General features: G+C 62.5%; 51 protein-coding genes and 1 tRNA gene (2 of these 52 cut by a window edge). 12 read left to right on the top strand and 40 right to left on the bottom strand.

Annotated features, from left to right (window positions below):
- From rpoC to IVB13_RS32855, 11 genes are all read right to left on the bottom strand, one after another.
- Positions 1–2,330, bottom strand: the 5' portion of a protein-coding gene (gene rpoC, locus IVB13_RS32905; protein ID WP_026233179.1) for a DNA-directed RNA polymerase subunit beta'. The gene continues 1,867 nt to the left of window position 1, outside the view; the window shows 2,330 of its 4,197 coding nt (coding positions 1–2,330); its start codon is at positions 2,328–2,330; the stop codon falls past the left edge of the window.
- 128 nt (positions 2,331–2,458) lie between these two features.
- Positions 2,459–6,574, bottom strand: coding sequence for a DNA-directed RNA polymerase subunit beta (gene rpoB / locus IVB13_RS32900; protein WP_018456447.1), 4,116 nt, complete (start codon positions 6,572–6,574; stop codon positions 2,459–2,461).
- 482 nt (positions 6,575–7,056) lie between these two features.
- On the bottom strand, positions 7,057–7,434 hold the full coding sequence (rplL, locus tag IVB13_RS32895; protein ID WP_007602994.1) for a 50S ribosomal protein L7/L12: 378 nt from the start codon (positions 7,432–7,434) through the stop codon (positions 7,057–7,059).
- Between the two features lie 54 nt (positions 7,435–7,488).
- Positions 7,489–8,007, bottom strand: a complete 519-nt coding sequence (gene rplJ / locus IVB13_RS32890) for a 50S ribosomal protein L10 (RefSeq protein ID WP_026233178.1) — start codon at positions 8,005–8,007, stop codon at positions 7,489–7,491.
- 577 nt (positions 8,008–8,584) lie between these two features.
- Complete coding sequence (locus tag IVB13_RS32885; RefSeq protein ID WP_247491341.1) at positions 8,585–9,532, bottom strand: 2-hydroxyacid dehydrogenase; 948 nt, start codon at positions 9,530–9,532, stop codon at positions 8,585–8,587.
- A gap of 90 nt (positions 9,533–9,622) precedes the next feature.
- Positions 9,623–10,315: a 50S ribosomal protein L1 gene (gene rplA, locus IVB13_RS32880; protein ID WP_007602988.1), complete on the bottom strand. Its 693-nt coding sequence runs from the start codon at positions 10,313–10,315 to the stop codon at positions 9,623–9,625.
- Positions 10,316–10,321: 6 nt separating this feature from the next.
- Positions 10,322–10,750: a 50S ribosomal protein L11 gene (gene rplK, locus IVB13_RS32875; protein WP_018456444.1), complete on the bottom strand. Its 429-nt coding sequence runs from the start codon at positions 10,748–10,750 to the stop codon at positions 10,322–10,324.
- 130 nt (positions 10,751–10,880) lie between these two features.
- Positions 10,881–11,435: a transcription termination/antitermination protein NusG gene (gene nusG / locus IVB13_RS32870; protein ID WP_007602985.1), complete on the bottom strand. Its 555-nt coding sequence runs from the start codon at positions 11,433–11,435 to the stop codon at positions 10,881–10,883.
- On the bottom strand, positions 11,435–11,626 hold the full coding sequence (gene secE / locus IVB13_RS32865) for a preprotein translocase subunit SecE (RefSeq protein ID WP_007602984.1): 192 nt from the start codon (positions 11,624–11,626) through the stop codon (positions 11,435–11,437). The genes nusG and secE overlap by 1 nt, the downstream gene beginning before the upstream one ends.
- Positions 11,627–12,243: 617 nt before the next feature.
- On the bottom strand, positions 12,244–12,471 hold the full coding sequence (locus IVB13_RS32860; RefSeq protein ID WP_198293367.1) for a hypothetical protein: 228 nt from the start codon (positions 12,469–12,471) through the stop codon (positions 12,244–12,246).
- 233 nt (positions 12,472–12,704) lie between these two features.
- A tRNA-Trp gene (locus IVB13_RS32855) sits at positions 12,705–12,780 on the bottom strand.
- Positions 12,781–12,942: 162 nt separating this feature from the next.
- Between IVB13_RS32855 and IVB13_RS32850 the strand changes: the two genes are divergently transcribed.
- Entirely contained in the window at positions 12,943–14,178 is a 1,236-nt protein-coding gene (locus tag IVB13_RS32850) for a serine hydrolase domain-containing protein (protein ID WP_018456441.1), read from the top strand.
- 165 nt (positions 14,179–14,343) lie between these two features.
- Here the strand turns inward: IVB13_RS32850 and IVB13_RS32845 are convergent, their stop codons facing one another.
- Positions 14,344–15,111, bottom strand: coding sequence for an SDR family oxidoreductase (locus IVB13_RS32845; protein ID WP_247491339.1), 768 nt, complete (start codon positions 15,109–15,111; stop codon positions 14,344–14,346).
- A gap of 67 nt (positions 15,112–15,178) precedes the next feature.
- Positions 15,179–15,877, bottom strand: coding sequence for a histidine phosphatase family protein (locus IVB13_RS32840; protein WP_018456439.1), 699 nt, complete (start codon positions 15,875–15,877; stop codon positions 15,179–15,181).
- A 134-nt stretch (positions 15,878–16,011) separates the two neighbouring features.
- On the opposite strand from IVB13_RS32840, the gene IVB13_RS32835 reads away from it, so the two are divergent.
- Positions 16,012–16,797 carry an SDR family oxidoreductase gene (locus IVB13_RS32835; RefSeq protein WP_247491337.1) on the top strand — a complete coding sequence of 262 codons (786 nt, stop codon included), beginning with the start codon at positions 16,012–16,014 and terminating at the stop codon, positions 16,795–16,797.
- A gap of 1,015 nt (positions 16,798–17,812) precedes the next feature.
- Positions 17,813–18,985: an acetylornithine deacetylase gene (argE, locus tag IVB13_RS32830; RefSeq protein WP_247362358.1), complete on the top strand. Its 1,173-nt coding sequence runs from the start codon at positions 17,813–17,815 to the stop codon at positions 18,983–18,985.
- Between the two features lie 201 nt (positions 18,986–19,186).
- Here argE and IVB13_RS32825 read toward each other — a convergent pair whose 3' ends face one another.
- The 3 genes from IVB13_RS32825 to IVB13_RS32815 all read right to left on the bottom strand — a co-directional run bounded on the left by IVB13_RS32825 (position 19,187) and on the right by IVB13_RS32815 (position 22,329).
- Complete coding sequence (locus IVB13_RS32825) at positions 19,187–19,813, bottom strand: LysE family translocator (RefSeq protein WP_247491336.1); 627 nt, start codon at positions 19,811–19,813, stop codon at positions 19,187–19,189.
- A gap of 89 nt (positions 19,814–19,902) precedes the next feature.
- Positions 19,903–20,961, bottom strand: a complete 1,059-nt coding sequence (locus IVB13_RS32820) for a phosphotransferase family protein (RefSeq protein WP_085351268.1) — start codon at positions 20,959–20,961, stop codon at positions 19,903–19,905.
- 132 nt (positions 20,962–21,093) lie between these two features.
- Complete coding sequence (locus tag IVB13_RS32815; protein WP_007611657.1) at positions 21,094–22,329, bottom strand: acyl-CoA dehydrogenase family protein; 1,236 nt, start codon at positions 22,327–22,329, stop codon at positions 21,094–21,096.
- Between the two features lie 222 nt (positions 22,330–22,551).
- Between IVB13_RS32815 and IVB13_RS32810 the strand changes: the two genes are divergently transcribed.
- Entirely contained in the window at positions 22,552–23,214 is a 663-nt protein-coding gene (locus tag IVB13_RS32810; protein ID WP_247362355.1) for a TetR/AcrR family transcriptional regulator, read from the top strand.
- A 3-nt stretch (positions 23,215–23,217) separates the two neighbouring features.
- Here the strand turns inward: IVB13_RS32810 and IVB13_RS32805 are convergent, their stop codons facing one another.
- The 6 genes from IVB13_RS32805 to IVB13_RS32780 all read right to left on the bottom strand — a co-directional run bounded on the left by IVB13_RS32805 (position 23,218) and on the right by IVB13_RS32780 (position 29,206).
- Complete coding sequence (locus IVB13_RS32805) at positions 23,218–23,610, bottom strand: RidA family protein (protein WP_162847229.1); 393 nt, start codon at positions 23,608–23,610, stop codon at positions 23,218–23,220.
- Positions 23,611–23,718: 108 nt separating this feature from the next.
- Positions 23,719–23,934 (bottom strand): hypothetical protein, encoded by a 216-nt coding sequence (locus tag IVB13_RS32800; protein WP_018457601.1) that lies wholly within the window; start codon positions 23,932–23,934, stop codon positions 23,719–23,721.
- A gap of 189 nt (positions 23,935–24,123) precedes the next feature.
- A complete protein-coding gene (locus tag IVB13_RS32795) occupies positions 24,124–25,353 on the bottom strand; it encodes a CaiB/BaiF CoA-transferase family protein (protein ID WP_247362353.1) in 1,230 nt (409 codons plus the stop codon).
- Between the two features lie 169 nt (positions 25,354–25,522).
- Complete coding sequence (locus IVB13_RS32790) at positions 25,523–26,728, bottom strand: MFS transporter (protein ID WP_247377499.1); 1,206 nt, start codon at positions 26,726–26,728, stop codon at positions 25,523–25,525.
- A 135-nt stretch (positions 26,729–26,863) separates the two neighbouring features.
- Positions 26,864–27,691, bottom strand: a complete 828-nt coding sequence (locus IVB13_RS32785; protein WP_247362349.1) for a 3-keto-5-aminohexanoate cleavage protein — start codon at positions 27,689–27,691, stop codon at positions 26,864–26,866.
- A gap of 123 nt (positions 27,692–27,814) precedes the next feature.
- The gene (locus tag IVB13_RS32780; RefSeq protein WP_247362347.1) at positions 27,815–29,206 is read right to left on the bottom strand and encodes an MFS transporter; all 1,392 of its coding nucleotides are present in this window, start codon (positions 29,204–29,206) and stop codon (positions 27,815–27,817) included.
- 348 nt (positions 29,207–29,554) lie between these two features.
- Here IVB13_RS32780 and IVB13_RS32775 point away from each other — a divergent pair, with 348 nt between their 5' ends.
- Together IVB13_RS32775 and IVB13_RS32770 are read left to right on the top strand one after the other, a co-directional pair.
- Positions 29,555–29,812: a type II toxin-antitoxin system prevent-host-death family antitoxin gene (locus IVB13_RS32775; protein WP_247391996.1), complete on the top strand. Its 258-nt coding sequence runs from the start codon at positions 29,555–29,557 to the stop codon at positions 29,810–29,812.
- Positions 29,809–30,192, top strand: coding sequence for a type II toxin-antitoxin system VapC family toxin (locus IVB13_RS32770; protein ID WP_085351261.1), 384 nt, complete (start codon positions 29,809–29,811; stop codon positions 30,190–30,192). The genes IVB13_RS32775 and IVB13_RS32770 overlap by 4 nt, the downstream gene beginning before the upstream one ends.
- Before the next feature lie 54 nt (positions 30,193–30,246).
- On the opposite strand, the gene IVB13_RS32765 is transcribed toward IVB13_RS32770, so the two are convergent.
- Genes IVB13_RS32765 through IVB13_RS32750 form a run of 4 tightly spaced genes read right to left on the bottom strand, consistent with a single transcriptional unit; the run spans position 30,247 to position 32,465 of the window.
- A complete protein-coding gene (locus IVB13_RS32765; protein WP_166520788.1) occupies positions 30,247–30,417 on the bottom strand; it encodes a hypothetical protein in 171 nt (56 codons plus the stop codon).
- A gap of 38 nt (positions 30,418–30,455) precedes the next feature.
- Positions 30,456–30,659 carry a hypothetical protein gene (locus tag IVB13_RS32760; protein ID WP_007611681.1) on the bottom strand — a complete coding sequence of 68 codons (204 nt, stop codon included), beginning with the start codon at positions 30,657–30,659 and terminating at the stop codon, positions 30,456–30,458.
- 22 nt (positions 30,660–30,681) lie between these two features.
- The gene (locus IVB13_RS32755) at positions 30,682–32,016 is read right to left on the bottom strand and encodes a sorbosone dehydrogenase family protein (RefSeq protein WP_085351260.1); all 1,335 of its coding nucleotides are present in this window, start codon (positions 32,014–32,016) and stop codon (positions 30,682–30,684) included.
- Complete coding sequence (locus IVB13_RS32750; RefSeq protein ID WP_085357988.1) at positions 32,013–32,465, bottom strand: DUF2231 domain-containing protein; 453 nt, start codon at positions 32,463–32,465, stop codon at positions 32,013–32,015. Before IVB13_RS32750 ends, IVB13_RS32755 begins: the two co-directional genes overlap by 4 nt.
- A gap of 195 nt (positions 32,466–32,660) precedes the next feature.
- On the opposite strand from IVB13_RS32750, the gene IVB13_RS32745 reads away from it, so the two are divergent.
- Positions 32,661–33,524 (top strand): formate/nitrite transporter family protein, encoded by an 864-nt coding sequence (locus tag IVB13_RS32745; protein ID WP_018457612.1) that lies wholly within the window; start codon positions 32,661–32,663, stop codon positions 33,522–33,524.
- Between the two features lie 95 nt (positions 33,525–33,619).
- Positions 33,620–33,826, top strand: a complete 207-nt coding sequence (locus IVB13_RS32740; RefSeq protein ID WP_247335912.1) for a hypothetical protein — start codon at positions 33,620–33,622, stop codon at positions 33,824–33,826.
- Between the two features lie 301 nt (positions 33,827–34,127).
- On the opposite strand, the gene IVB13_RS32735 is transcribed toward IVB13_RS32740, so the two are convergent.
- The gene (locus tag IVB13_RS32735) at positions 34,128–35,087 is read right to left on the bottom strand and encodes a hypothetical protein (RefSeq protein WP_247491333.1); all 960 of its coding nucleotides are present in this window, start codon (positions 35,085–35,087) and stop codon (positions 34,128–34,130) included.
- 644 nt (positions 35,088–35,731) lie between these two features.
- A complete protein-coding gene (locus IVB13_RS32730; protein ID WP_245329571.1) occupies positions 35,732–36,304 on the bottom strand; it encodes a hypothetical protein in 573 nt (190 codons plus the stop codon).
- A 695-nt stretch (positions 36,305–36,999) separates the two neighbouring features.
- Between IVB13_RS32730 and IVB13_RS32725 the strand changes: the two genes are divergently transcribed.
- Both IVB13_RS32725 and IVB13_RS32720 read left to right on the top strand, forming a co-directional pair.
- Positions 37,000–38,844 (top strand): caspase family protein, encoded by a 1,845-nt coding sequence (locus tag IVB13_RS32725; protein WP_247368062.1) that lies wholly within the window; start codon positions 37,000–37,002, stop codon positions 38,842–38,844.
- Between the two features lie 157 nt (positions 38,845–39,001).
- Entirely contained in the window at positions 39,002–39,988 is a 987-nt protein-coding gene (locus IVB13_RS32720) for a hypothetical protein (protein WP_026233408.1), read from the top strand.
- An 18-nt stretch (positions 39,989–40,006) separates the two neighbouring features.
- On the opposite strand, the gene IVB13_RS32715 is transcribed toward IVB13_RS32720, so the two are convergent.
- The 3 genes from IVB13_RS32715 to IVB13_RS32705 are packed head-to-tail and all read right to left on the bottom strand — an operon-like array spanning position 40,007 to position 44,119.
- Complete coding sequence (locus IVB13_RS32715; RefSeq protein WP_247362327.1) at positions 40,007–40,654, bottom strand: DUF4384 domain-containing protein; 648 nt, start codon at positions 40,652–40,654, stop codon at positions 40,007–40,009.
- Positions 40,655–40,672: 18 nt separating this feature from the next.
- Positions 40,673–42,451, bottom strand: coding sequence for a caspase family protein (locus tag IVB13_RS32710; RefSeq protein WP_247362325.1), 1,779 nt, complete (start codon positions 42,449–42,451; stop codon positions 40,673–40,675).
- Positions 42,452–42,508: 57 nt separating this feature from the next.
- On the bottom strand, positions 42,509–44,119 hold the full coding sequence (locus IVB13_RS32705) for a hypothetical protein (protein ID WP_240543156.1): 1,611 nt from the start codon (positions 44,117–44,119) through the stop codon (positions 42,509–42,511).
- On the opposite strand from IVB13_RS32705, the gene IVB13_RS32700 reads away from it, so the two are divergent.
- Both IVB13_RS32700 and IVB13_RS32695 read left to right on the top strand, forming a co-directional pair.
- Positions 44,118–44,678 carry a hypothetical protein gene (locus IVB13_RS32700; RefSeq protein WP_231191009.1) on the top strand — a complete coding sequence of 187 codons (561 nt, stop codon included), beginning with the start codon at positions 44,118–44,120 and terminating at the stop codon, positions 44,676–44,678. The genes IVB13_RS32705 and IVB13_RS32700 overlap by 2 nt on opposite strands.
- Before the next feature lie 98 nt (positions 44,679–44,776).
- Complete coding sequence (locus tag IVB13_RS32695; protein ID WP_085383672.1) at positions 44,777–45,760, top strand: DUF4424 domain-containing protein; 984 nt, start codon at positions 44,777–44,779, stop codon at positions 45,758–45,760.
- 9 nt (positions 45,761–45,769) lie between these two features.
- Here the strand turns inward: IVB13_RS32695 and IVB13_RS32690 are convergent, their stop codons facing one another.
- The 9 genes in view from IVB13_RS32690 to tssI are tightly spaced (at most 48 nt apart) and all read right to left on the bottom strand, a layout consistent with a single transcriptional unit that may run on beyond the window.
- Positions 45,770–47,578, bottom strand: coding sequence for a serine/threonine-protein kinase (locus IVB13_RS32690; RefSeq protein WP_247362322.1), 1,809 nt, complete (start codon positions 47,576–47,578; stop codon positions 45,770–45,772).
- Positions 47,575–48,351 (bottom strand): protein phosphatase 2C domain-containing protein, encoded by a 777-nt coding sequence (locus IVB13_RS32685; RefSeq protein WP_085348552.1) that lies wholly within the window; start codon positions 48,349–48,351, stop codon positions 47,575–47,577. Before IVB13_RS32685 ends, IVB13_RS32690 begins: the two co-directional genes overlap by 4 nt.
- A gap of 6 nt (positions 48,352–48,357) precedes the next feature.
- Positions 48,358–49,059, bottom strand: a complete 702-nt coding sequence (tagF, locus tag IVB13_RS32680) for a type VI secretion system-associated protein TagF (protein WP_018457625.1) — start codon at positions 49,057–49,059, stop codon at positions 48,358–48,360.
- A complete protein-coding gene (gene tssM / locus IVB13_RS32675) occupies positions 49,056–52,586 on the bottom strand; it encodes a type VI secretion system membrane subunit TssM (protein WP_247491331.1) in 3,531 nt (1,176 codons plus the stop codon). The genes tagF and tssM overlap by 4 nt, the downstream gene beginning before the upstream one ends.
- 44 nt (positions 52,587–52,630) lie before the next feature.
- Positions 52,631–54,157: a type VI secretion system protein TssL, long form gene (gene tssL / locus IVB13_RS32670; protein WP_026233411.1), complete on the bottom strand. Its 1,527-nt coding sequence runs from the start codon at positions 54,155–54,157 to the stop codon at positions 52,631–52,633.
- The gene (tssK, locus tag IVB13_RS32665; RefSeq protein ID WP_018457628.1) at positions 54,154–55,491 is read right to left on the bottom strand and encodes a type VI secretion system baseplate subunit TssK; all 1,338 of its coding nucleotides are present in this window, start codon (positions 55,489–55,491) and stop codon (positions 54,154–54,156) included. Before tssK ends, tssL begins: the two co-directional genes overlap by 4 nt.
- Before the next feature lie 48 nt (positions 55,492–55,539).
- Positions 55,540–56,910, bottom strand: a complete 1,371-nt coding sequence (gene tagH, locus IVB13_RS32660; RefSeq protein ID WP_247491329.1) for a type VI secretion system-associated FHA domain protein TagH — start codon at positions 56,908–56,910, stop codon at positions 55,540–55,542.
- Positions 56,911–56,922: 12 nt separating this feature from the next.
- A complete protein-coding gene (locus IVB13_RS32655) occupies positions 56,923–57,486 on the bottom strand; it encodes a hypothetical protein (RefSeq protein WP_247491327.1) in 564 nt (187 codons plus the stop codon).
- A 5-nt stretch (positions 57,487–57,491) separates the two neighbouring features.
- Positions 57,492–57,671: the end of a type VI secretion system tip protein TssI/VgrG gene (tssI, locus tag IVB13_RS32650; protein ID WP_018457631.1), read on the bottom strand. The gene runs 1,689 nt beyond the window's last position; only the last 180 of its 1,869 coding nucleotides appear in the window; its start codon lies beyond the right edge, outside the window; it ends in the stop codon at positions 57,492–57,494.

The following is a 57,671-nucleotide window of genomic DNA, read 5'->3' as shown; positions in this document are numbered from 1 at the left end:
TTGCGGGCGCCGTGGGTCGAGTTGAAGTACTCGAGCACCGAGAGGCCTTCCTTGAAGTTCGAGATGATCGGCGTCTCGATGATCTCGCCCGACGGCTTGGCCATCAGGCCGCGCATGCCGGCGAGCTGGCGCATCTGGGCCGGCGAACCGCGGGCACCGGAGTGAGCCATCATGTAGATCGAGTTGATGTCGGCATCCGCCCCACTCGCCGTCTTCTTGGTCGAGGAGATCTCCTTCATCATCGCCTTGGCGATTTCTTCCGTGGCCTTCGACCAGGCGTCGACGACCTTGTTGTACTTCTCGCCATGGGTAATCAGACCGTCGTTGTACTGCTGCTCGAAATCCTTCGCCAGCGTACGGGTAGCGTCGACGATCTTCCACTTGGAGTGCGGCACGACCATGTCGTCCTTGCCGAACGAGATGCCGGCCTTGAACGCGTTGTAGAAGCCGAGCGCCATGATGCGGTCGCAGAAGATCACCGTCTCCTTCTGGCCGCAGTGGCGGTAGACCTGGTCGATGACGCCGGAGATCTCGCGCTTGGTCATCAGCTTGTTGATGATCTCGTACGGAACGCGCGGGTTCTTCGGCAGCAAATTGCCCAGCATGACGCGGCCGGCGGTGGTCTCGATCCAGCGCCTGGAGATCTTGCCGGTCTCGTCGATGCCTTCCCACCGGTACTTGATCTTGGTGTGGAGGTGGATGACCTTCGCGTGCAGCGCGTGCTCGAGCTCCGCCATCTCGCCGAAGATCTTGCCCTCGCCGGGCAGGCCTTCGCGCATGATGGAGACGTAGTAGAGACCGAGCACGATGTCCTGCGACGGCACGATGATCGGCTGGCCGTTCGCCGGATGCAGGATGTTGTTGGTCGACATCATCAGGACGCGCGCTTCCAGCTGCGCTTCCAGCGACAGCGGAACGTGCACGGCCATCTGGTCGCCGTCGAAGTCGGCGTTGAACGCGGCGCAGACCAGCGGGTGGAGCTGGATCGCCTTGCCCTCGATCAGCACGGGCTCGAACGCCTGGATGCCGAGGCGATGCAGCGTCGGTGCGCGGTTGAGCAGCACGGGATGCTCGCGGATGACCTCGTCCAGGATGTCCCAGACCTCGGGCCGCTCCTTCTCGACCAGCTTCTTGGCCTGCTTCACGGTGGTGGACAGGCCCTTGGCGTCAAGCCGCGAGTAGATGAACGGCTTGAACAGTTCGAGCGCCATCTTCTTCGGCAGACCGCACTGATGCAGGCGCAGCTCGGGACCGACCACGATCACCGAACGGCCCGAATAGTCGACGCGCTTGCCGAGCAGGTTCTGACGGAACCGGCCCTGCTTGCCCTTGAGCATGTCGGCGAGCGACTTCAGCGGACGCTTGTTGGCACCGGTGATGACGCGGCCACGGCGGCCGTTGTCGAACAGCGCGTCGACAGCCTCCTGAAGCATGCGCTTCTCGTTGCGGATGATGATGTCCGGCGCGCGCAGCTCCATCAGCCGCTTCAGGCGGTTGTTGCGGTTGATGACGCGGCGGTAGAGATCGTTGAGGTCCGAGGTCGCGAAGCGGCCGCCATCCAGCGGCACCAGCGGACGCAGGTCCGGCGGAATCACCGGAACCACCGTCATGATCATCCATTCCGGCTTGTTGCCGGAGTGGCGGAACGCTTCCACGATCTTCAGGCGCTTGGCGAGCTTCTTGTGCTTGATGTCGGAGTCGGTCTCCTGCATCTCCGCACGCAAGGTCAGCTCGAGCTTCTCGAGGTCCATGCCCTTGAGCAGCTCGCGAATCGCTTCCGCGCCGATCATGGCGGTAAAGGAATCCTGGCCGTATTCGTCCTGCGCCTTCAGATACTCGTCTTCCGACAAGAGCTGACGGTCCTTCAGCGCGGTGAGGCCCGGCTCGAGCACGACGTAATATTCGAAATAGAGGATCCGCTCGAGATCCTTCAACGTCATGTCGAGCAGGAGGCCGATGCGCGAGGGCAGCGACTTCAGGAACCAGATGTGGGCGACGGGGGCCGCGAGCTCGATATGGCCCATGCGCTCGCGCCGGACGCGCGACAGCGTGACCTCGACCGAGCACTTCTCGCAGATGATGCCCTTGTACTTCATGCGCTTGTACTTGCCGCACAAGCACTCGTAGTCCTTGATCGGCCCGAAGATGCGGGCGCAGAATAGGCCGTCGCGCTCGGGCTTGAAGGTACGGTAGTTGATGGTTTCCGGCTTCTTGATCTCGCCGTACGACCAGGACAGAATCTTCTCGGGGCTCGCGATCGAGATCCGGATCTGGTCGAAGACCTGAGCCGGCGTCGTCGGATTAAAGAGATTCATAATTTCTTGGTTCATCGTCTTCTCCTCGCGTGCCGGTCGCCTCCGGCAGCAAATTCGAAAATCACTATGCGGGGCGCCCTGCCCTCGCGATTCCAGGACTGGGCGCCGATGCCCGGCCATTCAGGCCGGGCATGAGGGTCGTATTACTCGGCCGCTTCCGCCGTCCCCGGTCCGACCTTGGAATTGTGCAGATCGACGTTGAGGCCGAGCGAGCGCATTTCCTTGACCAGCACGTTGAACGATTCCGGAATACCGGCCTCGAAGGTGTCGTCGCCACGCACGATCGCCTCGTACACCTTGGTACGGCCGGCGACGTCGTCCGACTTCACGGTCAGCATCTCCTGGAGCGTGTACGCCGCGCCGTAAGCCTCGAGCGCCCACACTTCCATTTCGCCGAAGCGCTGACCGCCGAACTGCGCCTTGCCGCCCAGCGGCTGCTGGGTAACGAGCGAGTACGGACCGATCGAACGCGCGTGGATCTTGTCGTCGACGAGATGGTGCAGCTTGAGCATGTAGATGTAGCCCACCGTCACCTTGCGGTCGAAGGCGTCGCCGGTGCGGCCGTCATAGACGGTCGACTGGCCCGAAGCGTCCAGACCGGCAAGCTTCAGCATCTCCTCGATGTCGGCTTCCTTGGCGCCGTCGAACACCGGCGTCGCGATCGGAACGCCGCGGCTCAGATTGTGGCCGAGCTCGATCAACTCGTTGTCGTTGAGCGACTTGATCGTCTCGTCCTCGCCGTAGACCTTCTTCAAGGTTTCCTTCAGCGGCCGGATGTCCTGCTTCGACAAATAGGCATCGACCGTCTGGCCGATACGCTTGCCGAGGCCGGCACAGGCCCAGCCGAGATGGGTCTCGAGGATCTGTCCGACGTTCATGCGCGATGGCACGCCGAGCGGATTGAGCACGATGTCGGCATGCGTACCGTCTTCGAGGAACGGCATGTCCTCGATCGGCACGATCTTCGACACCACGCCCTTGTTGCCGTGGCGGCCGGCCATCTTGTCGCCGGGCTGGATCTTGCGCTTCACCGCGACGAAGACCTTGACCATCTTCATCACGCCGGGCGGCAATTCGTCACCGCGCTGAAGCTTTTCGACCTTGTCGAGGAAGCGCTGTTCCAGCCCCTTCTTCGACTCGTCGTACTGCTTCCGCATGGCCTCGATCTCGGCCATCAGCTTGTCGTTCGGCGAAGCGAACAGCCACCACTGCGACTTCGGGTACTCCTCGAGCACCGCACGGGTGATCTTGGTGTCCTTCTTGAAGCCCTTCGGACCGGCGATGCCCTGCCGTCCTTCGAGCAGCTCGGCAAGACGGTTGTAGACGTTGCGGTCCAGGATCGCCTGCTCGTCGTCGCGGTCCTTGGCCAGACGCTCGATCTCTTCCCGCTCGATCGCCAGCGCACGCTCGTCCTTGTCGACGCCGTGCCGGTTGAACACGCGCACTTCGACGATGGTGCCCTGCACGCCCGGAGGAACGCGCAGCGAGGTGTCGCGGACGTCGGAAGCCTTCTCGCCGAAGATGGCGCGCAGGAGCTTTTCTTCCGGCGTCATCGGGCTTTCGCCCTTCGGCGTGATCTTGCCGACCAGGATGTCACCGGCGCGTACTTCCGCGCCGATGTACACGATGCCGGCTTCGTCGAGGTTCTTCAGCGCTTCTTCCGAGACGTTCGGAATGTCGCGGGTGATTTCCTCGGGTCCGAGCTTGGTGTCGCGGGCCATTACCTCGAATTCTTCGATATGAATTGAGGTAAACACGTCTTCCTTCACGATCCGCTCGGAGAGCAGGATCGAGTCTTCGAAGTTGTAGCCGTTCCACGGCATGAACGCGACGAGCACGTTCCGGCCGAGCGCGAGCTCGCCGAGATCGGTCGACGGACCGTCGGCGATGATGTCGCCCTTCTTGACAATGTCGCCGACCTTCACCAGCGGACGCTGGTTGATGCAGGTCGACTGGTTGGAGCGCTGGTACTTCATCAGCCGGTAGATATCGACGCCCGACTTGGTCGGATCGAGATCTTCCGTGGCGCGGATCACGACGCGGGTGGCGTCGATCTGGTCGATCACGCCCGAACGGCGCGCCGCGATCGCAGCACCCGAGTCACGCGCAACCACGCCTTCCATGCCGGTGCCGACGAACGGCGCTTCGGCGCGAACCAGCGGCACCGCCTGGCGCTGCATGTTCGAGCCCATCAGCGCGCGGTTGGCGTCGTCGTTCTCGAGGAACGGGATCAGCGCGGCCGCGACCGAAACGAGCTGCTTCGGCGACACGTCCATGTAGTCGACCTTGTCCGGGGTGACCGGCAAGACTTCGCCGGCGTGACGGCAGACCACGAGATCTTCGGTGAAGCGGCCCTTCGGATCGAGCGGCACGTTGGCCTGCGCGACCGTGTAGCGGCCCTCTTCCATCGCCGAGAGGTACACGACCTCGTCGGTGACGCGGCCGTCCTTGACCTTGCGGTAAGGCGTCTCGACGAAGCCGTACTTGTTCACGCGCGCGAAGGTCGCGAGCGAGTTGATCAGGCCGATGTTCGGACCTTCCGGCGTCTCGATCGGGCAGATGCGGCCGTAATGCGTCGGATGCACGTCGCGGACCTCGAAGCCGGCGCGCTCGCGGGTCAGACCGCCCGGTCCAAGTGCCGACAGGCGGCGCTTGTGGGTGATCTCCGACAGCGGGTTGGTCTGGTCCATGAACTGCGAGAGCTGCGAGGAGCCGAAGAACTCGCGCACGGCGGCGGCCGCCGGCTTGGCGTTGATCAGGTCCTGCGGCATGACCGTGTCGATGTCGACCGAAGACATGCGCTCCTTGATCGCGCGCTCCATGCGGAGCAAGCCGATGCGGTACTGGTTCTCCATGAGCTCGCCGACCGAACGCACACGGCGGTTGCCGAGATGGTCGATGTCGTCGATCTCGCCCTTGCCGTCGCGCAAATCCACCAGCGTCTTGATGACGGAGAGGATGTCTTCCTTGCGGAGCGTGCGTTGGGTGTCGGGCGCATCGAGGTCGAGGCGCATGTTCATCTTGACGCGACCGACCGCCGAGAGGTCGTAGCGCTCGGCGTCGAAGAACAGTGACTGGAACATTGCCTGCGCCGAATCCAGCGTCGGCGGCTCGCCGGGACGCATCACGCGGTAGATGTCGAACAGCGCGTCCTCGCGCGTCATGTTCTTGTCGGCCGCGAGGGTGTTGCGGATGTAGGCGCCGACATTGACGTGGTCGATGTCGAGCAGCGGCAGCTCCTTGTAGCCGTGCTCGTTGAGAACCTTGATCGACTTGTCGGTGATCTCTTCACCGGCTTCCGCGTGGATCTCGCCGGTCTTGGGATTGACGAGGTCCTCGGCGATGTAGTTGCCGACGAGCTCAGCATCCGAGAGGCGCAGCGCCTTCAGCCCCTTCTCCTGCATCTGACGCGCACCGCGCACGGTGAGCTTCTTGCCGGCTTCGAGCACGACCTTGCCGGTATCGGCGTCGATCAGGTCGTTGATGGTCGAGTAGCCGCGGAAACGATTGGCGTCGAACGGAACGCGCCAGCCTTCCTTGATCCGCTTGTACTGGATCTTCTTGTAGAAGGTGCTGAGGATCGCCTCGCCGTCGAGACCAAGCGCGAACATCAGCGACGTCACCGGAAGCTTGCGGCGACGGTCGATACGCGCATAGACGATGTCCTTGGCGTCGAACTCGATGTCGAGCCAGGAGCCGCGATATGGGATCACGCGAGCGGCGAACAGCAGCTTGCCCGACGAATGGGTCTTGCCCTTGTCGTGGTCGAAGAACACGCCCGGCGAACGGTGCATCTGCGAGACGATGACGCGCTCGGTGCCGTTGACGATGAAGGTGCCGTTCATCGTCATGAGCGGGATGTCGCCCATGTAGACGTCCTGCTCCTTGATGTCCTTGACCGACTTCGCGCCGGTTTCCTCGTCGATATCGAACACGATGAGGCGTAGCGTCACCTTGAGGGGGGCCGCGAAGGTCATGCCGCGCTGGCGGCACTCGTCGACGTCGTATTTCGGCGGCTCGAACTCGTAGCGGACGAATTCCAGCATCGAGGTGCCCGAGAAGTCGGAGATCGGGAACACCGAGCGGAACACCGCCTGCAAGCCCTCGTCCGATCGACCGCCCTGGGGCTCGTCGACCATCAGGAACTGGTCATAGGACGCCTTCTGAACCTCGATGAGGTTCGGCATCTCGGCGACTTCCTTGATGTGTCCGAAGAACTTGCGAACGCGTTTGCGACCGGTGAATGTCTGCTGCGCCATCGTGGCCTCTCATTTTCGTCGCCCGATTTGGGCGCGCCCTCCGGAATGCGGCGACCGCCGCTCCCCGGGTTGAATTTTTCGAACCCGTCTTGGGGGCCGGAGACTCAGTTTCAGGTAGGAATGTCCTGAATCTGTTCTTCAGACCTTCAAAACGCAAAACGACGCGCGGGGCGCAGGAGCGCGCCCGCCCGTCACAACCAACCTCTTCACGGACTGCAAAAGCCCGAAATAGCTTGCTCTCCCAACGGCTTACAGGGAATGCGGCATCCCTGCCCACCGCGCTTTCGTGCTGCCGACCCGATATGGGGCGACATTAGTGCAGATTCGAGGGACAAACCCTCAAATCCCCACACTTTTTCGTGTTCGGCCTGCGTCGGGTCGTTCCGTCGCACGCCTTTTGCATCTGGCCCGCCCTTTCAGGGAGCGGACCGAGACCCCGGTTGCGATGATGCTCACCGGGATCTCGTGTCAGTAAGCGCTGCTTACTTGAGCTCGACCTTCGCGCCAGCCTTCTCGAGCTGGGCCTTGAGCTTCTCGGCTTCGTCCTTGTTCACGCCTTCCTTGACAGGCTTCGGCGCGCCCTCGACGAGGTCCTTTGCTTCCTTCAGGCCCAGGCCGGTGATGGCGCGGACTTCCTTGATGACCTCGATCTTCTTGTCGCCGGCAGCGGCAAGAACGACCGTGAACTCGGTTTTCTCTTCGGCCGGAGCGGCGGCAGCGCCACCACCAGCCGGGCCGGCCACGGCGACAGCCGCGGCAGCCGAAACGCCCCACTTCTCTTCGAGGAGCTTCGCGAGTTCGGCAGCTTCGAGCACGGTGAGGCTCGAGAGGTCGTCAACGATCTTCTGCAGGTCAGCCATTGTTCAGTTTCCTTGAATGTAAGTCTGGTTCGGGTTTGAGTTTTGCGAAGGGCGTCAGGCCGCTTCGCTCTTTGAGGCATAAGCCTGAATGACACGCGCGAGCTTGCCCGCGGGCGCGTTGGCGAGCTGAGCGATCTTGGTCGCCGGGGCCACAAGCAGGCCGACGATCTTGGCGCGCAGTTCGTCAAGCGACGGCAGCGAGGCAAGTGCCTTCACGCCGTCGACATTCAGGACGGTCGTTCCCATCGAGCCGCCAATGATGACGAACTTTTCGTTCGCCTTGGCGAATTCGACGGCGACCTTTGGCGCCGCTACCGGATCGTCCGAAGTGGCGATCACGGTCGGTCCCTTCAGCATGGGGCCGATGGCAACGACGTCAGTGCCTTCAAGAGCAATTTTGGCGAGACGGTTCTTCGAGACCTTCACCGAGGCGCCAGCCTGCTTCATCTGCGAGCGCAGCTTCTGCATCTGGGCAACGGTCAGGCCGGAATATTGGGCAACGACCGCGACGCTCGTGGTCTTGAAGACCCCATTGAGCTGTTCGACCGCTTCCTTTTTTGCCGCTCGTTCCACAGCAAGCTCTTTCCGGTTGGCGGTCATCGCGAAAGCGGGACCGCCGGGTTGCACCCATCGTCCCGCCCAAACCTGAACCTCAGGGCCAAACCCATCGGACACGCCGGGCAAGACGACAATTCAAAGCCTGCCCTCCGAGAGCCCGTTAGAGCCCACGGCGTGTCGAGGTCCGAACCAAACCCATTCCGCAACCGACCCTAAGGTGGCCACGAAGTGAAATCCGGTCTTCACCCGTCTATGCAGGCCATGCGATTAAGCCGTTGAGAAATCGGAATTCCCCGCGGGCGCCTGCAGTCTTGGACAGGACAAGGTCAGCCGGCGAACCGCCCGACCTCTGCCCGCACCCCACACCCGACGGTTTTCCCTCCCTTTCCAGCAAATCCTCACGGACGCCCTGAAAAGGAATGATCTCCATCGCTTGTTTTCGGAATGCGTGCACGAACGCGCCAGCCGAGGCCGGCACGTCCGGAAGCGGTTCTTTAACCGCTCGGGGCCTGCTTGCCAAGAGCAAAATTCACACCAGTTCCAATCCGTTGCCGCTCGCGCTTAACCATGGCCGAAAAGGGCCGGTTTCCGCTCATTTGACCGCGTAAGGCAACTTCTTGCCCTCGAAAAACGCGGTCAGGTTCGCCAGCACGCAGTTCTGCATGGCGACGTGCGATTCCAGGCTGTGGCCGCCAATATGGGGGGAGAACACGACGTTGGGCAGTGCCGTCAGCGCGTCAGGAGCGTGCGGTTCCTTGTCATAGACATCGAGACCGGCTCCAGCGATGGTCTTCTGGGTGAGCGCCAGCACCAGGGCTTTCTCATCGATCACCGAGCCGCGGGAGATGTTGACGACATAGCCGTCCGCCCCGAGGCGCTTGAGGATATCGGCGCTGACGGCATGCTGGGTCTCGGCTCCTGCCCGGACCGCGATCATCAGCACGCTGCACCAGTCGGCCAGCGCCTCCAAGGTCGGGAAATATTGATAGGGCAGATCGTACCTGCTGCGGCTGAAATAGCCGATCTCGCTCTCGAAGGACGCGCAGCGCGCTGCGATCTTGCGGCCGATCTCGCCCATGCCGTAGACCCCGATGCGGCGGCCCGGCATCCCGGCCTGCGGGCGCATCATCGGCGAGGGCTTTGACGCGGCCCAATCGCCGCTTCGGACGTACTGGTCGGCCACCAGGATTCGCCGCGTCGCCGCGAGCATCAGGGTCATCGCGATGTCGGCGACGGAGGCCGCATTGGCACCCGGGCTATGTCCGACCGCAATATTGCGGGCAGCAGCGGCCTTCAGGTCAACACCGTCATAGCCGGTGCCGTAGCAGACGATGGCACCGAGCTTGGGAAACAGGTCCATCGCCTCCGCGCCCAGCGGCGTTCCGCCGGCGGTGAGCACTGCACGGATATCGCCGAGCGCGTCGGCCGAAAACATCTCCCGCGCCGGCTTGCCGCCGGTGTCGAGCAGCTCGAACCGCTCGGCGAAGCGCGCCATCATCGTCTTGGGAAAGCGCGAGTAGATCAGGACCTTGTCAGTCATTGTTCTTGTTTCCGGTGAACGCCGTCACAAACGACGAGGGGCGGAATCGGTTGCCCAATTCCGCCCCTCGCCTCATGTCATTTGCAAACCTTAGCCGAGAATGGTGCCCGGCTCGACCTTCACGCCGGGGCCCATCGACGAGGACACCGCAACGCGCTGGATGTAGGTGCCCTTGGAACCGGCCGGCTTGGCCTTGGAGACAGCGTCAGCCAAGGCCTTGATGTTTTCGACCAGTTTTTCCTCGGTGAACGAGGCCTTGCCGACGCCAGCCTGCAGGATGCCGGCCTTCTCGACGCGGAACTCGACCGAGCCGCCCTTGGCGCCCTTCACGGCGCCGGTGACGTCCATGGTCACGGTGCCGATCTTCGGGTTCGGCATCAGGCCGCGCGGGCCCAGCACCTTACCGAGACGACCGACCAGCGGCATCATGTCGGGGGTCGCAATACAACGATCGAAATCGATCGTGCCGTTCTGCACCTTCTCGACCAGGTCCTCGGCGCCGACGACGTCGGCTCCGGCAGCCTTGGCCTCGTCGGCCTTGGCGCCGCGGGCGAACACGCCGACGCGGAGCGTACGGCCGGTGCCGTTCGGCAGGGTCACAACGCCGCGGACCATCTGGTCGGCGTGACGCGGATCGACGCCGAGATTGATCGCGACCTCGATGGTCTCGTCGAACTTCGCTTTCGCGCGTTCCTTGACCATCTTGATGGCGTCTGCGAGCGGGTAAAGCTTTTCGCGATCAATACCTTCGCGGGCTTTGTTCAAACGTTTTCCGATTGCCATGACCGCTTACCCTGCCACTTCCAGACCCATCGAGCGGGCAGAGCCCTCGACCATCTTCATGGCCGCTTCGATGGAATCGCAATTGAGATCCTTCATCTTCTTCTCGGCGATCTCGCGCACCTGCGCTTTGGTCACCGCACCCGCCTTGTCACGGCCCGGCGCCTTGGAGCCGGACTGGATCTTGGCAGCCTGCTTGAGGAAGAAGGACATCGGCGGCGTCTTCATCTCGAACGTGAAGGAACGATCGGCGTAGATCGTAATCACGACGGGAATCGGGGTGTTTTTCTCTTCCTTCTGGGTCTGGGCGTTGAACGCCTTGCAGAACTCCATGATGTTGAGACCGCGCTGACCGAGCGCGGGACCGATCGGGGGCGAAGGATTCGCCGCACCGGCCGGGACCTGAAGCTTCAGGTATCCGGTCACTTTCTTTGCCATGTATCACTCCTGTTGGGCCGGCCTGGGCCGGCGGTTTCAGGTTCGTGGTCTGGGTCGGAGGCGGCTGGCGACCGCCCTCTCCCTCCCACGGCCTCTTGTTACGCGAGACCGAAGCCTCACGCCTACCCGATCAGACCTTCTCGACCTGACCGAATTCCAGTTCGACCGGCGTGGCGCGGCCGAAGATCGACACCGCGACCTTCACGCGCGAGCGCGCCTCGTCGATTTCCTCGACCACACCCGAGAACGAGGCAAACGGGCCATCGGCCACCCGCACGTTCTCGCCGATCTCGAACGACACCGACGCCTTCGGCCGTTCCACGCCCTCCTGCACCTGGTGCAGAATGCGCATGGCCTCGGCTTCCGAGATCGGCATCGGCTTGTTTTCCGCGCCGAGGAAGCCGGTCACCTTCGGCGTGTTCTTGATCAGATGAAACGCCTCGTCGGTCAGCTTCATCTTCACCAGCACGTAGCCCGGGAAGAACTTGCGCTCGGCGTCGATCTTGCGGCCGCGGCGCACTTCCGTGACCTTCTCGGTCGGAACCAGCACCAGCTCGAACAGCTCCTCGAGCCCGCGCTGCTTGGCCTGCTCGCGGATCGATTCGGCGACCTTCTTCTCGAAGTTCGAATAGGCGTGGACGATGTACCAGCGCTTGTCAGACAATTGAGCCGTTGCTGTTGCCATCAGTGAATGCCCAGAAGGAAGGTGATGAGGACGCGGATGATCTGGTCGGCGGCGAAGAAGAAGATCGAGGCCACGGCGACCATGACGAACACCATGATGGTGGTGATCGTGGTCTCGCGGCGGGTCGGCCAGGTGACCTTGGCGGTCTCCGAGCGGACTTCCTGCAAGAACTTGAACGGGCTGACTGCCATCGTTTGATGTCCAACGTCCGTCGACAGACGCGAATGAATTTCAGGGATCCGAACAGCCGCCGTTGGCCCAGCCCTCTGTCGAAGGATGAGCCGGAAATCGGGCTCGATTGTTCGGGGATTCAAAGCCGCGCCGGAAATCCGCGTCTAACGGGCCGGCTGCGAGTGCGCGGTATCTACTTCGGATGGGACCAAAGGTCAAGATAGAGAGGGCCCGCGCGCCCAAAACGACCTCCGCGGGCGAACGACCAGAGATCAGGCCGATCAAGGGCTTATCTGCCGCCTGCAAAGCGCAGTCCCAGCGCCTCAGCCGGTTCCTCGCAGAACGAGACCACCGGGGCCCCCTCACCTGCAGCCCCTTTTGGCGACCCCCTCAAGGTCAGTCGGCCCGATCGATCGTCGAAATGCTCGGCAACGGCACAACGAACTTTCCGCCCTCGGCGAAATAGCCGCCTCCAGTCGGCCGCAGGGTCGCGGCATGGCTGAGGACAAGCTCTTCAACTAATACGAACGTCAGGACGTCTTGCCGACGTTCGGGAATTTCAATTCCGCCGCCGAACTGCCGGGCACGATGCGAGCCGGCTACGACACGTGTTCAGCCATATCATCAACCTCGCGCGCTACGTGCTCGGATCGCCGCCGGCAGTCGCCGAAAGCAACATCGAGAGCTCGGGCGCGGCGACCGTGACACTCGACTCGACGGCGTCGCCCGCGCGCTGCAGCTCGCGAATGGATCCAAAGGCGTCTGGCGCGAGGGGCTGAGCAACGCGTTCGAGCTGGGCGCGCTGACCATCGAATTGCCACCGCCTTTTGCCGAGCAGGAGGCGGAGGTCGTTCTCCATCAGCAAGGACAACCCACGGAATTGTCTCGCGGCAAGGTTGGGCGTTTCGGCGTCAGGCCGAGGCATTCGTCGCCGATATCGTGGAGCAGAGGACGCCGTGGCTTCCGGCGCAGATTCCGTGGCCGACATCGCCCTTCGGAGGCGATCTGGAAACGGCAGATCATCGCCTAGGGCTGCGCCATCCAGCAATATCCAGCCGACGGCTAATCGCCCACATCCCAGTTAAGTGTTTGATTGGTTGGCAGGAGTGGCAGGGCTCGAACCTGCGACCCCCGGTTTTGGAGACCGGTGCTCTACCAATTGAGCTACACTCCTACGGACCCTGCGTTGCCGCGCGGATCAGGCCGCTTTGAAGCACAAGGGGCGGCCGGATTGCAAGGCCGGATTGCAAGGGTGAAGCGCGCTGGCTTCGCTTGTTTGTGCCGCGCCTTCTGGGCCACAGTCCGCTCCGAACAATAATAAGCACCGGGAGTACCCATGACTGCCCAAGCGTCCGCGACAGCCGCCCCTCGCCCCTCGATCGCCGCGAAGACCCCGCCTCTGCCGGAATCCCGCCCCGAGACGCTCGGGCTGTCGCGCCCTCGCCTCGAGACCATGTCGGACGCCTTCAAGCGCGAGATCGACAAGGGAACCGTGCCGGGCGTCACCGTGCTGGTGGCACGGCACGGTCAGGTCGGATGGTTTGAGGCGCTCGGGAAACAGAGCCCGACGGGCGCGGCGCCGATGGCGCATGATTCGATCTTCCGCATTTTCTCGATGACCAAGCCGATCGTGTCGGTCGGCGTCATGACGCTGGTCGAGGACGGCCACCTGCTCCTTGCCGACCCCGTCGCGAAATTCATCCCGGAGTTCGCCAACCAGAAGGTCGGCGTGGTCAGCGGCGGCAAGCTGGAACTGGTTCCGCCGAAGCGCCCGATGACGGTGCAGGACCTGCTCCGCCACACCTCCGGCCTGACCTACGAGCACCAGGGCGACGGCCCCGTGCACAAGATCTATCAGGACTCGCGGGTGCGCAGCCGCAAGATCACCAATGCCGAGCACGCCGCCCTGGTCGCGAGCTTCCCGCTGGTCTGTCACCCCGGCGACGAGTTCAACTACAGCCGCTCCACCGACATCCTCGGGCGCATCATCGAGGTCGTCAGCGGCAAGTCGCTCGGCACGTACCTCACCGAGCGCATTCTCACGCCCTTGCAGATGGCCGAGACCGGCTTTGCGACAGCGGAGGTCAATGCCAACAGGCTCGCCGAGCCATTCGCGGCCGATCCCTGGACCGGCGACAAGGTCGCGCTGTTCAACATGCTCGAGCAGCCCATCATGGAGTCCGGCGGCGGCGGCCTCGTCTCCACCACGATGGACTATGCCCGCTTCGCGCTGATGCTGCGCAATGGCGGCACGCTCGACGGCAACAGGATCATCGGCCGCAAGACGCTGGAGCTGATGGCCTCCGATCATCTCGGCCCGAACGTCGTGACCAACGGCACGCTGCTGTCGCCTGGCCATGGTTTCGGCCTCGGGTTCGCGGTGCGGCGCGAAGCCGGCATCGCGCCCTTCCCCGGCAGCGTCGGCCAGTTTTTCTGGAGCGGCATCGCGGGGACGTTCTTCTGGATCGATCCGAAGGAGGATCTGTTCGTCGTGTTCATGAGCCAGGGCCCGGGGCAGCGCGATCATACGCGTACGCTGGTGCGGGATCTGGTGTACGCGGCGGTGGATTGAGGCGGCGCCGCTATGCGCGGCGCTGCATCACATTTTCGCTGTCATGCCCCGGCTTGACCGGGGCATCCAGTACTCCGGGGCGGATGTGGCGAGAGCGAGCTCTCCAACGAAGGCCGCGGAGTACTGGATCGCCCGCCTTCACGGGCGATGACACCTATTGGGGCCTCAACTGATCGTCGCGCCGCCGTCGATCACCATGGTCTGGCCGGTCATGAAGTCGCCGGCCTTCGAGCCCAGGAACACCGCGGCGCCCGCGATCTCGTCGGGGATGCCGATGCGCAGCAGCGGCGAACGCGCAGTCGAGGCTTTCAGGTTCTCCGGATTGTCCCACAACGCTTTCGCGAAATCGGTCTTGATCAGGCCGGGCGCGATGCAGTTCACGCGGATATTGTGCGGGCCATATTCGCAGGCCAAATTGCGCGCGAGCTGCATGTCGGCGGCTTTCGAGATCGCGTAGGCGCCGAGGATGGTCGAGCCTTTCAGGCCGCCGATCGAGGAGACGATGATGATCGAGCCATCCTTGCGCTCGATCATCTGCGGCACCACCATCGAGATCAGCCAGTTGTTGGCGACGATGTTGTTGTCCAGGATCTTCCTGAACTGATCGTCCGAGATGCCGGCGAGCGGGCCGTAATACGGGTTCGACGCGGCGTTGCAGACCAGCACGTCGATCTTGCCGAAGGCGCGGTTGCTCTCGTCGATGAGGTTCTGCAGATTTTCCTTCGACGAGATGTTGGCGGCGATCGCCACCGCCGTGCCCTTGCCGAACTTGTCGTTGATCCTCTTGGCGACCTGGTCGCAAACGTCGGCCTTGCGCGAGGAGATCACCACCTTGGCGCCGTGCTCGGCCATGCGCTCGGCGATCGCAAGCCCAATGCCGCGCGTCGAACCAGTGATGACGGCGACTTTCCTCTTCATGTCGAACAAGGTCATGTTTCTCTCCCAGAGTACGTTTTGATTGCTTGAAGCTTACGCCGCGTCCGCGCCACCGGGCAATTGCTCAGGCGAGCTTCTTGACTTCCGGTCCCGCGGGTTGATGCATCGCCGCATGCGCATCGTCCGCGATCCACGGCTGCTGGTTCACCATCGGCAGCCGCCAGACATTGCGTTCGGGGCTTGCGAAATAGTCGAGCCGCGTCACCGAGCAATTGTCGATATCGAACGCGAGCCCTCGCTCCGGCTGATTGTCGAGCGCCAGCCCCAGCGCTGCCTTGATGGTGCCGCCATGTGCGACCGCGATCACGTCCTGCCCGGCGGCCTCATTGTTGATCCGCTCGATGGTGCGGCGGGTGCGGTTGTAGAGGTCCATGAAGCTTTCGCCGCCGGGTGCAGGCTCGTTGATGTCGGCAAACCAGCTCGAGCCGACGGGACGGCTGGCGATGAACTCGGCGCGGTTCATGCCCTGCCAACGGCCGAGGTTTTGTTCGGCGAGGTCCGCCTCCCATTTCATCGATGCAGGCCTCGGGAATCCGGCCGCCCAGATCGCTTCGGCGGTCTGATGGGTGCGCATCAGATTGCTCGAATACCAGACCGCCTTGCGTGGCAGCACCTTGGCAACAGCATTGAAGACGTAGGTATCGCTGGTGTCGCAGGCGAGATCGGACTGACCGTAGATGTTGCCACCGTCATTGCGCACGGGCGCGTGACGGACCCACCACCAGCGTGTCGTGACCACTTTGGGCTTGTCTGCACCTGCCATCGAAACCCTTCCATCCCGTCTGATGTCGCTGTACGTCAGTAGCGAACGTGTCTCAAGACACTTTACCGTTTGAAATCTTGTTTGAAATTCCGTCGCGCGGCAAGCGTCGCGCGCGAACCAAAGGGAGAAACCGCATGGGCCGTCTGCAAGGCAAATCCGTCATCATCACCGGTGCCGGCAGCGGCATCGGCCGCGCGGCCGCGCTGCTGTTCACCAGGGAAGGCGCCAAGCTAATCGCGGTCGATCGCAGCGAGGCGGTGAAGGAGACGGTCGACGAGGTGAAGAAGGCCGGCGGTGTCGCGGAAGCCATGATGGCGGATGCGGGCTCCGAAAAGGACGTCATGGCCGTGATCGACAAGGCGGTGAAGACGCACGGCCGGCTCGACGTGATCTGGGCCAATGCCGGCGTCTCCGGCGGACTCGTTCCGCTCGGCGAGCAGACCGTCGAGCAATGGCAGGAAGTCTTGCGCATCAACCTGATCGGGCCGTTTCTCGCGGTGAAGCATGCGATGCCGCACATGGTGAAGCAGCAGTCCGGCGCGATCGTGCTCACCGCGTCCGTCGCGGGCCTCAAGGCCGGCGCCAGCGGACATCCCTATGCCGCGAGCAAGGCCGGCGTCATCTCCCTGGTGCAGACCACCGCCTATTCGCTCACCGGCACCGGTGTGCGCATCAACGCGGTGTGCCCGGGCCTGATCGAGACCGGCATGACCAAGCCGATCTTCGACCGCGCCAAGGAGCGCGGCACCCCCGACAAGATCGGCCAGCTCAATCCGCTCAAGCGCCCCGGCCAGCCGCACGAGCTCGCCGCGATGGGACTGTTCTTGGCCAGCGACGAGGCGTCGTACGTCAATGGCCAGGCCTTCCCGGTGGACGGCGGACTGACGGCGTCGATGCCGTATACGGGGAAGCCGGTTTAGTTCACGCACTCTCGCGTCCCGGAGGCGCTGCAGCTTTCTCACGCTGCTGCGCTGCGTCCGGGGCACGAGACAGAAGTTTTGGCGCGCAACTGCTTCAGCATCGTCATTGCGAGCACAGCGAAGCAATCCAGAGTCTTTCCGCGGCGTCAGCCTGGATTGCTTCGCTGTGCTCGCAATGACGGAGTCTGTGCTCGCAATGACGGAGTCTGTGGGTGGCAGGGTCGCGCTTCCATTCGCATTCCCGTTCGCAGACACACCTTCGCCCTCTCGCGGCTTGTTCGCCCGAGCTTTGCTTGGTCGCCTCACCCTCGAATGAAAGAGGGCGCAGGGAAGACCGGGCGCCGGCTGGCACCCGCGGTCCACTGCGCGAAGTTGCAGTAAAAAATCTGCACAGCGGCATACAGGTGAAGCCAAAACGTCCGGCCTTCCCTGCGCAGCGGTTTTACGGCTTATGCCGTGCTCTCCCCGGGGAGCGATGCACTATTGCCCCCGTCGCCTCATGGATGGCTGATGCGCGAACCCGGTCGGGCCGCCACATCACCACAAGACTTGACGCACAGACCCCGGGCGTCAGGACGACACGGTTTTGCCGTACGCTGTCAGCACCGGTCGTGTGCGCGACGCCTTCGCTCACGGTTGCCCGCCCTGCGAAACCATTCGCGCCGGTGTGGCCCAGCGTCCGCCGCTGTCCGGCCCGCGTTCGTGACGATCGCGATACGCCCCTCTTCCTTGGGCCGGGTTACGGCGACACATACGCCGTTTCCGAATTTCGGTAAAGTGGAATATTTTCAGCGGCGGGCGTTGACCTGCCGCTCGCGTGTTTTGCCCGTCGGCCAATGCAAGGGCTTGTAGCCCGGATGAGCGAAGCGACATCCGGGATTCCGACCACGAGCTGTCCCGGGTATCGCTTCGCTCACCCGGGCTACCGGTCTGTGTTGATTTGCTCTACCAGAGGCGACGTTGGTATGGTTCGTGCAAGCACTTCAGCTTCCATCCCCCTGACAAGAACGTGACAATGCCAAGCTCAAGACCCGACCGTATTCGCAAGCTGCTCGCCGACCTCGTCGGCTTCGACACGATCAGCGATCGCTCCAACCTGCCCCTGATCGCGCATATCGAGAGCTATCTCGCCGCACACGGCGTCAAGAGTGAGCGCATCGTCGACGAGACCGGACAGAAAGCCGCGCTATGGGTCACCATTGGACCCGAGGACCGCCCCGGCCTGGTGCTGTCGGGACATACCGACGTGGTGCCTGTGGTCGGCCAGGACTGGAGCCACGATCCCTTCAAGCTGATCGAGCGCGACGGCAAGCTTTACGGCCGCGGCACCACCGACATGAAGGGATTCGTCGCGGTGTGCCTTGCCATGGTGCCGGAGATGCTGGAGGCGAAGCTGACAACGCCGATTCATCTCGCCATCTCCTATGACGAGGAGATCGGTTGCGTCGGCGTGCGGCCGATGCTGCGCGAGCTCGCGAAGAAACGGATCAAGCCGCTCGGCGCCTTCATCGGCGAGCCGACCGAGATGAAGGTCATCATCGGCCACAAGGGCAAGCACGGCGTGCGCGCCACGTTCCAGGGCCTCGCCCGCCACTCCTCGATCGCGCCCGAGGGCGTCAACGCGATCGAATACGCCGCCGAGCTGATCGTCGAAATCCGCCGCCGCGCGTTGCAACTCGCAAGCACGAAAGCAACGAACAGCCTCTACGATGTCCCTCACTCGACGCTGCTCACCAGCATCGTGCATGGCGGCGCCGCGCTCAACATCGTGCCCGATACCTGCACGGTGGATTTCGAATGCCGCGGCATCGGCATAACCGAATCCAGGGAGGTGACGGATGCGATCGTCGCCTGGGCCAAGACCGAGATCGAGCCGGCGATGAGGGCGCGACACCCGGAGTGCGGCATCGACTTCGAAGAGATCCTCGATTATCCCGCCCTCGACACCGCCGCCGACGCCACCATCGTCACGCTGGCCAAGAGCCTCGCGGGGCGCAACGACCACGCCAAGGTCGCCTTCGGCACCGAGGCGAGCCTGTTCGCCAGCATGACCGATATCCCGTCAGTGGTGATCGGGCCCGGGTCGATCGCGCAGGCGCATACGCCGGACGAGTTCGTGGAGATGGCGGAGCTGGAGAAATGCGCAGGCTTCGTGGAGAAGCTGATCGCGCATTGCGTGAAGGGGTAAGGTGTTTCCGCGTCATTGCGAGGAGCTCTTGCGACGAAGCAATCCAGACTGCCACCGTGCGAAGATTCTGGATTGCTTCGCTTCGCTCGCAATGACGAGCGTCTGGAGACACCCGTAGTCCGCATGAGCATAGCGGCGACATGCGGGGCCGCTGTCCCGGATATCGCTGCGCTCATCCGGGCTACGAATGAGCGGTGCGCCTCATCGCTCCTGCAAAGCCAGCCGCACGCCGACGGCGCAGTAGATGGTCCCGACCACCTTGCCCTGCCATTTCACGACGGCTGGATGGCGGCGAAGCAAATTGCCGAGACGGCCGGCGCCGACGGCGAACACCACCGTGCTAAGGAGGCCGAGCAACACGAACACAGCGCCGAGCAGCGCGAGCTGCAGCGTCGTCGAGCCATGCTCGGGCCGGACGAACTGCGGCAGGAACGCAAGGAAGAACAACGCGGTCTTCGGATTCAGCACCTCGGTCAGCACGGCCTGCCGGAATGCCCGCGCTGCGCTGATCGCGGGCGCACCGCCATTCACCTCGATCGGCGTCTTGTCGAGCATGGCGCGAATGCCGAGATAGATCAGAAAGCCCGCGCCCGCGTATTTGACGACGCTGAACAGGAGCGCCGACGTTGCGATGATCGCAGAGAGGCCGACGATCGCCATGGTGGTGTGGACCACGTCACCAGCCGCAATTCCCGCGCCCGTCGCGATGCCGACCCTGGTCCCCGAGCTCGCGGCGCGCGCCATGGTGAGGAGTGTCGCCGGTCCGGGAATGAAGACGAAGCCGAGGACGATGAGGATGTAGGTGATGAGGGTGGTGTAATCGATCATGCGGGCATCTCTCTCGTCATTCTGTCCCGTGTCCAGACACGAGAGGAACGCAAGCAAAGGCGCGGCCGTCAGCCGCGCCTTCGGATTCCTTAAACCGCGCCCGCCTTCTGCGCGTACTCCCAAGACGCCTTCGACAGCGGAACGGTGCGCTTGGCTGACTCCAGCGCCTTGGCATTCGCCGCGGTGCCGTCGCGGACCCGGCCGGCGATGCCTTGCGTGATGCCGGCGAGACGGAACAGGTTGTAGGCGAAATACCAGTTGAGGTCAGGCACCGTCATCTTGGTGACGTTGCAATAGATCTGCGCGGCCTCCTCCACGCTCGGGATGTTGAGCGCCTTGAGGTCGGCGCCGTCCAGGCCGGGCATGACCCACTGCATCAGCAGATAGGTGAAGTCGGCCATGGGATCGCCGAGCGTCGACAATTCCCAATCGAGCACGGCCTGCACGCGTGGTTCCGTCGCGTGGAAAATCATGTTGTCGAGGCGATAGTCGCCGTGGACGATCGAGACGCGCGCCTGCTCCGGCACGGTCTTCGGCAACCATTCGGCGACCTTCTCGAACTCCGGAATGGTCTGGGTCTCGGACGCGCGGTACTGCTTGGTCCAGCGGTCGATCTGCCGGGCAAAGTAGTTGCCGGGTTTGCCGAAGTCGCCAAGACCGATCGCGACGGGATCGAACATGTGGAGTTTTGCCAGCGTCTCGATCTTGCTGGTGAAGATCTTTCGACGATCATCCCGCGTCTGGCTCGGCAGCGTCGGATCCCAGAACACCCGGCCGTCTTCCATCGACATGATGTAGAAGGCCGAACCGATGATGCTGTCGTCCTGGCACAGCGCATAGGCCTTCGCGACCGGAAAGCCCTGCTTTCCCAGCGCCGCGATCACGCGATATTCGCGATCGACCGCGTGCGCCGACGGCAACAATTTGCCGAACGGTTTTCGGCGCATCACATAGGAGCGGTTCGGCGTGTCGAGCCGATAGGTCGGGTTGGACTGGCCGCCCTTGAACTGGAGCACGACCAGCGGTCCCTCATAACCCTCGACGTTCTCGCGCAGCCAGGCTTCGAGCCGCATCTCGTCGATGCGATGACGCTCCTCGACCGGTTTGGTGCCCGAGAACTCTTCGTCTTTCCTGACGCCGTCAGCCACGATGACGCTCCCTCTTCAGTCCGAACATGATCCTAATCGGTAACCCCCAGCGCACTTGCGTCAAGCGGTCATCCGATCACGGATCATGCCCTGTCATTTCTTCAAATCGGGAGCGCCAGCGTGCTCTCCCGCTTAATGACTGGAAGAGTTTGCATACTTCCGAACCTCGAGCCTGGCAATGGCGCGATTGTGCACCTCGTCCGGGCCGTCGGCGAGACGGAGCGTGCGGATGTGGGCGTAGTCCTTGGCGAGGCCGGCTTCGTCCGAGACGCCTGCACCGCCGAAGGCCTGGATCGCCTCGTCGATGATCTTCAGCGCCATGTTGGGGGCTGCGACCTTGATCATGGCGATCTCGGCCTGCGCGGTCTTGTTGCCGACCTTGTCCATCATGTCGGCGGCCTTGAGGCACAACAGCCGCGTCATCTCGATGTTGGTGCGGGCCTCGCCGATGCGCTGCTCCCACACCGAATGCTCGACGATCCGCTTGCCGAAGGCAGTGCGCGAGGTAAGCCGCTTCACCATTTTCTCCAGCGCCTCCTCGGCCTTGCCGATGGTGCGCATGCAGTGATGGATACGGCCGGGACCGAGGCGGCCCTGCGCGATCTCGAAGCCGCGGCCTTCGCCGAGCAGGATGTTCTCCTTCGGCACCCGCACGTTCTCGAGCAGCACCTGGGCGTGGCCGTGCGGCGCGTCGTCAAAGCCGAACACGGGCAGCATCTTCTCGACCTTGATGCCGGGAGTGTCGAGCGGAACCAGGATCTGCGACTGCTGCTGGTGCTTGGCCGCCTTGAAGTCGGTCTTGCCCATCAGGATCGCGATCTTGCAGCGGGGATCGCCGACGCCGGACGACCACCATTTGCGGCCGTTGATGACGTAGTGGTCGCCGTCGCGCACAATGCTGGTCTCGATGTTAGTGGCGTCAGACGAGGCCACGGCCGGCTCCGTCATCAGGAAGGCGGAGCGGATTTCGCCGTCCATCAGCGGACGCAGCCATTTGCGCTTCTGCTCCTTGGAGCCGTAGCGCATGAATACTTCCATGTTGCCGGTGTCGGGCGCGGAACAATTGAAGACTTCCGAAGCCCAGGAGATGTGGCCCATCTGCTCGGAGAGCAGCGCGTATTCGAGATTGGTCAGTCCCGCGCCGCGGAATTCGTCGTCCTCATGCTCGTTGGGCGGCATGAACATGTTCCAGAGGCCTTCGGCTTTCGCCTTCTTCTTGAGATCCTCGAGCACCGGGATCACCTTCCAGCGTTCGCCGCTGCGATCCTGCTCATCATAGACCGGCACCGCCGGGCGCACGTGCTTGGCCATGAAGGACTGCACGCGGTCGAGCCATTCCTTCTGCTTCGGCGACAGATCGAAATCCATGGGACGCTCCTCGTCTTTGCCAACTCGTTTGGCGAACTTGTTTTGCGCCGGACTGTCCACCCGCATTGTGCGACCCGCAAGTGCGAATGCGCGGCTTGCGGATGCTCCGGAACCCATTCGCGCGTTTGCGAACGAGTCCCGATTGCGGATTGACTTTCCCGGCCTTCAAACGATAGTTTCATACAACCGTTTGAATTGCAACTCCCTCCCCGAGGGGCTCCCATGGCCAGCGATCATACCCGGACTGCCATTCTCGCCGCTGCCGAACGGCTCTATGCCGATCGCGGGTTCGGCGACGTGACGTTGCGCGACATCGTCGCTGAGGCCAATGTCAACCTCGCGGCGGTGAACTATCATTTCGGCTCGAAGGACGAGTTGATCGCGGAGCTGTTCGTGACACGCTCGATCGCCACCAATCGCGAGCGTCTGCGCGAATTGAAGGCGGCGGAAGAACAAGGCGGCGGCCGCGCGCCGATCGAGGTAATCCTGCATGCCTTGGTCGGCCCGACGCTGCGCGGCTGCCTCGGTCCCGAGAACCAGCGCTCGAGCGCGGCGCGCTTCATGATCCGCGCTTCGATCGAATCCGTGCCGCCGATCCGCCGCATCAAGAATCGCGAGATCGACCATTTGCGCAAATTCGCCGGCGCGATGCGAAGGTCCCTGCCCGACCGCAGCGACGTCGATATTTACTGGGGCCTGAACTTCGCGCTCGCCATGGCGCACCACACCATCCGCGAGAGCGAGCGGCTGACGAAACTGTCGGAGGGCAAATGCGACCTCGACGATGTCGAGGACGTGGTCGCGCGCGTCGTCAGCGTGGCGACGATGGCGCTGACGGCGGGACGGACGGAGGCGAAGGCGCCGTCAAAAATGGCGGCGCGCTAACCTTCACATCATCGCGATGCAGTCGATCTCGACGTCGAAGGGGCCGAACCATTCCGGCGTACAGACGAAGATCCGCGCCGGCGGATCGTGCGGGAAATAGCGCGCATAGACGTTGTTGAACGCGGCAAAGTGCTTGGTCGAGGTGCAGTAGACGTTGCACTTCATGACGTTGTCGAGGCTCGCGCCCGCCGTCTCAAGGCACAGCTTCATCTGCTCCATGATCAGCTCGCTCTGCCGTTCGATCGGCACGTCCGCGATCTCGCCCGTCTCGGGGTCGAATGGCGGCAGGCCGGCGACGAAGATCATGTTGCCGGCGCGCGTGACCGGCGAGACCGGCGCCTGCCGACGATCGAGGAAAGTCGAGATCGGTTCGACGCGGAGCGCTTCGCGTTTCATTTCGAGATTCATGGGCGGCCACCTTCGGTCCAAGCGAGATGACGGCTTGCTACAGCATGTTGCAGCCGTCATGCTTCGCTTCTGATCGAAGTTTGGTCGCCGAGCCGCCTAGGCGTGCTGCGGCATCTCCTCGGCCTCTTCCTTGGCGAGCAGCAGCAGCATCTCGATGCCCATGTCGCCTTCCTGCGGCGAGCGGATGAACTTTATTTCGTCGGCGCTTTGCCGCAACGCGGCAATGATCGCGACGGCCTGGTTGGCCGTTGCCGCCTCGGTCGCCAGAATTGCCTTCTGGTTCTTGGCCTGAAACCCGATCGTGTAGGACATGCGTTCCCTCCCGGACTGAGTGGACCGATCGAATCTGAGTCGCGCGCGGAGCGGAAGCCTGTGTGAGTACGGACCGGAATTATCTGGGGATTGCCCGCAAGGTTCGCGCAAGGCCGCAGGAGCGTCATGTTGACGTCCCTTTTTATCCAGTGGCGATCAGGCCAAACCGCGCGCGCCGCTTCGCCGAAGCTAGATAATCCCCTGCTGCTTCAGCGCCTCGATCTTGCCGGCATCGTAGCCGAGCTTGCCGGCGAGCACCTCCTGGGTGTGCTCACCGAGCAGCGGCGGGGCGCGGTAATCCTTGATCGGGGTTTCCGAGAGCGTCAGCGCGTTGCGGATCAGCGAGAGATCGGGCTGGAAGGGATGATCGACCTTCACCCGCATGCCGCGCGACTGGACGTGCGGATCGGAAAACACCTGCTCGAAATTGTTGATCGGGCCGGAGGGCACGCCGGCCTCCTCCAATCTGTCCAGCCAATAGGCCACCGGCTGCTTCAGGAACAGGCCGGCGAAGATCGCCATGATCTCCTTGCCGTGCACGACGCGGTCGTTGTTCCTGACGAAACGCTTGTCGCTCGCGAGTTCGGGCGCGCCGAGCACGGCGCAGGTGCGCTGGAACTGGCCGTCATTGCCGACCACCAGCATCAGCTCGCCGTCGGTGCAGCGGAACACGCCGGCCGGCATGCCGCCATTGCCCCAGGTGCCGCGGCGCGGCGGCGTCTTGCCGTTGACGAGGTAGATCTGCAGCCAGTGCGACAACGACGCGATGACGGTGTCGAACAGGCAGACGTCGATATGCTGCCCCACGCCATCATTGGCGTCGCGATGATAGAGCGCCGAGAGAATCCCGATCGAGGTGTTCATGCCGGTCATGTAGTCGACGATCGACGGGCCGACCTTCATCGGGCCCTCGCCGGGCTCGCCGTCGATATGGCCGGTGACGCTCATCAGGCCGCCCATCGCCTGCAGGATGGCGTCGTAGCCGGCGCGCGGCGCATAGGGGCCGGTCTGGCCGAAGCCGGTCACCGAGCAGTAGATAATGCCGGGATTGATCGCCTTGATGGTCTCGTAGTCGAGGCCGTAGCGCTTGAGATCGCCGACCTTGTAGTTCTCCATGAAGACGTCGACATCCTTGGCGAGCTCGCGGATAATCGCCTGCCCCTCGGGCTTGGCGATGTTGACCGTGACCGACTTCTTGTTGCGGTTGGCGCAGAGGTAGAATGAATTGTTGTTGTTGGCCTTGCCCTCGGGGTCAGTCAGGTAAGGCGGGCCGAAGGCGCGCGCGTCGTCACCGGTGCCCGGCCGCTCGATCTTGATAACCTCCGCGCCCAAATCGCCCAGCATCTGGGCCGACAGAGGCCCGGCAAGCACGCGGGTGAGGTCAAGGATCTTGATGCCTGAGAGCGGCAGGGCCGACATGTCGAATTCCTCCGGGAACTGGATCTTGGCGCGGCGGCGAGATCGCAGGCCGCGCTTCCTGCGGATACACTATTTTGGCGATCCGAGCACTGCACTGTGGGCATACGGCCATCCCCCAGCCCGCCCGGCGCAGGTCACCGCGCGGTGAATTTCCGCATGGCGAATATTCTCAGGTTGCAGCCGCTGCAGCCACCTGCGGCCGGCGGCGGCCGAGCAGGACCAGGATCAGCACCGTGGCGCAGGAGCAGACGAAGGTGAGACCGAGCGCGCCGCGGCTGCCGAACTGGGTGAGCAGGCCGACAAGGAGCGGCGGCGAGACCGCGGAGGCGAGATTGAGCGGCAACGCGATCATCGACATCGCCTTGGCGAACTCGGTCTGATCGTAGAACACGAGCGGGATCGTTGCCCGCGCCACCGCCATCGCGCCGCTGCCGGCGCCGTAGAGCAGGATGAAGGCCGCAACCGCCCAGGTCGCGCCCTCGCTCGTCATCAGCAGCAGCATGGCGATCGGCAGCGCCGTGCCGGCGACGAGCCCGGTCGTGATTCCATCCCACCGCCCTCCGCCGAGAAAATCGAGTCCGCGGGCGCTGACCTGGATCACGCCCAGCATCGAGCCAAACGCAAGCGCCTGCGCCGGGGGAAGCCCCTCCGCCCGGAGCAACTCGATCATGATGGCGCCGATGCCAAAATTGACGAAGGCATTCAGCGTGATCGCGGCAACGACGAGGCTGAAGGTGCTCCTGGGAATCGCAGGCGGCGGCGAAGATTTCACCGGCTCGCCGCCACGATCACCGACGATTTTCCGGCGCGGTGCAAAGAATGCATAGAGCGGAAGGTTGATGACGACCATCATGGCTGCATAGACGAGGCACGTCCCGCGCCAGCCGAGCAAACCGCTGAGGAACGACGTCGTCGGCCAGAAGATGCTGCTCGACAGGCCCGTCACCAGCATCAGCGCGCCGATGGCATTCTTGGCCTGCCGCCCGGCGACCTCGTTCAGCATGATATAGGCGCCGGTCGAAAGCGTGGCGCTGCCGGCGATGCCAAGGACGATCCAGGCCGCGAAATACAGCATCGGCTCGCGCGCGAGGGACAGCAGGATGAAGCCCGGCACGGTGAGGACCGTGCCTGAGATCATGACCTTTCGTGCGCCGTGCCGCGCAAACGACCTGGCGAGCCAGGGCGCGCATAGCCCCATCGACACATAGAGGACGGACGTCCCGGCGAACACCGCCGGCAGGCTCATGCCGAGATCGGCCGCGAGATCGCGTCCGACGATGGCGGGAAGACCTATCGTACCCCACCCGACAAGCTGGGAGACCGCAAGCACCAGCAGGACCCCGATGAGCCTGCTGTCAGATTTCAAGAACCGCATTCCAATCGTCGCCTGCCCGGCAGGCGCCGATCACGCCTGTGACACCTGTCTTACCCCCGGACTTAGCGCAGGGAAACGCCGGCCGTCGAATGGCAGCAGGCGGCCGGGAGCATGTCAGGTGGCGGCAGGAGCGCCCTACCCCGCGAGCCCGAGCAGGGATCGCGCCTCGGCCGCAGTCGCCACGCGCCGGCCGTGACGCGCGACAGCCTCACCGGCGACGGCCACGAGCTCGGCGTTGCTGGCCGCGAGGCGCGCCTTGTCGATCCTGATATTGTCCTCGAGGCCGGTGCGGACCGCATCGGCGCCCCGCGCGAGCGCCCAGCCCATGACCTCGGCCTGGTGGCGTCCGATCCCCGCTGCCGTCCATGTCGCCTCCGGGATCAGCCGCCTGAGCTCTCCCAGCAAGATGTCGAGGACATGCTCGTCCGCGGGCATGGCGTTCTTGACGCCCATGACGAACTGCACGTGCGGACGCTGGTCGATCAGCCCCGCCTCGATCAGGCGGCGGGCGCCATGCAGATGCGACAAATCGAAGATCTCGATTTCCGGCCGGATGCCATTCGCCTTCATCCCGGTGGCGAGGGTCTCGACCAGCGCGGCGCTGTTCTCGTAGACGATGGTCGGAAAGTTCACCGATCCCGTGGACAGCGAGGCCATGTCCGGCTTCAGATAGAGCGATGATCCGCGCGCCGAGGGATCGCGGCCCCGCCCTCCGGTCGAGAACTGAACGATCATGTCCGGACAGTGCTTCTTGATCCCCGCCTGCACCAGGGCGAAACGCTCGGGATCGGAGGACGGCGTCTCGTCATCGTTGCGAACATGGATATGGGCGAGCGTGGCACCGGCTTCAAAGGCCTGGTGCGTCGACTCGATCTGCTCGGACGGCAGAATCGGGACCGCGGGATTGTCCTTCTTGCGCGGAACGGAGCCGGTGATTGCGACGGCAATGACGACGGGGTTCATCTTGCAACCTCATATTGATTGCGCTCGCGCGCACCAAATTCGAATCGGCGGCCTGACTATGCAGTGAGGCCCTGCCGCCGCGAACATCATCGATCGCGGCGGCAGTTGCCTCTACCATACCCGTCAGGTCCGAACCGTGGCAGCCCCGCTCACCGCATCGCCGGCGCGCTGACGGTCATAATCTGCCCGCAGCATTGGAACGGCATTGGGATTGCCGAGATCGTCGATCCTGATCCGATAGGTTTCCCGCGCGGTCAGGGCGGCCAGCGCGGCGATGACCGTGATAGCGAAGGCAATCGCCCCCACCGTCAACGGAATGTTGGTCGAGCCGGGAGGCGCGACGGTCGCAAACAGGGCGGGCAGCAATGCGGTGATGGTGGTTCCGATGTTCTGCGATATCGCCATCGCCGAGACGCGGGTGCGGGTCGGAAACAGCTCCGGGTAAAAGCTCGGGAAGATCGCGTTGTAGCCCTGATAGACTACGCCCCACATCAAGAGCGACACCAATATTGCCAGCGGCACATTCCTGATGCTGATGGCATAGAGATAGCAAAAGGCGAGCAAGCCGGAGAGAAGCGCGCCGACGATGATCGGGGGCTTGCGGCCGACCTTGTCGGAGAGATTGCCGACGAAGGGAATGACGAACACGGCCAGCATGTTTCCGAGCACGGGGATCCAGAGATAGACGTCCTTGGCAAAACCGATCCCGTAGGCCGGCTGCACCGCATAGGCCGCGCCGAAGATGGTCGCAACGACAGGAATGACATTCATCAGCGCCATGCAGATGACCCTGAGCATGTCGCGCCAGCTCAGCTTGATGGCCTGGACGATGGGCGCGCGCGGCGTTTCTCCCCGTTCGCCCTCGCGGGCAAAAGCAGGGGTCTCGTCGACTTCGCGACGAATGATGTAGCCCGCGACGATGACGAAGAAGCTGAGCAGGAAGGGAATCCGCCAGCCCCAGCTGTTGAAGGCGTCGGTCGGCATATAGGCCGCCAACGGCAGGAAGATTGCTGCGGCGAGGATCTGTCCGGCCTGCACCCCCTGAAGGGCGAAGCTGGCATAGAAGCCCCGTCGGCCGAACGGCGCGTGCTCCAGGATCATCGAGCTTGCGCCCGAGATTTCGCCGGCAACGGCAAATCCCTGCACGAGGCGCAGAATGACGAGCAGAATTGGCGCCAGGATGCCAACCTGCTGGTAGGTCGGCAGGATACCCACGGCCATCGTCGAGATGCCCATCAGGAACATGCAGACGATGAGAACCGTCTTGCGGCCATGGGTGTCGCCCCAGTGCCCGAGGACGAACGCGCCAATCGGCCGGGCCACATACCCGACGCCATAGGTCGCCAACGAGGCGACGATCGCGACGGTGGGATTCTCCGACGGGAAGAAGATTTGCGGGAAGATCAGCGACGCGGCGGTCGCGTAGATGAAGAAGTCATAATATTCGAGAGCCGACCCGATCCAGCCGCTGGCAGCGGCTTTCCTGGACTGACTCATCTGATGGATCGCGGTCATCTCAAGATTCCTCCCTTGGGTTTTGCTGACGTCCCGTTGACGGGCTTCGCTCAAAATTGGGCAGCACTCTCCGGCCGCTCTGCGGAGTTTCGCGAGCGCTTGTCATTGCCGATGGGTGTCTGCTTGGTGGCGACGATAAGCTTTCGCCGGGCTAACACAATTACCCAGTTATTCGACAAACCTAACATGATGTTATTTTGTACGGAGAGCCCACGTTCCGGCGAACACCGCCGGCAGGCTCATGCCGAGATCAACCGCGAGATCGCGTCCGGCGATGGTGGGGTGGGAGGTGGTTGACATTGGACCATTGCATGGTCCATTTTATGAAAACTGAGGAAGGACAATGAGATGCGGGTCTCCGTTACCGACGCAAAAGGACAATTGACCGATCTTGTCCGCCGCGCAGAGGCCGGCGACGAGGTGATCCTGACGCGACATGGGCATCCCGCGGTACGGCTCGTCCCGGTCAAGCTTTCGCCGGACCGCGCCACCCGCCGGACCGGGCTTGAGGCGGCGCGAAGGACCGGCGGGGCCAAAGCTATTCCCGGACCGAGCGCCGCGCGCAGTCAGGACTTTCTTTTCGGCGATGACGGACTGCCGGAATGATCGCAGTCGATACCTCCGCACTGATGGCGATCGTGCTCGACGAACCGCAAGCCGATGCTTGCATCACCGCGCTGGACACCGCCGACGAAATCCTGATCTCGGCGGCCTCCGTTGCAGAAAGCCTGATCGTCGCGGCACGGCGGGGCGTCGACGAAGAGATGAACAAGCTGATTAACGATCTCGGTTTGAACGTGATCTCGGTGACCCAAGCTTCGGCCGAACGCGTGGCGCAAATCTACTCGCGTTGGGGCAAAGGCATTCGTCCTGCCGGTCTCAACTTTGGTGACTGCTTCGCCTACGATGTCGCCAAGGAGCATGGCTGCGCACTTCTTTATGTCGGCGACGACTTTGCCAAGACGGATATCGTTGCGGCGGCGTAAGTCGACGGCCGGGCGCCGACTTACCGGCCGAACAGAAAAGCCGCGGGGCAGCCGTCAGGCCGTGTGACCGGGATCGACGTGCTTCGGCGTTTTCTTGTCGCGTTGGGGTGTCATCTTGGCCGGATCCGGCGCACCCGGCACGCCGCGCGGCCCGAGCTGGTCTCGCTGAATGTCGTCTTCAGAGCGGGAGGGTTCAATGCCGTTCGGTTCACGGGGCTTGGTCATCGCAGCCTCCTGAAGTGTGTTCTGCTCGGAGTGTCCCATCAAATTCCCAGCGCGTTCTCGCCGGCTTCGCGGCCGGGCACGCTGACATGGACTTCGTGTCCCTCGCGAAGCGCCAGCGAGGCGGCAGCCACCGCCGATTCGAAGGCCGCTTCCTTGGTGGAGTATCTGTTCTTGACGTCGCCGTCGTGCAGCACGCCCCATTCGTCCTGCACCGGCACGATCGTGTATTGAGCAAGGCCCATGGTGTAACTCCTCGAGATCTATCTATCGCTGCGTGAGCTGCGGGTGCGCCGCCGTCACCCGCCACACCGTGTTGCCGCTGTCATCGGCGACCAGCAGCGCGCCGGTCTTGTCGATGGCGACGCCGACGGGCCGCCCGCGCGCCTGGTTGTCGCTGTTGAGGAAGCCGGTGACGACGTCCTGCGGCGGGCCGCTCGGCCTGCCATCCGTGAACGGCACGAACACCACCCTGTAGCCGTTCAAGACCTGCCTGTTCCAACTGCCGTGCTCGCCGACGAAGGCGCCGCCGCGATAGGCCGCCGGCAAACTCGCGCTCGTGTTGAAGGCCATGCCGAGCGGCGCGACATGCGAGCTCAGCGCATAGTCAGGCACGATCGCCTTGGCGACGAGATCAGGACGCTCCGGCTTGACGCGAGGATCGACGTGCTGGCCGTAATAGCTGTAGGGCCAGCCATAGAAGCCGCCGTCCCTCACCGACGTCATGTAGTCCGGCACGAGATCGGGACCGAGTTCGTCGCGCTCGTTCACCACCGTCCACAGCGTCCCGGTCTGCGGCTCGAAGCTGAGGCCGTTCGGATTGCGCAAGCCGCTCGCGAAGATGCGCCAGCGGCCGCTGGCACGGTCGATCTCGAGGATCGCGGCGCGATTGTGCTCGGCCTCCATGCCGTTCTCGGTGATGTTGCTGTTGGAGCCGACGCCGGCATAAAGCTTTGAACCGTCGGGGCTCGCGACCAGGCTCTTGGTCCAGTGATGATCGATCGGTCCGCCCGGCAGCGGCGTCAGCACCGTGCCCGGCGCGGTGATCTTCGTATCACCCTCCGTGTAGGGATATCTGACGATCGCATCGGTGTTGGCGACATAGAGATCGTTGCCGACCAGCGCGACGCCGAACGGCGAGTTGAGATGGTCGAGGAAGACGCTCTGCACGTCCGGCACGCCGTCGCCGTTGCTGTCGCGCAGCAGCGTGATGCGGTTGCTCGCGCCGGTGTCGCCGCCTGATGTCGCCCAGGACTCGATGTATCCCATCACGATTTCCTTGGGCCGCTTGATCGGAGCGCCCTTCGGCGCCTTGGATTCCACCACCAGCACGTCGCCGTTGGGCAGCACGTAGAGGAATCGGGGGTGCTGCAAGCCGGTCGCGAAGGCCTTGGCCTGCAAGCCCTGCGCGACGGCCGGGGTCTCGTCCTTTTTCCAGCCGACGATACGGGCGATGTGCATCGGCGGCAGCAGGTATTGCTGGATGTCGGGCAGCGTCGGGTTGGCGCCGGTTTGCGCCTTCGGATCGCCACTGCCGTCATTGCAGCCGGCGAGACACAGCAGCGAGGCACACAACAGCACCCGAACGATTGCGGAGTTCATCGCGCAACTCCTACACCGTGGCGATACACCATCGCCCAGCCGAGCCAGCCGGTGACCGGCAGGATCAATACGGTGATGGCTGAAAGAATGAGCCCGGTCGGCCACACCGAGGTCCAGGCATCGCGCGTATGGATCAACGCATTGACGATCGCCAGGACCAACGCCACCGCGTTGCCGATCAGATGCGGCCAGGCCGGCGGTTGCGCCCGCACCAGACGGTTGCCGAGAAAATCGGTCAGGCCCGCGATCGCCGCCAGTACGCCGAAGATGACGCCGACGACCAGAAGCCAGGCGGAAAAATCCGCCCACATGATCTCGGCACTGACGACATAGGCGATATCGGTCAACAGCGCTCCGATGAAACAAGCGATCGGTATCGGCACCAGCATCGGATGAATCGGATGGCCCGCGATCTGCGCGGTTGAGCGCACACGCAAATTGTCTTGCACGGTTGGCCTCTTGTCAGATCGCCACCCGCCCCGGTAGAAAACACCCGCTTTCCACGAAGGTTCCTGATGGTCGACCACGGCGCCGCCGCTGTGCCTCAACAATGCTGCGGCGTGCGAGCACTTACCAGGAACCCCTTGCCGCTCCGAGCCTTGATCCCGGCATTGAGATGAACCTGCCCTTCAGGAGACCGCGGAGTGGACCAGCCTGGCGACGGCGCCTCCTTCAATCCAGCCTCAAAGCTCGACGGCGTCTCGCGGCGCCAGACGAAACAGATCGAATCCCAGAGCCGGCCTAGCGCAGCGCTGATCCATGAGACAATCCGCGCCGAGGGTGAGCAGGAACTGGAACGGCGATGGTGGGCCATCGTGCTGTCCGGCCTCGCCGCCGGCCTTTCGATGGGATTGTCCCTGATTGTCCAGGGCGAGTTTCACGCGCTGATTTCCGACGAGGCCACCCGACGGCTGGTGGCTCCGCTCGGCTACACGGTCGGTTTCCTGGTCGTGGTGCTGGGACGGCAGCAGCTCTTCACCGAGAACACCCTGACGCCGATGCTGCCGCTGTTGCACAACAGGGATCTCGGCACGCTTGGGAGCGTGATCAAGCTTTGGGGCCTGGTCCTCGCCTCCAACATCGCAGGAACCTGGGCCGTTGGATCCGTGCTCGCGCACACCAGCATCTTCGAACCCCGCATCGTGGGCGCCTTCGTCGATCTCAGCCGCCACACCATCGAGGGTACGTTCGCGACGACCCTTGTCCGGGCGATCTTTGCCGGCTGGCTGATCGCCTTGATGGCGTGGCTACTGCCTGCCGTGAAGGGATCGCGCCCGCACCTCGTCGTCGTGATGACCTATGTGGTCGCGCTCGGCCAGTTCGCGCACATCATCGCGGGCTCGGTCGAGTGCGCCTTCCTGGTGCAGAGCGGCCTGGCGTCGCTCTCGCAATATGCCTCGGACTTCTTCGTACCGACACTCCTCGGCAATATTCTGGGCGGAACGACCCTCGTGGCCCTGCTGAACTACGGACAGGTCGCCCCCGAAATCGACGACCACAGGGAGTAAAGAGCCTGCACAAAAGCTGCCGCCTCGACAGGAACGATGGGCCCGAGCCGAGCTTGCCTCGGCAAATCAACGCGCGCCGACGAGCAGGATCAATCATGAGCACCGATACCAAGAGCCCATTCGACAAGGACCCGGCCGAAGGATCACGCGACATCATCGATCGTGAATTGCAGCGTGCCGAAGATACCGCCAACAACAAGGTCGATCATCTCCCCGGCGTGAAGGTCAGCGGGCAGCCCCAGGGCGGCGCAGTCGATCGTGCCCGGAAGCAGCGCGAGGAGAAGGACGGCAAACAGGAATAGAGCCGCTCTGCCGACCCGAAACGCACCCGGTTATCGCAAAGCCGCCCGCTCCAAGCTCCAGCCGTCACCGGGACCGACTTGACGGTCAAAGTCGGTCAATCAAGATGCATCAATTGTTGGGATGGAGCGGGTGAAGGGAATCGAACCCTCGTATTCAGCTTGGAAGTCTCGAAATACTGTAGTGTCTTCAAAGGCTATTCTGACATTTTCGGCGTTTTTTGACCCATTAAGATCACCACGGCGGGTCAACCCGGAGCTCCCCTCGCCGACGCCGGCTAAAGATTATGATGAGCCGATTCACTCAAGGCCCGCCAAACGGCTTCGGTCGCTCTAGCGGGACGAAAGCGCTCAAATGGGCTGGGTAGGTCGACGCGCCGCCGCCGATGGTCGTGCCCGTGCTGATGCTCAAGTAGACGTCCTTCACTCCTCTGGGCGTTTCCAGCAAGATCCAGTTCTTGCTTAAGTCCCCTATCCCGATAGTCGTAAAGCGCATTGACTTGCCGAACTGCGAACAGGAGATGGGCTTTTCGGTCGTAAACGAATTCCAGGGGCCATGCAGAGTCCCCGATCTGCCGCCGGTCTTCCGAAGGGTCAAGCCGAAGCCTAGGCCGACCGCCGCATAGACGTAGGTGCACTTCAAATTGTTTTCCGTGTCCCATATGGAGAACAACGCGCTGGCAAACGCAATCCCGGCTCCGGCCCTGCCCTTGACGATGCGCTTGATGGCCGCTCTCGCTGCAAACGAGATCGAACCGTCGACCTCAAGCAGCATGGCTATCTTGAAATTTCGACTGACCTTTGGCTTCGGCGGAACGGGTCGGGGCAAGTCTGGCTTTATGATCGGTTCGAAATAGACCTTAGGCAGAACCCAAAGGACCACTGATCTATCGTTGTCTTCGTCCAGCCTGTGATTTGCCGTCTGCGTATTGCCGATGGCGTGCGTCTGCATTTGCTCCGGGCGGATGCCCATCTCTGACAGAGACCGCGCGACCGTAATGACGCGGTTGGCTGATGTCGTCATATTCCAATCAGCCGTACCGATCCGGCTCGCGGATCCCGTCATCCAGATCTGACCAGCGTCGTGCTCCACCAGGGGAACCACCTTGCTCTTGAGAAATTCGAAGTGCTCTGTCTTCAAGCCCCGAAACTGGTAGCCGGCAAAGTCATCGAAATCGAAATTCCAAAGCCGCGCGTGCAAAACCCCCACTCCCGAAAAATCCAGATCGACGTCAACCTTGCCCGGACCGGTTTTGTGGAACATTCTCTTCGACCTGCAATCGACAAATAGGAACTCGTCGGTGATCGTCCGGACGGCCGCAGGACCACCTTGTTTTAGTGCAGGCAGGAAAAGAGAAGTTCAAATCGACAGCTGCAACGAAGGTTGTGATCTTGCTCCCATTTCGATCTGGCACCGAAGGAGTATGCGCTTGTGCAATACGCGACATCACTGTCGCGATCGGAGCAGCTACGATATAAGAGAGTCGCGATAGGACGGGCCCTGGAATTCGTACAGCACGACGACTTTGCGCGATCGCCCTAGACTTGGAGGGCCGCTACCCAACCACGTTAAATCGGCAGTGCATCTGGATAGTACGTTTGCCGGCTTGTTCTGCGTCTGCCTGATCGCCCATCAAAAATAGAGCGAAACGGTAAGCGTCGTCTGGCGCAGCTGCAATATCCCGGAAGCACTTGACATGGTCGTTGGTGATCTCATCGTTGGGGTCATTTGCATATTAATTGCGGATGGCTTTTCCCAAAGCGGGAGAAGTGGTTACCAGCGTGATCGCAATCATGGACTCTTGCGCCGAACGCCTGGATTGGAGCGACGAGGATCTCGCGAATAGGAACGAAGGCGCGCAACGTGCAGAACGACGGAGCTGACAAATTCTGCGGCCGGCCACGGACTTATCCGCCAAATCGCTTGACCAGCTTTGAACCCTTGGCTGCATCAATCTGCTGGCCCGTCAGGTCAGAACCGACGCTCAATCCTATCGTCATGAGGTTCTTGACACGCCGCGCCGCCTGCTTCTCATTGGAATAGTCGATCTCGACGTGATCGAGGCTCATTAGATGGCCGAGCTCGTGAGCCCAGGCGCGTCCATTGGCGTGGTCATTGCCATACCATTGGACGAAGCTTGCCGGCTCCGGTTGGCTATTGGGGTATGAGCTTCCACCGGCGGCCAGATTTTCAATCGAATTGACGAGGTAGATGTGGACGGCATTGTCCGGATCGTGCCGAGAGGCAAGAACACCCAGCAATCGCTGGTCATTGCTGCGCGCGCTCTTTGCCATGTCGAGCGGCTTCTCCATCAAGCAATCGCTGATCACGAACGCGATCTTGGCCTTTGACCAGATCGTATTGACCACGTCGAGCGCCTTCTTGGCTGTCTCGCTGCTCCATTGCCCGGGCTCAACGCTCCCTCTCTCGGCAAATGGCGTGATGTAAATCCTCAACGGAATGGGCATCAACTTCTCCAAAGTTCGGAATTGCGATTGTATCTCCGTACGCTATCGTTCGAAATAGAGCGGCTTATATTCAGGGCTTTCTGATTAAGTCGGCTGGCGACTTGCGCACTGACGACTTCCGGTAGCGGCCACCGACGCGATCGACTGGTAGACCAAAGGCCCGCCTTCGCGACTCGGAGACTGGTTCCCGCATTGCGAAGGAGCAGTTTCCGGGGCGAGCGTCCGGCAGGAACCTGAAGATCGAGCACCGGGGAACATGGAAAGCCGAACTGACGGGCTCCTGACCTCCGCGCAAGCTGTAATCGAGAGATTGACCCGCAAGCCGGCGTCCTGGACTTCACGTCCCCTCGATCTGCCGACCGCGGAATCTTCGTTTGAACCAAGCCAGAGGCTCTGCTGCGCTGCCGCGAACACGCCTTAAGTGCAATAATCCTATAATTTCAAAAGCTTAATTCGCCAGCGCGAGACATCGATACTGGCGGGTGCCCATCATCCACATGAAACGGCACACAGCGCCGGCCCGCGATTTCTTCCGTGCCGTTTGAACGCGAGCGCAGTGCCAGACAACACATAGGAATGGATCGGGCTCGAAACTGGTACTGTACGGAGATAGGCCAGCGGCCAGTGGCGTGTGAATTCAGTAATCATGCCTTACGCGGCCATCTTCGCGACGTTATCATTCGATGAGCATAGGTTGGGTGTTCGCCATGAGGTTATACAGGCACCTTCGAGTTTTGCTTCTTCTTGCCGCTTCGCTGTTACTGGCAGCCCAGCCAGCCTGGGCGACAAAGCGCGTGGCTTTGGTGGTTGGCAATGCCAACTATCAGAATGCCCCTCTGCTCCCAAACCCGGCCAACGACGCTGCCGCCATCACTGAAACCTTGAAGGGCGCAGGTTTCGATGTGGTTGACTCAAGGCTCAACCTCGCCGCGACCGATATGCGGCGGGCCCTGAGAGAATTCGCCGATCAGGCGCGCAATGCGGACATAGCCCTGGTGTACTATGCTGGCCACGGCATCGAGATCGACGGGACAAACTATCTGATCCCGACCGACGCCAGACTCGAACGTGACACTGATATTTATGACGAAGCATTCTCACTCGACCGCGTCCTGCTGGCAATCGAGCCTGCGAGACAGTTGCGCGTGGTGATCGTCGACGCGTGCCGCAACAATCCGTTTGCCGATTCGATGAAGCGTACAGTTGCCTCTCGATCAATCAGCCGCGGGCTGGCCAGGGTCGAACCCGCCGTCTCCAACACGCTGATCGCGTTTGCCGCGAAAGCCGGACTAACCGCACTCGATGGCAACAGCAAGAATAGTCCGTATGCGACGGCTCTCGTAAAGTACATCGCAAAGCCGGGGCTCGACTTGCGTAGGGCCTTCGGCTTCGTCCGCGATGATGTCTTGCAAGCCACCGGCAACCGACAGGAGCCCTATGTCTACGGCTCGCTGGGCGGCGAAGACGTTGCACTTGTTCCCGCTGCCAAGGCTGATGAGCCGGTGCAAGCAGCCAACCCCCAGGCAGAAATTCGTCGTGATTACGAATTGGCCTTGCAACTACGCAACAAGCCCGCTCTGGACGCGTTCCTGAACCAGCATCCGGACGGATACTACGCAAATCTTGCCAAGCTGCAGCTTAATCAGCTCGATGCTGAGGACGCACGCGTCGCGGCAACAGCGAAGGCGCAGCAGGCGGAACAGCAGAAAACTCGGCTGATGTCGCAGGGCGCCCAGCGTGCCGACCAAGAGAAGGCGGCCGCGGATCTGAAGGCTGCGGAAGACGCCCGAATTGCCGCCGAGAAGGCGAAACAGGCCGCGCAGGAGCAGGCCACCGAGGCAGAACGGAAACGAATTGCGTCCGAATCTACAATCGTTGCGGCTCTCTCCGGGAATAAGCCGGCTGTTGGGAGTGCCTTCGCGGACAATCCTACAGTCGCTGCGCTGGCTGACGACAATACGCCGCCAAAGCTTGCCGCACTCAGCGCCGAGCCGCGCCAGACCGATATCGCAAAAGCCGATATCACCAAATCCGTACAAAGCGAATTGAACCGCGTCGGCTGCTTCACCGGTAGCGTAGATGGCCGATGGAATGCGGCCTCCCAGCGCTCCTTGGCTCTCTTCAACCAGCACGCCGGAACCAAATTTGACGCCAAGCTCGCAAGTCTCGACGCGCTTGACGCAATCAAGCTCAAGCCGTCCCGCGTCTGTCCCCTGATCTGTGATCATGGCTACAAGGCTGACGGCGACCACTGCAGCAGAATCTCCTGTGCAAGGGGCTCGTTCCTCAACGACGACAATGAATGCGAGAAACAGCGCGCCAGGCCCGCCAATGCCGCCAAGAGCAATGACAGTCAGCGGCAGGATCGGCCATTGCGTCAGCGGGCGCAGGCGAGCGCAGGCGGCTATGGCGCTGCGGTGGGCCATGCGACGGTCAGTCCTCAGATCATATGCAACGCCAGCAGCTGCCGTCCGGTCCAGCGCGGCTGCCATCTCGAATATCGCGGCGGTGGCGGGCCAGGCAACGAGGCCAATGTCGAGGTATGCCATTAGCCTCACCGCTCCTACACAACTGCGCGCTGGCACGGCGCCGAGTTGTCACGGCGCGTCGGAGCCATCAGGCCCGGTGGATTTAGGATCGCAAGCATGGCAAGTGGCCGAGCTAACGTCAGAGTCCCAAGCCTGATGTGGCCGAATCGGAGCGACCTGCGTGGTTGCGTGTGAGCTTGAGCAAAAGGACGCCAACGCCTTTCCTGGGGTGACGCTCTTCACGAAGCGGCAGGCGCCCGGCATGAAACCAACGGCGGTTTATCTTCCGCCAAAGCACCCAACAGCCGCCACCAAGTTCGATGTCGTGATCTGGCTTCACGGCTTCTACGTCAAAAACCATGAATTCCTTTTCCACAACGATCCAGCGCGGCTGCGCGAACAGGTCCGGGATTCCGGCAAGGACGTGGTGCTCATCGCGCCCTTCCTGGGCTACGAATATGCTGTGGGCAACACCTTTGCCGGAAACTACAGCGTGTCCGACCTGGCCACCGCGAACTGGGGTGAACGCTATCTCGAGGAGATCCTTGGAGCTCTGGCCAGGTTCCTGGGTATCTCCTCGACGTCCATTCCTCAGCTCCAGATCGGCAAGCTCATCATCGCATGCCACTCCGGCGGTGGTAACGGCATGCGCAATCTCGTCGGGAGCCTCGGAAAGTATCAGGGGAAGCTGACGGCTTGTTGGGGATTTGATTGCCTTTACGGTGCCAATGCGCGGCCCGACGATGCGACCTTTTGGTACCAGTGGCTATCTGGGCAGAGCGGCCACGCCCTCGAGATCGTGTATGGTCCGTCAACTCTCCCGCAATCGGTGAAGCTGGACCTGATCGGGCGCGGGCTGGCGACGGCCGATGGCAATCAAACCCAGCCTCAGCGCCCTGCCCTCAAGAATCTCAACGTAAGCTTGGGTCATTACGACCTGTTCCCGGCATTTGGACAGATGGTCAGGGTCAACGATCTTGACGCGGCTTTCGTGGATCGCTTCATGATACCGCAGGTCGCGGACCAACCGCGGCATAAGCCTGCGCCGCTGGACGGGGAATTCCTCCAGCACGCGATTTCCAACATTCGCAGTGCTTTTCCCTTTCCAAAGGACATTCATTACATGATCGCCCGCGGTGGCTTCTTCAGCCGACTGAGCAAGCTATAGCCCCAAGCCTCACAGGACTCACTTGATGGAATAGGATTTGACGTCGAACGACCAATTGTTCGTCACAAGCTTTCCGCTGCTGTTGTCCGGCACGCGCAGCTCACTGGTCCAGGCCGATAGATAGCTCAACGCGTCCGCCTGACCTTCCAGCTTGCGAGGCATGTCCGGCAAATCGAGCAATTGCACGCGCAGCTCGCTCAGGATGGCGATCATCACTGCGGACCCCGTCGGCGGTGCGACGACATATTCAAAACCACGCTGCCGCGCCGCCGGAGCAGGGACGACAAATTCGACACCCGGCTTGACGAGATTAATGTCGCGTTCGTTCGACTGCGCCAATAGCTCGGGGGTCGGAAAGATCTGGGACATCCGCCCTTCCGAGTCGACGTCAACCAGAATGAGATATCCAGGCCTCCTGGCGGTGACGCCGAACGAGACCTTGGCGCCGACGTTGACGGTCTGACTCGGCAGGATCTGAAGGGACACACTCGCGGTATTGGTCTGCCTGCGCACCGCTTGTGCGGGCCAAAGCCAAGGTACGTACGTCGTGCCGATATGCAACGCCCCCGTCGGCAACGGTGCTGCGGACGCAGGTCCGCTGCCCGCCTGTAGCAGCAGGAATGCGAACCATGCTCGCTGGCGGCGGATCGACTGCGATGACGGCATGGCGTGCTCCCCTAAGAGTCAGGGAGCACTGAAGAAGCCGATCGAGGCGATTCGCGCGTCCGCGGGCAAGTAACGCTCGAGACTCTTGATCACCTGCCCCGAGGCGCGACGCCGGTTGAACTGTACTAGGGCTGTCTCAAGCTCGACCATGCGTTGCTGCGAAGTCACCGCAACGATCTGTTCCGCACCGAACGGCTCGCCGACCCTGAGCGGTAGGCGCAAACTCGCCGATCTGGCCAACGCCGCATCAGCACCCACCGGATACAACAATTGGATGGTGCCGTCGCCGGACACATTGAACAGCAGCACCGCCCTTGATGCCACATCAGATAGGTCAACTTCGATGGTCTGGCCAGCACGTTGTTGGCGATCGTCTGGCCAAATACGCATCACCTGCGGCGACCGTGTCGCAATGCGCTTGAGTTCACGAATTGCCGCAGTCCTATCAATCACCGTCGGCAGGCTGGCAACGTCCATCCCGTAGGCGACCACATCACCCCAAGCGATCACGTCGTGCGACACAGGATCCCATATCAGGTCGGGATTGTCCGTCGGTTGAACAGCCTGCACGGAAACATCTTTTGGCTTCACGCTTACAAAATAGCTAGTCTTGCCGTCCAGCGCCGCCAGCCGGATTGGTGCAACGAGGCGTAGAGGCCCCGGCGCGCCGGCGATCGGAAGTTCCTTGGCCGCCCCCGCAAGGGTCGGAATGGTTGGAGCCTTGGCCGTGACAGCCGGCGGTGCGGGCGCCTGTCCATCGACGGGCACCCCGGCTCCGGCCTGACCCGAGGCCGCTCTCGCGGCCGGCCCCTGAATCAGCACGACACCGCGCGTCAATCCGAAGGCGACGTCGGTATCCGGCGTCTGAGCTGGCGATGATACAGTCACGATATTCTGGCGCTGGTCCGAGAGCTGATAGACCACCTGCCGAACGTTGCTGAAAAGCTCCTTAAGCGTCACCTTCCCATCGTGATTGATGTCCGCGCTACCTTCCACCGCACGCGCGACCGCATAGCTGAGAGCCCCGCGTAGGCCATCGATGCCAGGGATGCGGACTTCCGGCGCTTTGGTGTAGCGGTCCACCGCGGCCAGAAACGCCGTGTGGTCAAGGTCAAGTTCAGACTTCGGATCGTTGCTGTCCGACACCGGCTTCAGTTCGTCGACCAGCAACGTGTAGCGCGGGACCTGCCGGAAGCTCATCTCAGCGGCACGCGGATCGATGTCGCGCACCATACCGCCACCGTGGCAGGTGTCAGCCACGAAGATCACCCTCGCTCCGCGCAGCTCGAACTGCCGTATGAAATGGTTGAACTCGCTGCCCAGAACCCGCTCAACGGACCCGGTTGGCGTGGTTTCAAAGCCTGGCAGCAGGAACACGTTCTCCATCCCGTCCGGCTCCGCGCCCTTGACGCGCTCCGGCTCCTGGGTGCCATGGCCGGCGATCGACAGAAAGATGAGGTCGTTGTTCTTGGTCCGCTCCACCAGTGCACTGATCTCGCGCAGGACGCCTGCCCTGTCGGCCTGCGCGTTAGTCAGTTCGACGACGTCGCCAACCCCCATGGATTTAAGGCTGGTCACGATGTCCGTAGCGTCAGCGACCGCACCCTTCAATTTGCGCACGTGCTGGTAGTCGTCGATCCCGATCACGAGCGCACGCACCGCCGCCCCATCTGGATTGCTGAGCGACAAATCTCCTGCCGCATGCGCCCGCGGGATTGTCAGTCCGATCAACGCGGCGAGCCCGATGGTGGCGCACAGCCGCCCGATCCCGCAGTCAAGTCCTCTGGGCATCCGCATCGTGATCCACCTCGACATCATGCCTACCCATTTTGTAGCTCTGGCGACACACTGGGTTCAGCGCCTTTTGCCTGCCGTTTTGCGGCCCGCCGGCGGTTGTTCAGTCTGCTCCTGATAGGCGCCCGCTGAAACCGTCGTCTGATCATCCGCGAACGCTCGAAAGCGGACCGGAACATAGCCGCGCGCGAGCAAGCTCGCCAATGGATAGACGTTGCGACAGACGCGGCCGTTGCAGCCACCGGTCGAGGATTCCATCACCTCGGCCTTGCGATCAGGCGTGAACCGCAGGAACAGCATCACATGCGAGCCTGGCTTGTTCAGCGCATCGCCGGGCCTCAGGTCCCAAGGATTTGCCACGGGCGCAGCGATCGCGGGGATAGCTGCAGTCGTATAGTGGACGGAGAGCCCCCACGCGGCGCTGACGAATGCCGAACAGTCGACGCCCGCCACATCGGGCCGTGGCGCATTGCGGGTGCACACATTGCCAGCCAGCGTTCCGCTCTCGATCCGCTGCCGGAAGTTCGCGAGCGAACCGTGGCAGCCCCAGCAATACGGTACGCCGCGCACCTCCTGGTTCACTTTTCCCTGCAGATACCACGGCCGACGAACACGGCTGAAGCCGCTGCATTGGCTGTCGGGATCGTTGCCGTAGTTCGCCTGCGTCAGCTTCCACTGGATACCCTCGAACGCAAACGCGGTCTCGATCGCCTGCTGGCGATTGGACGGCCTCACGGCGGCCGAAGCGTCAAATTTGACGCCGGATTGTGGTGCCGGCGCCGTCGTCGTTCGCGACGGCCGCACGTCGATAATCGAGGCATTGGTCAGAGGTCGGAACCCGACGCCAATCACTTCGATACCGTCCGGCTTGGTTCGCAGGAAATAGACATCGCCACTGCCCGACACCGTGACGAACCGTCTGGTCAGCGGCGTATTTTCCAGAGGAAGCTCATAGATTCCCTCGAGACGCCCGTTCGCGGCATAGCGTGCGACGAACGTGGAGGCGTTCTTTCCTGATGGCGGAACGTCCTCGGCCAGCACGTAGAAGCGGTCGCTGTTGTCGATCTCGAGAAACTCCACCGTGCCGAGCTGGTTGCGCACGCGCAGGCCGAGTTGGCCGATGGTTTCGTTGGTGACCATGGTCTGGATCTCGACCCGGACGCTGGCATTGCCCTTGTCCGGAATGATGTCGGCGATCACCGAGCCCTTGCTTCGAGAAGCCACGTATTGCCGGTCAGGCTGCCGGGTCGTCCTGATGATGGCCGCGCGGGTGTTCTGATCGAGCAGGTCCGCCGCGCTGCCGGGTGCCTGCGATCCCATCTGGGCGAAAGCGGAGACGGCAACCTGGTCGTCTGCTCCACGGCTCGAGACCTCCTCAAGCTGGATCACGTCACCGCCGAGTCCGCGCGTGGATTGCCCCGGCGCCGCCTTCAGCGTCCGTACGCCACCGTCCCAAACCATTATGTCGTCGTCATGGACGACGAGATCGGTCGGCTGGACGTCTTTCGGCATCTTGAGGACGTCGGGATCGGAGTTTGGCTGTTTCGGGTCAAACTGGATGATGCGACCGTTGATCTGATCGAGCAAAAACAGGTTGCCCTGCCCGTCGGCGCTGAGTGCTTGCGGTCCCGCGAGTTCCACGTCCTCGCTGGCCGGGACTATGCCGACCATGGAAGCAGCCGAACCGCCGGTAAAGCTGCGTACGACAGTATCGTCGGCGTGCGCCTTGGTTCCGAAAATGCCCGCGCTAACGATGAAGACCCAGATCCAATGTTTTGGACGAAGCATATTCGCCTCAATGTACCCCGAACCGATCGCCGCGTCGGATCGACTAATCCGAGATGCCGTTGATGCCGCGCGTCAATTAGTGGTGAGCAATCTCAATCGCGTTCAATTCTATCACTGGACGGTGATAGTCCGAAATTTCTTCAGCTTGCCGAGGAAAACCATGGCCCGGAATAGATTTGAGCAAGTGAACGAAGTCCAGCCCGACGCGGTCACGCTGCTCCTGAAACGCGACAGTGACGGTGCCTCCGGAGCGATCGTGCTGCCTGCCGCCGCGAGCCAAGGGCGGCTGACCACCGACCAGGTCAGCGCGCAATTGCCGGCTCAGGATGCTTTTCGCGGCGCGATCCGGCTGGCTAACGACGTCAAGCTCGCGCTCGTGGTGTGCGATCCAGACGGGGTCTGGAAGCCCGAGTGGGGCGATCTTTATCAACCGATCGATTGACCCGCATCGGATGGAGCCGGCAAATGCTGCGACGCCGCATACAGACTAGCTTGCCGAACGGACCCTCCGCCCGACTGTCGTTCCTTATACGGGCCCTGATGGTCGCGCTGCTCGTTGCGACAGGCTGGCCGGCACGCGCCAACGACTCGGCTGCGGAATTGTCGATCGGTGGGCTCCAGTTCGTACGCACCAATGACGTGGCCATGGAGAGCGAGAACCTTCGTATCACGCTCGACAGAATCAGCGTTCGCTACCAATTCGCCAACCTCACCGCCAAGCCGGTCACGCTTAATGTTGCCTTTCCGCTGCCCGACATCGACCTGTCGGAGGCTGAGAATGTTGCATTGCCGTCAAGTGATCCGATCAACTTCGTCGAATTCGAGACCAAGGTCGATGGCAACCTGGCGCCGCTGACCGTCGATCAGCGCGCCATGGTTGGCAACAGGGATGTCAGTGCCCTGCTCCGCGAACTCAAGTTGCCGCTGCTGCCGATTGGTGGCCGCGAGATCCGGGTGACCGACCTGCCCGCGGCGACCCGGACCCGGCTTGTGGACGACGGACTTCTGATGCCTGCCGGAATGAGCGACAACGGTCGCCAGCAATATGCGCCGGGGTGGACCGTCAAGACCTCGGCTGTGCGCCAGCAGTTGTTTCCGCCCGTGCGCAGCGTCACGGTCGAACACCAGTACCGGCCGAGCGTCGGCTCCAGTCCTGACACCATTCTGCGCTCGAGCCTGCGCCGCAGCAGCGCACTCGGTCAGGAAGTTGCGCGTTACCGGAAAGAATACTGCATCCAGGATACGTTCCTTGCCGAGCTCGACAAGCGCACGGGCAATAACCAGACCAACGGCGCAAATCTCCAGGAGCGGCGCATATCGTACGTGCTCAAGACCGGCGCGAATTGGGCTGGGCCGATCCGGTCATTCAAGCTGACTATCGACCCAGGCGGCAGCGACCGCTTGGTGAGCTTCTGTCCTGGGCGGCTAAAGGCATCGTCCGCTACTGGAAACACGCTTGAATATACGGCAAGCGACTTCAAGCCGGATGCCGACCTGAAAATCCTGGTGATCGGAACATTCTGAGCGTGCCGGTCAATTGGTGAGCAGCACGTAGCGCACGGCCGCGATGACAGTCATCTTATTGCGCTGAGCCTCGCTTAGCGCCTGCAGGAAGAACGTGTCGGCGGCGATCGGTCGCGGCTGGCGCAACGAGTCGAGAACCTGCGGGACCGCCACGACCAATAGCAGTTGCGGACCGCTCGCGCGCGCTGTCGGGAGCGTAAACGAAAGTGAGTCGATGCCCGGCTTCAGAAGATAAGACAGGCTCTGAACTTCGCCGCGATCAGATACCATCAGGAGCTCCACCACGCGGTTGGCAAAGTTCTCGATGGTCCCATTGAGGGTTTCACCGCCCTTCAGCTCTGTCGCTGACAAGGTGATGCGTGGCATTCGCGCCTGATCGCTCCCGACCTGACTCAAGAACTTGACGGCTGGGCATTGCGCCTGGGTCACTTGCCTGACGCCGATCGAAGCCTCGAAACCCTGCTCACGCCGAAACGCTTTGTCGAACGTGTCGAATGGGACGGTCGAGGCACCGAACCCTTCGATGACAGCGGCATTTGGGCTCACGGCAATCGGCAACACGAAGAAGCAGTCACCGCCGGAATATTGGGCCACGTATTTGCGGATGCGCTCGGCGCGCCCTGGCCCATCGAGTGCCGGAGACTGCGTCGCCGTCGGCTGCGCGGGCAACTTCTCCGGCTCTTGGCGTCCGGGCTGTGGTCCAGCGGGCTCGACCTTCGGCGGCGCCATTGCTCCGGCGAGTTTCGGGGGTGGCGACAAGACCGCGGTGCCTGGCGCTGACCAAACCAGCTTGTAGAAGGCATATCCACCACCGCCGACCAGCAGCAACAATGCCGCGGCGCCCGCCCCCAGCCAGAGGCGGCGCGGACTCCGCGCGATCTCCGGCATCCTGTCCTGCGGCGCCGGCGACGCGCTTTCCGGCCGCCGCAGCGGATCGAAGCCATATAACGGCGCGGCCGGCGTCTGGGCGGAACCGGTTGGCGTCCAGCTGGCGACCTCCCCCATAGTGGGGCGCAATGCCGGATCAGGCTGCAGCATCCGCTCCAGCAAAGGTCGGATGCGCATATCCACACCACCGAGATCGGGCACACGCCGGCGCTTCTCCACCAGTTGAAATTGGCTGCCGCCCATGTCGAGTTTCTGTCCGGTCAGCGCATGGAACAGCACAAGACCGAGGCTGTAGACATCGGATTTCGCAGTCACGTCATTGCCGTACAACCCTACTTGCTCCGGCGATGCGTAGTTGTCCTTGCCGGCGAAGCCCGAGCCGATGATGGTTTTGTCGCCCATTTGGGTCGACCGAGCGATGCCGAAGTCGATGATCTTGGCCCGACTGACGTCGTCGAGCGGAATGATGATGTTGTCCGGAGACACGTCGCGATGGATGATGCCGTGCTCATGTGCGGCCTCCAGTCCCAATGCGACACGCTGCCTCAGCCTGATCAGCGCCTCGAAGGTCAACGGCCCATCATCGAGCATGTTCGAGAGCGAGCGGCCATTCACGAACTCCATCGCGAGATAAGGTCGCTGCAGCACCGGCTCGACGGTAAACAGGAAGTAGCGAACGATCGCGTCGTGCGGAAGATTGTGGAGTGCCGCGGCCTCTCGACGGAACAGCGCGAGCGCGGCCTCGTTATCAACCACGTCGGGCAGTAGCATTTTCACCGCAATAGGCGATCCAGTCTGGATCTCACGGCATTTGTAGACCTCACCCATGCCGCCCGCGCCGATCATCGCTTCGATCTCGTAAATGCCATTGAGACGGGTGCCGGGCGGCACGCCGTGATAGGACGATCGGAACGGATCGCTCGGACTCATGGTTGCGGCTCCCGATTGAGCGGAGATCTTGTCGTCCCCTGAGATCGTGGCGTCAGTAGTCGCACGATCACAATCGTCAAATTGTCAAGCCCGCCACGATCAAGAGCCAGCGCGAGCATGTCATCGCAAGCCGCCTGGGCGCGTCGCGTAGCCGCGTGCTGCAGGATCTCGTCGTCCTGCACGTGCCTGGTCAGGCCATCGCTGCAGATCACGAAGATATCTTCTGGCTCGGCCGGGCCTGTCACCACCTCGAATTCCGGATCATCGGCGACACCGACGGCACGCGTAATGGCATTGCTCGGCCAATCATTCACGTCTTCGCGCGACAGCGCACCTTTTGCGATCAGCTCCTCCAGTTCGCTGTGATCATGCGAGACCTGGCGAATTGCGCCGCGACTAATAAGGTAGACCCGGCTGTCACCCGCCCATATGCAGGCATAGTAGTTATCGCGAACGAGCAGAACCGCCGCTGTTGTCCCGACGGTGGCACCCTGTCGTTCATGACTAAGCGCCAGTATCTGCTGGTTTGCGCTGAAAAGCCGCTCCTCGCATTCCGCCAGCAGGTCTGCGGCTGATTCTGGTGTAGCGATAGCGTCGAGCGACTGCACTACGATGCGACTGGCGAGATCACCGGCCTCGTGCCCCCCCATGCCGTCGGCGACCGCCCACAGACCAACGTCGGTTCGTACCAAACATGAATCCTCGTTCCGCTCCCGCACGCGTCCGGCATGGGTGACGCTGCCAACATCGAACAAGGACGGAATATGCACCATCGCGCGTCATCCATTCCCGGATGCCGCGGGTCCGAGATCACCGGTCAGCAGCGTGACGTAGTGGAACGGATCTGGCAATCCGCGACAACTCAGCGCCATTGGCGGGAAGCCTTCCCCTCCGGCGGTCCACCAGAAGCTAGCCGCGGCGTAGACCTGTGGGTTGGCAGCGCAAAGTGCTGCAAACGACGCCGCGAAGGCTTCGACCGCCGAAGCCCTCCCCATTGCCGCAGTACCAAGCGACGTGACCGGCGGATCGCCGGTGATGGTCTCCTGCAGTCGTGGCACCGAAAGCCGATCCAATGCATCGGAGATCTGCTCGAAGGTTGCGGCCCGATCCAGGGTCGAAAGCAGGAACGCCTCCACTTGCCCGAACCATTCGTCCTGCGGATCAATGCTCGGCGGCGGCAGCGAGACGGCCTCGCCGGTCACCGCATGCAGGGTCAAGGGATAGTATCGCCCCACCCCATCGAGCGAGGGCATGATCGCACCCGCCACTGTCGTGCCGCAGATCGCGGCGCCGAGCCAAAACCGCCAGACCGGCGCGGTCAGAAAGGCCTGTTGCCATCCTGGGCCAAGCTGGTGGCGACTTGCTGACAGCGCAGCCTGTACCCACGGCTCCCAGGCTTCCAGGAAGCTGCGCGGGGTCGCGATCGCGATGAAATCGCGCTTCGCACCGATTTTGCCGAATATCCCGCAACGCATGGTCATATCCCGGTCGGGCAACGAAACTCGCGCAGCACTGACAGGTTCAGCGGGTTGCGCAACGATCCGGTCGAAATTTGATAGTTGAGCTCGCGCCCGGCGACGATGAAACTCGCGCTGGCGGTTTCCGCTTTCACCACTAACGAGCCCGCCTCCAACATCCGAAACAACGACCAGGGACCAATGCGCTCAAGCACGGATGGCGGGCCGGTATCGTTACTGACTGAAATTGCCGTTCGCGGCGCTGGGCCCGGCCATAGGATAGTAGTCGGCGAGTTGGTCTGCGGCGGTGGCGGTGGCGTAGGTTGCGGCCCGCCGAACAAGGACGGAGGGGCCGATCCGGGAATGGTTGGGCTCGCAATTGTGGTGCCACCGATCTCGGTCTTAACTGTCACGCCTGGTCCCGGTGCCCCAGGGGGTCGGATCGCGAATGAAACGGCGGGCACACCGCCGCCCGTCTGGAAGAACGCATCCCGGATATAAGCCGCGTTCTGGAATTGTTTGAGCGTCTCGGGCGAGAACGACCGACCAACGGGGCTCTCCTTTCGCCAAGCCCAGTCCGACCGCGACGTGTCGGCATAAGGTGCCAGGTACTGGGTGAAGAACCTGTCCATAACGCCATTTGGACTGAACAATTTGGCAAAATCCGCGAGCGGAACTTCCTGGCCGCTGCCGCGGATAAACGGGTAGCGGTTAGTCACGGTCTGTTGGCAGACCGGCGTGACCTGATCGCGCAACGTTTGCAGGATTTGTCCGGCGGTTGAAGCCGCGATGCTACCTTCGAACTCCGCGGCTGCTGCTCGCAACATATCGGAGAATGGCGGCGGCATGCGCGAGGCGTTGTTGCGGAGCGCTGCGACCTGGTTCTGGAGCGCAGCTGTGGCCTGTGCGGTCAGTTGGGGATTCTCGATGATCAGTGTCAGGTTCTGCGCGATGTCGTTCAGGTTCGCGACGGTCGAGTCGATTGGCCGGCGGGTGCTCTCGCCTTCGAGCGCTGCGTGGTAAGGCTTGAACTGTGCTTCGATCATCGTGCCAGGCGGTCCATCCTGAGCATTCGTGAAGAGTGCTGGCGCCGATGCGGCAGCTGGCGCCGAAGCGCTCTTCGCCCGTTCCTTGGTCAGCACCGTCTCGTCGCGCACCGACTCCAGAATTTGCCGCATCGGCGAGGTCGGCGCCGAAAGCGCCCGAAGCACCTCATATTTCGGTTTGTCGGCGAGCAGCTTCTTCAGGCGCAGGCTCCCGAGCGCCGTTCGCCAGGTCGTCACGAAATCGTTTGAATAGATGCTGAGCAGATCGCCGGCCAGATTGTCGTACTGCTGGTTGATGGCCGACTGCTGGCCGGCATCCCCCAAAACCCATCGCTCCCGCTTCATCCGCTCAGACAATCCGGACAGCCGGGCGACGAACTTCTGATGGAAGCCGTTATACGTGAAGAACTCAGGTACCCGCACGGCGTCCAAAGGCTGCCCGGTCGTGGTTTCGAACACGACACCCATGTCGGGTCCGCCATGGCGGCTGGCGATCCAGTCGCCGGCGATCGACGCGCGAGCCTCCGATTTCAGAAACTCGTACGCTCGTTGCGACACGCTCAGGCGCGCCAAGGAGTTCTGGGCCTGCTTGATCAACCGGCCGTCGAGTTCGACCAAGGGCGGCTGTTCGGTCTCGAGGTCGAACATTGCCACGAGGTTCTCGTCGAGCAGACGCCGCCCTTCTGCGTTGGTGGCGCCAGGATAGAGATTATCCGCCCAGTCACGTTGCATCCAGGAGCGGATCAACTCGCGATCCGGCGACTGCAGGCCACCGATCATCAGATAGACCTTGAGCGCCTCATAGACGAAGGCAGGCTCGTTTATGCGCGCATTGAGCTGCTCTTCCAGGCGATACAGCAGGCGCGGTCGGAACATGCGTTCAAGCGCGGTGTGATAGGCCGCTTTCGAGGGCGACAGCAGCCGGGCGCGCTGACTGAGCCCGTAGCGAGCCGACAGAGGCACCGGTTCGCCGCGCGATCCGTAGCCCGCCGGGGCGTTGCGAAGCCGGTAGAGTAGCGGCAGCACCTTGTCGAGATCATGATCGGCAATCAATGCCTGCTTGATAAGTGCCGCGCCGGCGGTTGCATACTCGCTATCCGCCTGCAGGCTTTGCTCGATCAAATCGGCGTTCCGCTTGTAGCTCACCAGCCAAGCTGCGATCAGCCCGATCGAGACCAGACCGATCAATGACAGGGCTGCGGTCTTCAGGACCAGCGCGCGGCGCACCGCGGCACGGTCAGTCGAGACCCAGTCGGCCTCGCCGATGATGACCTTGGAAATCAGATCGGCAAGGAAGAAGCTCTTGCCCGTGCCCGAATAGGATCCGGAACCGACTTCCTCAGCGCCGAACGTGCGCGCCAGCGACCCGATCAATTGATCGATCGGCGTGCCCTGCTGCGTACCCGAAGTAAAGTAGAATCCGCGCAGGTTCGCGTTCACGTGATAGCGCGTCGGCTCGAAGATCAGGTTGAGGAAATCGTGGATCTGAGGCTTGAGCCGCGCCATCTGTGCCGGAAAACCGAACAATTGCACGCGGTGCTGGGGCGTCGGCTCGTCCTGCAGACGGTCGAGCGTCTCTTCGCTCAGGCGCTCCAGCAGACGGTCGAACTCGAACGGGATCTGCCCAACCAGATTCTGGGTCTTGTCGGCGGTCTGGAACGTGGCACCCCAGACTTGACGGCGGCCGGCCTCCCCGAGATAGGCGAAATACTCGGTGAAGCCGGCAACGAGATCCGCTTTGGTAAATAGCGCGTAGACTGGGAAGCTGACCTTGAGTCTCTGATGCAGCTCGAGCAGGCGCATCCTGATGGCATCGGCATGAAGTGCGAGCTCCTGCTTCGGCAGCGTCAGGATGTCTTCGATACTGATGGCGACAAGAACGCCGTTGATCGGTTGGCGCGACCGGCTTTTCTTCAGGATGTCCAGGAACGCCAGCCAGCTGTCCTTGTCGGCCTTGCTGTTGGAGTCCTGGGTGGTGTAGCGGCCGGCGGTATCGATCAGCACCGCCTCCTCTGTAAACCACCAATCGCAGTAGCGGGTACCGCCGACCCCTGCGATCGCCGCGGGCGTTGCCCCGCGCGCGAGCGGAAATTTGAGCCCGGAATTGACAAGCGCCGTCGTCTTGCCGGCGCCGGGCGGACCGATGATGACGTACCAGGGGAGATCGTAGAGATAGCCCGACTTGTTGCCGCTGGCGGTCTTCAGCGTCGCGAGCGCATCCTTCATGCGCTCCTTGAGCACTGGTTCATCGCTGACGGGCTGGTCTGCACCAGCGATACCATCGGCAATCTCCTTGGCACCCTTGCGCCGCTTGAACAGATTGAGGCCAACGATGCCTGCCACGGCCGTGGTGAGCAGCAGAATAGCGATCTGCCGGACGATATGGTTCTCCAGCGGCCGCCAATCGCCGAATGCGATGAAGGGACCGGCGAAATAGATCACCGCTCCCAGCGAGCTGAGCCCGACCCCGTAGAGAACGATGCGAAGAATGTCCTTGGCAAGCATCTAACCGTACCCGTCGCAAAACCACCTGATCCGGCGGTGTGTGCCTATTCGCTGCGTTCGATAAAGATCTCGACGCGCCGGTTCTTGGCACGTCCCTCGGGCGTTGTGTTGCTGGCAATCGGCGCATCTGCTCCTTTGCCCTCGACGTCGACGCGCGAACCATCGTTCAAGCCAGGTTTCAGTGCCGCGGCAACCGCCTTGGCGCGCTCGACCGACAACTCGAAATTGGTCGGGAAGCGGACTGTGCGGATCGGCGAACTGTCAGTATGGCCGACGACCCGGATCCGTCCCGGCTCCTTGTCGAGGGTTGCTGCGACGCGGAGAGCGATCGGCTTAAAGCCGTCGAGGATGGTCGCTTGGCCCGACGCAAACAAGGCCAGGTCGCAGACCCTGATCACGATGAAGCTGGGGGTCTGGTCCGCCGTCATGGCGCAGGCGGTGTTCTCCTTCGCGAGCGCATTGCGGATGCGTTGCAACTGGGTAATGCGATCCGGCGGCGGCGGAGGCGGCGGCGGTGGGGGTGGTGCAACGACCTGACGCTTGAGTTCGATCGGACCGGCCGGATGGAGCGCGAGCGCCACCTCAGCAGCATTCTCTGCCCGTCCAGCGAGGAGCGTCCGCAGAACGAAATAGGACCCGGTCAGCAGCGCGGCGACCACGGCTGCCACGAGCCAGACCGGAACACGCAGACGCTGCCGGCGCCCCGCCAGCGCCTGCCCGCGCCAGTTGGGCGACAGGTCGCTCATCGTTTTCGGTCTGACCCGGCGCAGCAATTCATAGAGGTTGCGCTGGATCAGTTGCAGGTTCGCAAGTCCGCCCCCTGACGTCCGGTGGATGCCCTGAAAACCAAGCGCAAGGCAGGCGTGCTGAAGTTCGAGGACCGGATAGTTGACCAGTGGATCAACCTTCAAATGGTCGAGGATCTCAAAGAATCGGACGCCGCCGACACGCTCGCCGAAGAACCGGCTCAGCATCGAATATTGCGTCCAGACGTGACGCTCTTCGGTTGGGATGTGCTGCACGATATCGTCAGCAGTGGCACACAGGATGTATTTTGCTGTGTTGGCCTGGTGCTCGGAAATGCCCGCTGAACGGATGTCCTTCTCAAAGAATTTGATCGCGTCTGCGACCTGCTCCATCAGGCTGGCGAATGACGCTCGCATGAGCGCCACACGCAACCGACCGAGCAGTTGCAGCAACGGGCCCGCAGCGCGCATCACCGGATTGGCATTTGGCGCGACCAGATCGTCAACGCGCAACGGCGGCCCTGGCGGCATCAAGGGTTGCGGCACCTGGCCTTGCGCGGGTGTCGAGATCCATTCCTCGGCTGGATGGCTGGCCGGCGCGGAGGCGTAGTTCGAGCCCTGTGGAACGGGCGAAAAGGATGGTGGTGGGGCCGGCGTGCCGGGAGAGGGTACGGGTGATGGCGAATAGGCTGGGCGTGCTGCGGGCCCGCCGCCCGGCGGAGGTTGAGAGATCGGCGCCGGCGGCAACTTCCCGCCGGGGTTGGGACGGATGATCGTCCGTTCGCCCCGCCCGAAAGGATTGACCGGCTTGTCCTTGTCGCTCATGGCCTGTCTTCCAGGATAGCCCAAAGATACAGCTCAAGCTCGGGCCAGTCGCCGGAAAAATGCATTCCGATCGACGCAGCCGTACTGAACTCGGGCCACAGCGGTGACTTGCGGTCGAGATAGAAATAGACGTGATCCGTGATGGCCCGGATATGCGGCGGCGGCGTCGGCAAATGCGCCAACGTGAGGCCCGGCAGGTTTGCGTGCACGATTTCGTTCATCTTTGTGTTCGGCCCGACCTTGAACAGGTGCGGGAAATCGTTCTGGATCTCCACAAGCGGCCGCCGTGCGGCAACTTCCAGCACCAGGGTCGCATTTCGGAATAGCGCTCGATCGCGGATCGGCGATACGAACGCATTCTGTGCGCGCTCGATGATCTCCAGGCGGATCGCCCGCCGACCCAGCCGCGCGCTCAAGAAGTCCTGGATGTCGCTCACCAAGGGTGTGAAGACGTTCTCGAGATCGTCGTGATTGTACGCCGGATAGTTGCGCGCCCGCCGTTCCGCCGTGGAAAACGTCGCAAGTTCACCCGCGAACCTCAGCAATTCCTCGTACAGGCGCTCCGGGTGAACGCTGCCGGAGCGCTGGAAATGAGTCAGCACGGGAATGGTACGGTTCAGCACTTGCAGGACCAGATAGTCGACGCTCTGCAACCCACCACCGGATGATGGATCGACGGCGTAACGCGCCAACTCGTCGAGTTTAGTCTCAACCCAGCCGATGATGCGGTTGAGCCAGCCATCGATGATCGGATGCGCGGCGCAGACCAGCATCGGCGGCACGAACTTGTCGTCGAACAGGATGTTCTTGTCGCGCACCTCCAGAATGCGCGCGATGCCCAGGCCCATGTATCCGGGCTTGCTCGTCTTGCGCAGTTCGAAAGACAGGCGCGGATAAGCGATGTCGATCTCTTCCTCGATGCGGAGCGCCGAGGTCGAGTCGATGAAGGTTTCCGAAGTGCGAACATAACGACTGGCGCTGTCAGTGCGGTCCTCGTCGACCTCGCGGGTGTTTGGCGCCGCGACCGGCATCATCAGCCAGACGATCTGGCCTGCAGCCGTCTCCGGCACCTCGATCGATTCGGGTATTGGGCTGTCCGCAGGGATATCGAACGGCGTACCGTCCGGCATGAGGCCGGACGCACTGCGCACCGCGAATTTGCTCTGTTCGGTAAGATCCCTATCGATCTCTAGCTCGGCAAAGCCCCAAGGGTATGGTGTCGTGTAGCGAACGCGCTTTTCCAGCAAGTGTTCGATGTAGCGGTCGTTCTGCTGCAGATGATGCGGCCGCAGAAACAAACCTTCCGACCAGAAGACCTTGCTGTACCAAGACATTCCTATATCCACTTAGAAATTGTAGGCAACCTCGTGGTCGCCGAGAGTTTACTTTGAGCCGGGCTTATCACCGCGGTCGTAATAGTTCGAGAAAAGCAACATAAAGGTTTCGATCGGGGCGTTGTTGTCGCGGCCAACATGCGCTTTCCAGCGCGTCAAGAACTCGTCCCAGAGTTTGCCCTTGTTCGTGCCGAGCCAGGAGCTTGCGCCACGCTGAAGCTCGAGCTCGCGCGCCATCAGCGTCGGATCTATGCCCGCAATCAGCTCGTGGACAGCGTGCTGCATCGCCATATAGGTTCTCAACTGATGTGACTTGAGATCACTGAAGCCCTGTGCAAAGGCGCGCTGTGCATCGAGATAGCTGCGTGTCGGCGGCCCAAAGAGAATGCGCATCGCTTCCTCCGAGGTCGGCGAGAATTTCAGCGGATTATTTTCGAGGGCTTGGACGGTGGTCTGGCTGGTGCTACGGGTCAGCTGCTTGGCTTGGGTTCGCGCTTGCAGCAGCGCCATCAGATTGTCCACGGTCATACGCAAGATGATGCCAAGCTGTTCGGCGAGTTCGGCATCGGACTTGCTGGCGAAGAAATTCTCCGGCAATCCCGCAGCGCGCGCCACCAGTCGCGCGAACTCGGTACCACCGACTGGCTTGGCCGCGACAGGTCGCTCGTCTGCTGCTTGCGCCGTCTCGACCTGCGGGTGCGATGGCGATGTTGGCGGCTGGGCAGCGACTGGTTCATCATCGATCCAAACCGACGGCCGGCGTGGAGTCGGCATGGCTTGCGGGCGCTCGACTTGCGGTTTCGGCGCGGTGACCGGACCGGCTGCCCAGTTCATGTCATCGTCCTGCACGGACGGTTGGGACGTAGACGTCGGCGATGACCATCGAAATGGGTCTACACCCGGCGCCGGCACGCTCGCTGCCCAATCAAGGAACCCCGGATTGACGGGCCGCGCCGCCTCGCGTGGCTTCTTCAACAGTTGCGGATCGATCGGCGGCGGAACGTCACGATCGGCCGTCCAAAGCTCTCCGTAATCCGCATGCTGCTGGACCGAGGGTTCGTGCAGTTGCGCCGCTTGATTTGGGATACGCCCGCCAGCCTCATCCTCCAGCGAAACTCCGATGATGTAGTGGCCGATCGTGAGCCGATCGCCGTCGTGCAAGCGGTGCGGCCCCCGCATGCGCTGGTCGGCACCATTGAGAAAGGTGCCGTTGGTCGAGACGTCGTGCAGCCAATAGCCACCGTCGCGAAAGTGCACCTCGCAATGCTTTCCGGAAATAGTCCGCGCCGGATCCGGCAGCGTCCAGTCGAGGTGTCGGTCCCGGCCAATATCGACCGAACGCCTGCCGGTGACCGTAAACGTCACGGGTCCGCCGTCCGGAAGATTCGGTTCGTTCTCGATATTAAAGCGAAGCACCATCACATCGTCTCGTTAGCGCGGAGGGCGCGGTTCGCCGCGTGCCAATTGAATACCATCCTCCAGGCACGACGTCATTATCTGGTCCCGGACGTCACGGGGCAGCCGGCAGAGGCCAATCAGCAGTGCTGTACGCACCGCCCGTGCGGCCTGATCTGGCTTGGCTTCCACGGGCGCAAATTCCGGGGGAACCACGCTTCCGCCGGACCAGCCGGCCGCCAGCGCCAGCCACGTTGCCGGCTGCTCAGGATCGTTGGCATTGCCGACAGCCAGCGCCTTGTTCCGGGACTGCTCGTCCGGTTGCCGGACCCAGGTCTCCACAATATTGAGCGACCTGCTATCGCTGGCATCGAAATGATCGAACATCCGCCGCAGAGAGCGACATCCCCAGCCAATTGCCACACGCCTTGGAAGTAGGTATGCACAATAAGACACGGCCGGGTGCCAATTGCACGCGTCGGCGGCCTCCTGAAGGAAATCCAGCGAAGGCTTGTCAGCGTCGGCTCTGCCGACATCATAGCGCGCCAACGGATAGGCCTGAAACAGATCCTGTACCGTTCCGAATCGAACCTGCCCCATGATCGTCAGCCGACAAGAGTTGGAGTGCCGTGAGCGACCAGCGGACCGCCGGCAGCAAGCGCCATGCCGGCCTGCGCTGTCATGGCGATCGTCGGCGCGTTGATGACGATGCCCGCCGGGGTCAGGATAATCTGGCTGGGACCAACCTGCAGGGTGATATTGGCGCTGGCCGTGAGCGTGATGCT

The organism is Bradyrhizobium sp. 17 (genome assembly GCF_023073515.1).
Lineage (GTDB): Bacteria > Pseudomonadota > Alphaproteobacteria > Rhizobiales > Xanthobacteraceae > Bradyrhizobium > Bradyrhizobium canariense_D.
The sequence above is the reverse complement of the archived record's forward strand: the minus strand, read 5'-3'. Positions and strand labels throughout refer to the sequence as shown.

Coding starts and splice junctions, on each gene's coding strand:
- rpoB (WP_018456447.1), bottom strand. CDS start 6,574: ATGGCGCAGCAGACATTCACCGGTCGCAAACGCGTTCGCAAGTTCTTC.
- rplL (WP_007602994.1), bottom strand. CDS start 7,434: ATGGCTGACCTGCAGAAGATCGTTGACGACCTCTCGAGCCTCACCGTG.
- IVB13_RS32885 (WP_247491341.1), bottom strand. CDS start 9,532: ATGACTGACAAGGTCCTGATCTACTCGCGCTTTCCCAAGACGATGATG.
- rplA (WP_007602988.1), bottom strand. CDS start 10,315: ATGGCAATCGGAAAACGTTTGAACAAAGCCCGCGAAGGTATTGATCGC.
- rplK (WP_018456444.1), bottom strand. CDS start 10,750: ATGGCAAAGAAAGTGACCGGATACCTGAAGCTTCAGGTCCCGGCCGGT.
- nusG (WP_007602985.1), bottom strand. CDS start 11,435: ATGGCAACAGCAACGGCTCAATTGTCTGACAAGCGCTGGTACATCGTC.
- secE (WP_007602984.1), bottom strand. CDS start 11,626: ATGGCAGTCAGCCCGTTCAAGTTCTTGCAGGAAGTCCGCTCGGAGACC.
- IVB13_RS32850 (WP_018456441.1), top strand. CDS start 12,943: ATGACTGCCCAAGCGTCCGCGACAGCCGCCCCTCGCCCCTCGATCGCC.
- IVB13_RS32845 (WP_247491339.1), bottom strand. CDS start 15,111: ATGACCTTGTTCGACATGAAGAGGAAAGTCGCCGTCATCACTGGTTCG.
- IVB13_RS32840 (WP_018456439.1), bottom strand. CDS start 15,877: ATGGCAGGTGCAGACAAGCCCAAAGTGGTCACGACACGCTGGTGGTGG.
- IVB13_RS32835 (WP_247491337.1), top strand. CDS start 16,012: ATGGGCCGTCTGCAAGGCAAATCCGTCATCATCACCGGTGCCGGCAGC.
- argE (WP_247362358.1), top strand. CDS start 17,813: ATGCCAAGCTCAAGACCCGACCGTATTCGCAAGCTGCTCGCCGACCTC.
- IVB13_RS32825 (WP_247491336.1), bottom strand. CDS start 19,813: ATGATCGATTACACCACCCTCATCACCTACATCCTCATCGTCCTCGGC.
- IVB13_RS32815 (WP_007611657.1), bottom strand. CDS start 22,329: ATGGATTTCGATCTGTCGCCGAAGCAGAAGGAATGGCTCGACCGCGTG.
- IVB13_RS32810 (WP_247362355.1), top strand. CDS start 22,552: ATGGCCAGCGATCATACCCGGACTGCCATTCTCGCCGCTGCCGAACGG.
- IVB13_RS32805 (WP_162847229.1), bottom strand. CDS start 23,610: ATGAAACGCGAAGCGCTCCGCGTCGAACCGATCTCGACTTTCCTCGAT.
- IVB13_RS32800 (WP_018457601.1), bottom strand. CDS start 23,934: ATGTCCTACACGATCGGGTTTCAGGCCAAGAACCAGAAGGCAATTCTG.
- IVB13_RS32795 (WP_247362353.1), bottom strand. CDS start 25,353: ATGTCGGCCCTGCCGCTCTCAGGCATCAAGATCCTTGACCTCACCCGC.
- IVB13_RS32790 (WP_247377499.1), bottom strand. CDS start 26,728: ATGCGGTTCTTGAAATCTGACAGCAGGCTCATCGGGGTCCTGCTGGTG.
- IVB13_RS32785 (WP_247362349.1), bottom strand. CDS start 27,691: ATGAACCCCGTCGTCATTGCCGTCGCAATCACCGGCTCCGTTCCGCGC.
- IVB13_RS32780 (WP_247362347.1), bottom strand. CDS start 29,206: ATGACCGCGATCCATCAGATGAGTCAGTCCAGGAAAGCCGCTGCCAGC.
- IVB13_RS32775 (WP_247391996.1), top strand. CDS start 29,555: ATGCGGGTCTCCGTTACCGACGCAAAAGGACAATTGACCGATCTTGTC.
- IVB13_RS32770 (WP_085351261.1), top strand. CDS start 29,809: ATGATCGCAGTCGATACCTCCGCACTGATGGCGATCGTGCTCGACGAA.
- IVB13_RS32765 (WP_166520788.1), bottom strand. CDS start 30,417: ATGACCAAGCCCCGTGAACCGAACGGCATTGAACCCTCCCGCTCTGAA.
- IVB13_RS32760 (WP_007611681.1), bottom strand. CDS start 30,659: ATGGGCCTTGCTCAATACACGATCGTGCCGGTGCAGGACGAATGGGGC.
- IVB13_RS32755 (WP_085351260.1), bottom strand. CDS start 32,016: ATGAACTCCGCAATCGTTCGGGTGCTGTTGTGTGCCTCGCTGCTGTGT.
- IVB13_RS32740 (WP_247335912.1), top strand. CDS start 33,620: ATGAGCACCGATACCAAGAGCCCATTCGACAAGGACCCGGCCGAAGGA.
- IVB13_RS32735 (WP_247491333.1), bottom strand. CDS start 35,087: ATGTTCCACAAAACCGGTCCGGGCAAGGTTGACGTCGATCTGGATTTT.
- IVB13_RS32725 (WP_247368062.1), top strand. CDS start 37,000: ATGAGGTTATACAGGCACCTTCGAGTTTTGCTTCTTCTTGCCGCTTCG.
- IVB13_RS32715 (WP_247362327.1), bottom strand. CDS start 40,654: ATGCCGTCATCGCAGTCGATCCGCCGCCAGCGAGCATGGTTCGCATTC.
- IVB13_RS32710 (WP_247362325.1), bottom strand. CDS start 42,451: ATGCGGATGCCCAGAGGACTTGACTGCGGGATCGGGCGGCTGTGCGCC.
- IVB13_RS32700 (WP_231191009.1), top strand. CDS start 44,118: ATGGAAGCAGCCGAACCGCCGGTAAAGCTGCGTACGACAGTATCGTCG.
- IVB13_RS32705 (WP_240543156.1), bottom strand. CDS start 44,119: ATGGTCGGCATAGTCCCGGCCAGCGAGGACGTGGAACTCGCGGGACCG.
- IVB13_RS32695 (WP_085383672.1), top strand. CDS start 44,777: ATGGTCGCGCTGCTCGTTGCGACAGGCTGGCCGGCACGCGCCAACGAC.
- IVB13_RS32690 (WP_247362322.1), bottom strand. CDS start 47,578: ATGAGTCCGAGCGATCCGTTCCGATCGTCCTATCACGGCGTGCCGCCC.
- IVB13_RS32685 (WP_085348552.1), bottom strand. CDS start 48,351: ATGGTGCATATTCCGTCCTTGTTCGATGTTGGCAGCGTCACCCATGCC.
- tagF (WP_018457625.1), bottom strand. CDS start 49,059: ATGACCATGCGTTGCGGGATATTCGGCAAAATCGGTGCGAAGCGCGAT.
- tssM (WP_247491331.1), bottom strand. CDS start 52,586: ATGCTTGCCAAGGACATTCTTCGCATCGTTCTCTACGGGGTCGGGCTC.
- tssL (WP_026233411.1), bottom strand. CDS start 54,157: ATGAGCGACAAGGACAAGCCGGTCAATCCTTTCGGGCGGGGCGAACGG.
- tssK (WP_018457628.1), bottom strand. CDS start 55,491: ATGTCTTGGTACAGCAAGGTCTTCTGGTCGGAAGGTTTGTTTCTGCGG.
- tagH (WP_247491329.1), bottom strand. CDS start 56,910: ATGGTGCTTCGCTTTAATATCGAGAACGAACCGAATCTTCCGGACGGC.
- IVB13_RS32655 (WP_247491327.1), bottom strand. CDS start 57,486: ATGGGGCAGGTTCGATTCGGAACGGTACAGGATCTGTTTCAGGCCTAT.